At 71.1% G+C, this 48,093-nt stretch carries 49 protein-coding genes, 2 pseudogenes and 1 riboswitch; of the genes and pseudogenes, 26 read left to right on the top strand and 25 right to left on the bottom strand.

The genetic code is table 11. The features are described 5' to 3' along the window. The 6 genes from MKK54_RS03880 to MKK54_RS03855 form a co-directional block, all read left to right on the top strand. The coding region (locus MKK54_RS03880) for a DNA translocase FtsK (protein WP_279597152.1) at positions 1 to 666 on the top strand (666 nt) is incomplete at its 5' end. 180 nt (positions 667 to 846) lie between these two features. Beyond that, positions 847 to 1,797 carry a LolA family protein gene (locus MKK54_RS03875; protein WP_244009259.1) on the top strand — a complete coding sequence of 317 codons (951 nt, stop codon included), beginning with the start codon at positions 847 to 849 and terminating at the stop codon, positions 1,795 to 1,797. 80 nt (positions 1,798 to 1,877) lie between these two features. After that, positions 1,878 to 3,431, top strand: a complete 1,554-nt coding sequence (serS, locus tag MKK54_RS03870; RefSeq protein WP_244009258.1) for a serine--tRNA ligase — start codon at positions 1,878 to 1,880, stop codon at positions 3,429 to 3,431. Beyond that, positions 3,431 to 4,195 (top strand): 5'/3'-nucleotidase SurE, encoded by a 765-nt coding sequence (gene surE / locus MKK54_RS03865; RefSeq protein WP_244009256.1) that lies wholly within the window; start codon positions 3,431 to 3,433, stop codon positions 4,193 to 4,195. Before serS ends, surE begins: the two co-directional genes overlap by 1 nt. 60 nt (positions 4,196 to 4,255) lie before the next feature. Next, entirely contained in the window at positions 4,256 to 4,912 is a 657-nt protein-coding gene (locus MKK54_RS03860) for a protein-L-isoaspartate O-methyltransferase family protein (protein WP_244009255.1), read from the top strand. 146 nt (positions 4,913 to 5,058) lie between these two features. Next, positions 5,059 to 6,459: a murein hydrolase activator EnvC family protein gene (locus tag MKK54_RS03855; RefSeq protein WP_244009254.1), complete on the top strand. Its 1,401-nt coding sequence runs from the start codon at positions 5,059 to 5,061 to the stop codon at positions 6,457 to 6,459. 67 nt (positions 6,460 to 6,526) lie between these two features. Here the strand turns inward: MKK54_RS03855 and MKK54_RS03850 are convergent, their stop codons facing one another. Continuing rightward, a complete protein-coding gene (locus MKK54_RS03850; RefSeq protein ID WP_244009253.1) occupies positions 6,527 to 7,660 on the bottom strand; it encodes a polyamine ABC transporter substrate-binding protein in 1,134 nt (377 codons plus the stop codon). Beyond that, positions 7,657 to 8,016, bottom strand: coding sequence for a RidA family protein (locus MKK54_RS03845; protein WP_244009252.1), 360 nt, complete (start codon positions 8,014 to 8,016; stop codon positions 7,657 to 7,659). The genes MKK54_RS03850 and MKK54_RS03845 overlap by 4 nt, the downstream gene beginning before the upstream one ends. 288 nt (positions 8,017 to 8,304) lie before the next feature. Between MKK54_RS03845 and MKK54_RS03840 the strand changes: the two genes are divergently transcribed. Then, positions 8,305 to 8,571, top strand: coding sequence for a GlsB/YeaQ/YmgE family stress response membrane protein (locus tag MKK54_RS03840; RefSeq protein WP_244009251.1), 267 nt, complete (start codon positions 8,305 to 8,307; stop codon positions 8,569 to 8,571). 114 nt (positions 8,572 to 8,685) lie between these two features. Here the strand turns inward: MKK54_RS03840 and MKK54_RS03835 are convergent, their stop codons facing one another. Together MKK54_RS03835 and MKK54_RS03830 are read right to left on the bottom strand one after the other, a co-directional pair. Continuing rightward, positions 8,686 to 8,907 carry a DUF2892 domain-containing protein gene (locus tag MKK54_RS03835; protein ID WP_244009250.1) on the bottom strand — a complete coding sequence of 74 codons (222 nt, stop codon included), beginning with the start codon at positions 8,905 to 8,907 and terminating at the stop codon, positions 8,686 to 8,688. Positions 8,908 to 9,165: 258 nt separating this feature from the next. After that, entirely contained in the window at positions 9,166 to 10,074 is a 909-nt protein-coding gene (locus tag MKK54_RS03830; protein ID WP_244009249.1) for a DUF3108 domain-containing protein, read from the bottom strand. Positions 10,075 to 10,260: 186 nt separating this feature from the next. On the opposite strand from MKK54_RS03830, the gene MKK54_RS03825 reads away from it, so the two are divergent. The 6 genes and pseudogenes from MKK54_RS03825 (at position 10,261) to phnE (MKK54_RS03800) (ending at position 14,825) form a co-directional block, all read left to right on the top strand. After that, positions 10,261 to 10,950: a DUF1045 domain-containing protein gene (locus tag MKK54_RS03825; RefSeq protein ID WP_244009248.1), complete on the top strand. Its 690-nt coding sequence runs from the start codon at positions 10,261 to 10,263 to the stop codon at positions 10,948 to 10,950. 26 nt (positions 10,951 to 10,976) lie between these two features. Continuing rightward, positions 10,977 to 11,228: pseudogene (locus MKK54_RS03820) on the top strand (chloramphenicol acetyltransferase); the annotation flags it as partial. Between the two features lie 77 nt (positions 11,229 to 11,305). Beyond that, entirely contained in the window at positions 11,306 to 12,103 is a 798-nt protein-coding gene (phnC, locus tag MKK54_RS03815; RefSeq protein WP_244009247.1) for a phosphonate ABC transporter ATP-binding protein, read from the top strand. A 29-nt stretch (positions 12,104 to 12,132) separates the two neighbouring features. Then, positions 12,133 to 13,059 (top strand): phosphonate ABC transporter substrate-binding protein, encoded by a 927-nt coding sequence (gene phnD, locus MKK54_RS03810; protein ID WP_244009246.1) that lies wholly within the window; start codon positions 12,133 to 12,135, stop codon positions 13,057 to 13,059. 39 nt (positions 13,060 to 13,098) lie between these two features. Further along, positions 13,099 to 13,977, top strand: coding sequence for a phosphonate ABC transporter, permease protein PhnE (gene phnE / locus MKK54_RS03805; protein WP_244009244.1), 879 nt, complete (start codon positions 13,099 to 13,101; stop codon positions 13,975 to 13,977). Further along, positions 13,974 to 14,825 (top strand): phosphonate ABC transporter, permease protein PhnE, encoded by an 852-nt coding sequence (gene phnE / locus MKK54_RS03800; RefSeq protein WP_244009243.1) that lies wholly within the window; start codon positions 13,974 to 13,976, stop codon positions 14,823 to 14,825. Before phnE (MKK54_RS03805) ends, phnE (MKK54_RS03800) begins: the two co-directional genes overlap by 4 nt. Before the next feature lie 3 nt (positions 14,826 to 14,828). On the opposite strand, the gene phnF is transcribed toward phnE (MKK54_RS03800), so the two are convergent. Beyond that, entirely contained in the window at positions 14,829 to 15,611 is a 783-nt protein-coding gene (phnF, locus tag MKK54_RS03795) for a phosphonate metabolism transcriptional regulator PhnF (RefSeq protein WP_244009242.1), read from the bottom strand. A gap of 73 nt (positions 15,612 to 15,684) precedes the next feature. On the opposite strand from phnF, the gene phnG reads away from it, so the two are divergent. The 8 genes from phnG to phnN are packed head-to-tail and all read left to right on the top strand — an operon-like array spanning position 15,685 to position 22,047. After that, positions 15,685 to 16,164 (top strand): phosphonate C-P lyase system protein PhnG, encoded by a 480-nt coding sequence (gene phnG / locus MKK54_RS03790; RefSeq protein WP_279597151.1) that lies wholly within the window; start codon positions 15,685 to 15,687, stop codon positions 16,162 to 16,164. Beyond that, positions 16,164 to 16,811 (top strand): phosphonate C-P lyase system protein PhnH, encoded by a 648-nt coding sequence (gene phnH, locus MKK54_RS03785; protein WP_244009240.1) that lies wholly within the window; start codon positions 16,164 to 16,166, stop codon positions 16,809 to 16,811. The genes phnG and phnH overlap by 1 nt, the downstream gene beginning before the upstream one ends. Before the next feature lie 30 nt (positions 16,812 to 16,841). After that, positions 16,842 to 17,990 (top strand): carbon-phosphorus lyase complex subunit PhnI, encoded by a 1,149-nt coding sequence (locus tag MKK54_RS03780; protein ID WP_244009239.1) that lies wholly within the window; start codon positions 16,842 to 16,844, stop codon positions 17,988 to 17,990. Continuing rightward, a complete protein-coding gene (locus MKK54_RS03775) occupies positions 17,987 to 18,868 on the top strand; it encodes an alpha-D-ribose 1-methylphosphonate 5-phosphate C-P-lyase PhnJ (protein ID WP_244009238.1) in 882 nt (293 codons plus the stop codon). The genes MKK54_RS03780 and MKK54_RS03775 overlap by 4 nt, the downstream gene beginning before the upstream one ends. After that, on the top strand, positions 18,865 to 19,638 hold the full coding sequence (gene phnK, locus MKK54_RS03770; RefSeq protein WP_244009236.1) for a phosphonate C-P lyase system protein PhnK: 774 nt from the start codon (positions 18,865 to 18,867) through the stop codon (positions 19,636 to 19,638). The genes MKK54_RS03775 and phnK overlap by 4 nt, the downstream gene beginning before the upstream one ends. Positions 19,639 to 19,646: 8 nt before the next feature. Then, positions 19,647 to 20,351: a phosphonate C-P lyase system protein PhnL gene (gene phnL, locus MKK54_RS03765; RefSeq protein ID WP_244009235.1), complete on the top strand. Its 705-nt coding sequence runs from the start codon at positions 19,647 to 19,649 to the stop codon at positions 20,349 to 20,351. After that, complete coding sequence (locus MKK54_RS03760; RefSeq protein ID WP_409564121.1) at positions 20,348 to 21,511, top strand: alpha-D-ribose 1-methylphosphonate 5-triphosphate diphosphatase; 1,164 nt, start codon at positions 20,348 to 20,350, stop codon at positions 21,509 to 21,511. Before phnL ends, MKK54_RS03760 begins: the two co-directional genes overlap by 4 nt. Further along, positions 21,511 to 22,047 carry a phosphonate metabolism protein/1,5-bisphosphokinase (PRPP-forming) PhnN gene (gene phnN / locus MKK54_RS03755; RefSeq protein ID WP_244009234.1) on the top strand — a complete coding sequence of 179 codons (537 nt, stop codon included), beginning with the start codon at positions 21,511 to 21,513 and terminating at the stop codon, positions 22,045 to 22,047. The genes MKK54_RS03760 and phnN overlap by 1 nt, the downstream gene beginning before the upstream one ends. Before the next feature lie 124 nt (positions 22,048 to 22,171). Here the strand turns inward: phnN and pnp are convergent, their stop codons facing one another. The 3 genes from pnp to MKK54_RS03740 all read right to left on the bottom strand — a co-directional run bounded on the left by pnp (position 22,172) and on the right by MKK54_RS03740 (position 26,098). Then, positions 22,172 to 24,343 (bottom strand): polyribonucleotide nucleotidyltransferase, encoded by a 2,172-nt coding sequence (pnp, locus tag MKK54_RS03750; RefSeq protein ID WP_244009233.1) that lies wholly within the window; start codon positions 24,341 to 24,343, stop codon positions 22,172 to 22,174. Positions 24,344 to 24,551: 208 nt separating this feature from the next. After that, positions 24,552 to 24,821 carry a 30S ribosomal protein S15 gene (rpsO, locus tag MKK54_RS03745; RefSeq protein WP_055950756.1) on the bottom strand — a complete coding sequence of 90 codons (270 nt, stop codon included), beginning with the start codon at positions 24,819 to 24,821 and terminating at the stop codon, positions 24,552 to 24,554. Between the two features lie 221 nt (positions 24,822 to 25,042). After that, complete coding sequence (locus MKK54_RS03740; RefSeq protein WP_244009232.1) at positions 25,043 to 26,098, bottom strand: low specificity L-threonine aldolase; 1,056 nt, start codon at positions 26,096 to 26,098, stop codon at positions 25,043 to 25,045. 64 nt (positions 26,099 to 26,162) lie between these two features. After that, positions 26,163 to 26,275, bottom strand: a riboswitch (SAM-I-IV-variant riboswitch). Positions 26,276 to 26,390: 115 nt separating this feature from the next. On the opposite strand from MKK54_RS03740, the gene MKK54_RS03735 reads away from it, so the two are divergent. Continuing rightward, positions 26,391 to 27,851, top strand: a complete 1,461-nt coding sequence (locus MKK54_RS03735) for an amino acid permease (RefSeq protein WP_244009231.1) — start codon at positions 26,391 to 26,393, stop codon at positions 27,849 to 27,851. A gap of 226 nt (positions 27,852 to 28,077) precedes the next feature. Here the strand turns inward: MKK54_RS03735 and MKK54_RS03730 are convergent, their stop codons facing one another. The 3 genes from MKK54_RS03730 to xth all read right to left on the bottom strand — a co-directional run bounded on the left by MKK54_RS03730 (position 28,078) and on the right by xth (position 30,947). Then, positions 28,078 to 28,734: a class I SAM-dependent methyltransferase gene (locus tag MKK54_RS03730; protein ID WP_244009230.1), complete on the bottom strand. Its 657-nt coding sequence runs from the start codon at positions 28,732 to 28,734 to the stop codon at positions 28,078 to 28,080. Continuing rightward, the gene (locus MKK54_RS03725) at positions 28,731 to 29,978 is read right to left on the bottom strand and encodes a DUF3419 family protein (protein WP_244009228.1); all 1,248 of its coding nucleotides are present in this window, start codon (positions 29,976 to 29,978) and stop codon (positions 28,731 to 28,733) included. The genes MKK54_RS03730 and MKK54_RS03725 overlap by 4 nt, the downstream gene beginning before the upstream one ends. 159 nt (positions 29,979 to 30,137) lie before the next feature. Further along, the gene (xth, locus tag MKK54_RS03720) at positions 30,138 to 30,947 is read right to left on the bottom strand and encodes an exodeoxyribonuclease III (RefSeq protein ID WP_244009226.1); all 810 of its coding nucleotides are present in this window, start codon (positions 30,945 to 30,947) and stop codon (positions 30,138 to 30,140) included. A 166-nt stretch (positions 30,948 to 31,113) separates the two neighbouring features. Between xth and MKK54_RS03715 the strand changes: the two genes are divergently transcribed. After that, the gene (locus tag MKK54_RS03715; RefSeq protein ID WP_244009224.1) at positions 31,114 to 31,860 is read left to right on the top strand and encodes a lysophospholipid acyltransferase family protein; all 747 of its coding nucleotides are present in this window, start codon (positions 31,114 to 31,116) and stop codon (positions 31,858 to 31,860) included. 16 nt (positions 31,861 to 31,876) lie between these two features. Here MKK54_RS03715 and tatC read toward each other — a convergent pair whose 3' ends face one another. The 6 genes from tatC to argS form a co-directional block, all read right to left on the bottom strand. Beyond that, a complete protein-coding gene (gene tatC / locus MKK54_RS03710) occupies positions 31,877 to 32,677 on the bottom strand; it encodes a twin-arginine translocase subunit TatC (protein ID WP_244009223.1) in 801 nt (266 codons plus the stop codon). Beyond that, positions 32,674 to 33,243 (bottom strand): Sec-independent protein translocase protein TatB, encoded by a 570-nt coding sequence (tatB, locus tag MKK54_RS03705; RefSeq protein ID WP_244009221.1) that lies wholly within the window; start codon positions 33,241 to 33,243, stop codon positions 32,674 to 32,676. The genes tatC and tatB overlap by 4 nt, the downstream gene beginning before the upstream one ends. A 118-nt stretch (positions 33,244 to 33,361) precedes the next feature. Continuing rightward, the gene (locus MKK54_RS03700) at positions 33,362 to 33,619 is read right to left on the bottom strand and encodes a twin-arginine translocase TatA/TatE family subunit (protein WP_244009219.1); all 258 of its coding nucleotides are present in this window, start codon (positions 33,617 to 33,619) and stop codon (positions 33,362 to 33,364) included. A 221-nt stretch (positions 33,620 to 33,840) separates the two neighbouring features. Then, positions 33,841 to 34,848 (bottom strand): beta-N-acetylhexosaminidase, encoded by a 1,008-nt coding sequence (nagZ, locus tag MKK54_RS03695; RefSeq protein WP_244009218.1) that lies wholly within the window; start codon positions 34,846 to 34,848, stop codon positions 33,841 to 33,843. A gap of 256 nt (positions 34,849 to 35,104) precedes the next feature. Further along, entirely contained in the window at positions 35,105 to 36,523 is a 1,419-nt protein-coding gene (locus tag MKK54_RS03690; protein WP_244009217.1) for an SPOR domain-containing protein, read from the bottom strand. A 30-nt stretch (positions 36,524 to 36,553) separates the two neighbouring features. Next, positions 36,554 to 38,302 carry an arginine--tRNA ligase gene (gene argS / locus MKK54_RS03685; protein WP_244009216.1) on the bottom strand — a complete coding sequence of 583 codons (1,749 nt, stop codon included), beginning with the start codon at positions 38,300 to 38,302 and terminating at the stop codon, positions 36,554 to 36,556. 371 nt (positions 38,303 to 38,673) lie between these two features. Here argS and MKK54_RS03680 point away from each other — a divergent pair, with 371 nt between their 5' ends. Together MKK54_RS03680 and MKK54_RS03675 are read left to right on the top strand one after the other, a co-directional pair. Continuing rightward, positions 38,674 to 39,306: a transglutaminase-like cysteine peptidase gene (locus MKK54_RS03680; RefSeq protein WP_244009215.1), complete on the top strand. Its 633-nt coding sequence runs from the start codon at positions 38,674 to 38,676 to the stop codon at positions 39,304 to 39,306. Positions 39,307 to 39,480: 174 nt separating this feature from the next. Beyond that, on the top strand, positions 39,481 to 40,170 hold the full coding sequence (locus MKK54_RS03675; RefSeq protein ID WP_244009214.1) for a transglutaminase-like cysteine peptidase: 690 nt from the start codon (positions 39,481 to 39,483) through the stop codon (positions 40,168 to 40,170). Positions 40,171 to 40,249: 79 nt separating this feature from the next. Here MKK54_RS03675 and MKK54_RS03670 read toward each other — a convergent pair whose 3' ends face one another. The 8 genes from MKK54_RS03670 to MKK54_RS03635 form a co-directional block, all read right to left on the bottom strand. Then, positions 40,250 to 40,579: a DUF6949 family protein gene (locus MKK54_RS03670; RefSeq protein WP_244009213.1), complete on the bottom strand. Its 330-nt coding sequence runs from the start codon at positions 40,577 to 40,579 to the stop codon at positions 40,250 to 40,252. Positions 40,580 to 40,775: 196 nt separating this feature from the next. Continuing rightward, complete coding sequence (locus MKK54_RS03665) at positions 40,776 to 40,988, bottom strand: DUF3126 family protein (protein WP_055950709.1); 213 nt, start codon at positions 40,986 to 40,988, stop codon at positions 40,776 to 40,778. A gap of 157 nt (positions 40,989 to 41,145) precedes the next feature. Then, positions 41,146 to 42,003: a serine O-acetyltransferase gene (gene cysE / locus MKK54_RS03660; RefSeq protein WP_244009212.1), complete on the bottom strand. Its 858-nt coding sequence runs from the start codon at positions 42,001 to 42,003 to the stop codon at positions 41,146 to 41,148. Positions 42,004 to 42,264: 261 nt separating this feature from the next. Beyond that, the gene (locus MKK54_RS03655; protein ID WP_313898372.1) at positions 42,265 to 43,176 is read right to left on the bottom strand and encodes a helix-turn-helix transcriptional regulator; all 912 of its coding nucleotides are present in this window, start codon (positions 43,174 to 43,176) and stop codon (positions 42,265 to 42,267) included. 404 nt (positions 43,177 to 43,580) lie between these two features. Next, positions 43,581 to 44,498, bottom strand: a complete 918-nt coding sequence (locus MKK54_RS03650; RefSeq protein WP_244009208.1) for a lytic transglycosylase domain-containing protein — start codon at positions 44,496 to 44,498, stop codon at positions 43,581 to 43,583. 215 nt (positions 44,499 to 44,713) lie between these two features. After that, entirely contained in the window at positions 44,714 to 45,547 is an 834-nt protein-coding gene (locus tag MKK54_RS03645; RefSeq protein ID WP_244009206.1) for a Cof-type HAD-IIB family hydrolase, read from the bottom strand. Next, a complete protein-coding gene (locus MKK54_RS03640; RefSeq protein WP_244009261.1) occupies positions 45,544 to 46,056 on the bottom strand; it encodes a gluconokinase in 513 nt (170 codons plus the stop codon). Before MKK54_RS03640 ends, MKK54_RS03645 begins: the two co-directional genes overlap by 4 nt. Before the next feature lie 200 nt (positions 46,057 to 46,256). Then, positions 46,257 to 47,558 (bottom strand): alpha/beta hydrolase, encoded by a 1,302-nt coding sequence (locus MKK54_RS03635; RefSeq protein WP_244009204.1) that lies wholly within the window; start codon positions 47,556 to 47,558, stop codon positions 46,257 to 46,259. Positions 47,559 to 47,799: 241 nt separating this feature from the next. Between MKK54_RS03635 and MKK54_RS03630 the strand changes: the two are divergent. Next, positions 47,800 to 48,093: pseudogene (locus tag MKK54_RS03630) on the top strand (sugar transporter); the annotation flags it as partial.

Raw genomic sequence — 48,093 nt, 5'->3', positions numbered from 1 at the left:
CACCTGATCATGGCCACGCAGCGTCCGTCGGTGGACGTGATCACGGGCACGATCAAGGCGAACTTCCCGACCCGGATCTCCTTCCAGGTGACCAGCAAGATCGACAGCCGCACGATCCTGGGCGAGATGGGCGCCGAGCAGTTGCTGGGCCAGGGCGACATGCTGTTCATGGCCGGCGGCGGGCGTACCACGCGCGTGCATGGGCCGTTCTGCTCGGATTCGGAAGTCGAGAGCGTGGTCGCCCACCTCAAGCGCCAGGGCCGCCCCTCCTACCTCGAGGCCGTCACGGCGGATGACGGCAGCAGCGACGAGAAGCCGGCCAAGGGCTCGAAGGCGGACAAGGCCGACAAGGCGGAGAAGGCCCAGGCCGCCGAGGCCGAGGACCTGGACGCCCCGATCTTCGATGCCGGCGCCTATGCGGGCAGCGGCGGGATCGATCCCGGCGCCGAGCTCTACGACCAGGCCGTGCAGGTGGTGATGCGCGACAAGAAGGCGTCGACCTCCTACATCCAGCGCCGCCTTCAGATCGGCTACAACCGCGCCGCCTCGATCATGGAGCGGATGGAGATCGAGGGCATCGTCGGCCCGGCCAACCACGCCGGCAAGCGCGAGATCCTGATGGAGGGCGGCCACGCCGCCTCCGGCATGATGGACTACGACGACTGAGCCCGCCGCCCGAACCCCCCTCTTCCAAGCGGGAGAGGGGGCCTGACGCGGATCGTCGAGCCGGCCTCACGGCGTGGCGCTCGTCCGATGCTAACCCCACCCGTCGCATATTCGCCACAGGGTGGGCTTCTAAGCGGGCAGCACCCGCCTCGTTCGAACTGCCTTCAGGAGAGCGTCCCGATGATCGGCCGCCGTCACCGCCTCGCCGCCGGTCCTGTGCTCGTCCTGGCGGCCGGGCTCGCCCTGCCGCAGCCGGCCTCCGCCCAGGTTTCCTCCTTCCTCGACGGCCTGTTCGGACGCAAGGAGCAGCCGGCCCCCGCCCCCGAGCCGGAACCCGCCCCGGAGGCCGCGCCGCCGGCCGCCGCGCCGAAGAAGCCGGTGGCCCAGGCGCCGAAGCCGGCCAAGGCCACGGCCGAAAAGGCAAGCAAGACGCCCGACGCGAAGGCCGCGACCAAGGCGTCCGAGGGCGCCAGGATCGCGGACACCAAGATCGCGGACACCAAGGCTGAGGCGAAGGCGCCCGCCAAGGTCGCGGCGGTCGGCGCCCCCGCCCTCGCGTCCGATGCCGACCCGGCCGCCGTGGTCGCGCAGGCCAACGCGTATTTCAACGGCATCACCACGCTCACGGGCAGCTTCGTCCAGATCGGCCCGGACGGGCGCCGCATCGGCGGCAAGCTGACCCTGGCCAAGCCCGGCCGCATGCGCTTCGACTACGACCAGCCCTCGCCGCTGGAGATCGTGGCCGACGGCACCTCGGTGGCGGTCAAGGACCGCAAGCTCGGCACCCAGGACCTCTACTTCATCTCGCAGACGCCCCTGAAATTCCTGCTGCGGGAGAAGATCGACCTCGCCAAGGACCTGACCGTCAACGACGTCTCCAACGATCCGGGCGGCGTGCGCATCGCCCTGGAGGACCGCTCGACGCTCGGCGGCACCTCGAAGATCCAGCTGTTCTTCGATGCCGAGTTGAAGACCCTGAGCCAGTGGCGGATCACCGATCCGCAGGGCTACCAGACCATCGTGCAGCTCTCGAACCTGCAGAAGGGCCGCGCCGTCGACGGGGCTGCGTTCTTCATCAATTACGGCCGTGCCGAGGACCGGGCGGCCGAGCGCCAGATCCGGGCGCAGTAACGGAGCGGACCGGAGGCCGGCCTTGTCGCGCCGGTGCCGATGCTGCAAAGCGTCGGGCTCGCGACACACGAGCCGAGCCCATGCACGACATCCGCGCCATCCGCGAGAACCCGGACGCTTTCGACGAGGCCCTGCGCCGGCGCGGCCTGTCGCCGCTCGCGGCCGAGCTGATCGCCCTCGACGACGCGCGCAAATCCGCGGTCTCGGCGGCGCAAGGCAACCAGGAGCGCCGCAACGCGCTGGCCAAGGAGATCGGCGGCGCCAAGAAGGCGAAGGACGAGGCCCGCGCGCAAGAATTGATGGCCGAGGTCGCCCGCCTGAAGGAGGAGGCGCCGGCGCTTGAAGACGCGCAAGGCGAGACCGGCAAGACCCTGGACGAGCGCCTCGCCGCGATCCCGAATCGCCCCAACCCGGACGTGCCGGAAGGCGCCGACGAGCACGGCAACGTGGAGTATCGCCGCTTCGAGGCCACGCGCCCGCAACTCGCTACCGGGAAGCAGCATTTCGAGATCGGCGAGGCCTCGGGCCTGATGGATTTCGAGGCCGCCTCCCGGATGTCCGGCGCCCGCTTCGTGGTGCTGAAGGGCCAACTCGCCCGCCTGGAGCGGGCGCTCGGGCAGTTCATGCTCGACCTGCATACGGGCGAGCACGGCTATACCGAGGTGGCACCGCCGATCCTCGTGCGCGACGAGGCGATGTTCGGCACGGCGCAGTTGCCGAAGTTTGAAGATGACCAATTTTATGCAATGTCAGGAACGCTTCCCAAGGGCGTTCAGCAAAAGGCAGATTTGGTCGAATCAAATTATCGCAATGCATTAGATAATTTCAATAATGTTACAAAAGAAGTGCCGTTTAATATTGATGAATTAATACAACGCTTGGGAAATAAGATCGGTGATCTGGATACCAATTTAATAAGCACTTTTTTTAAGAAAAAGGATTTGGAGATAGGCGCTTATAAGGGGCAGCTTGAAGCGGTTATTGATCAACTGTTCAAATTCGTTGGGCCTCTAGAAAATCGCCGCTGGCTCATCCCCACAGCCGAAGTCCCCCTCACCAACCTCGTCCGCGAATCGATCCTGCGCGAGGAAGAACTCCCCTTGCGCTTCACCGCCCTCACCCCGTGCTTTCGGGCTGAGGCCGGGTCGGCGGGGCGGGACACGCGCGGCATGCTGCGCCAGCACCAGTTCAACAAGGTCGAACTCGTCTCGATCACCACGGCGGAGCAATCGGCCAACGAGCACGAGCGCATGCTGGGCTCGGCCGAGGCCGTGCTGAAGAAGCTCGACCTGCCCTACCGGATCATGACGCTGTGTACCGGCGACATGGGCTTCGCGAGCCAGAAGACCTACGACATCGAGGTCTGGATGCCGGGCCAGGAGACGTTCCGCGAGATCTCGTCCTGCTCGGTCTGCGGCGACTTCCAGGCGCGGCGGATGAACGCGCGCGTGCGGGCGAAGGACGGCAAGGCGGTGAACTTCGTCCACACCCTCAACGGCTCAGGCGTCGCGGTCGGCCGCGCGCTCATCGCCGTGATGGAGAACTACCAGAACCCGGATGGCAGCGTCACGGTGCCGTCGGTGCTGAAGGCCTATATGGGCGGGATCGACCGGATCGAGGGGTTCAAGAGCTGATGCGCATTCTCGTCACCAACGACGACGGCATCCACGCGCCGGGTCTCGAAACCCTGGAGGGGATCGCCCGCGCCATCTCGGACGACGTCTGGGTGGTGGCGCCGGAGACCGACCAGTCCGGCGTCTCGCACTCGCTCTCGCTGAACGACCCCTTGCGCCTGCGGCAGGTGGCCGAGAAGCGCTTCGCCGTGAAGGGCACGCCCTCCGACTGCGTGATCATGGGGGTGCGCCACATCCTCAAGGATCACGGGCCGGACCTCGTGCTCTCGGGCGTCAACCGGGGCCAGAACGTCGCCGAGGACGTGACCTATTCGGGCACCATCGCGGCGGCGATGGAGGGCACCATCCTCAACGTGCGCTCCATCGCGCTGAGCCAGGCCTACGGTGCCGGCGGGCGCGGCGCCATCAAGTGGCACTGCGCCGCCGAGCACGGGCCTGGCGTGGTCCGCAAGATCCTCGAGATCGGGATCGAGCCCGGCATCGTCGTCAACGTGAATTTTCCCGATTGCGAGCCCGGTGAGGTCCAGGGCACGGCGGTGGCCGCGCAGGGTTTTCGCAATCAGGCGTTGCTCGCCATCGACGCCCGTCAGGACGGGCGCGGCAACCCGTATTTCTGGCTCGCCTTCGCCAAGGCCACCTTCGAGCCCGGCCACGGCACCGACCTCAAGGCCATCGCCGAGCGCCGCATCTCGGTGACGCCGCTGCGCCTCGACCTCACGGACGAGCCGAGCCTGACGCGCTTCGCGCAAGGGTTTTCGCAGTAGGCGGGCGCCTGTCGAGGGCGGCCATGATGCGAGGGCGGCCGTGATGCGAGAGTGCCCACGATGAACGAGGGCTCGATCGAGGATGCCGCCTTCGTCATGGCCCTGCGGGGCCGGGGCGTGCGCGACACCGACACCCTGCGGGCGATGGAGCGGGTGCCGCGCGAGCGCTTCGCGCCGGCCCATCACCGCGACCTCGCCCGGCGCGACCTCGCGCTGCCCCTCCCCTGCGGCCAGACCATGACGGCGCCGACCATCGTGGCGACGATGCTGGCCGCGCTGGCCGTGCGCCCCGGCGCCCGCATCCTGGAGGTCGGCACCGGCTCCGGCTACGTCACCGCCCTGCTGCTGCGGCTCGGCGCCCGCCACGTCCGCAGCGTCGAGCGCTACGCCACCCTGGCCGAGGATGCCCGCGACAACCTCCTGCCCGAGGACCGGCCGCTGGCCGAGATCGTGACCGGCGACGGGCTCGACCCGGACGCCCTCGCGGGGCTGGAGCCCTTCGACCGCATCCTCCTCAACGGCGCCGTCCCGGCCCTGCCCCACGCGCTCGCCGCCGCCCTGGCGCCCGGCGGCCGTCTCGTGGCCGCCCTCGGGCCGGCCGGAGCGACGGCCCTCGTCACGCTGGCGCGCGGGGCCGACCGCAGCCACGACGCCCCACGGCCCGGCCCGGCCCTACGTCTGACGCCGCTCACGCCCGGCCGCGCCCGCGTGCTGTAGGCCGGCCAAGGTTCCCGGCCGAGGTTCCCGCTCAAGGTTCCCGACATCGCCGTTCGTGGCGCAAACGTGGTGAATCGGAACGGTTGCTTAACCTGAATCCGGTTTGAATGATGGCATCAAGTTGCGTCAGGCAAACAGGTGCGTCGATGCGGGTTCGCGGGACTGGTCGAGGGTTGAGGACGCTGTCGCGCTTCGCGCTCATCGGCGTGATTGGAGGCGGTGCGGCCGCCTGTTCTTCGGATGCGTCCCGTTTGGGCGATCCTTTCGGCAACCCCTTCGCCTCGAATCTATCGAGCGAGCCCGCCGCGACGGGCAGCCTGCCCGACGGCGAGATCGCGCCGGCGCCGGTGGTGCGCACCAGCCGCATCCAGTCCCAGGCGCTCGGCGCCCCGGGCGTCGCGATGTCGCCGCGCCCCGTGGCCGCCGCGCCCGCCCCGGCGCGGGTCCAGACCAGCCGCCTCGCCTCCACCGAGCCCGTCTCCGGTGGCATGACGTCCGGTGGTATGGCGTCCGGCTCCGCGGTCTCGGGCATGAACCCCGATGCCGGCCGCATGAGCACCCGCGCGGTGCCCGCCGCTCCGGCGCCGAAGGTGATCGACCGTGCCGCCGAGAAGCGCGCCGCCGACGCCCGCCGCGAGGCGGAGGCGCGCGAGGCCGCCGAGGCCAAGCGGGAGGTCGAGGCCGCCAAGCTCGCCGAGGCCCGCAAGCTGGTCGAGGCCAGCCGGTCCGCCGAGGCGAAGAAGGCCGCAGAGAAGGCGGCGAGCGCCGCCAAGCTCGCCGAGGCCAAGAAGCTGGTCGAGGCCCGCAAGGTCGCGGAGGCCAAGGCCGCCGCCGACGCGAAGAAGCATGTCCGCCCCGGACAGGCCGTCGCCAAGGTCGAGGACAAGCCGGTCCGCAAGATCGAGATCAAGGAAGCCAAGGCCGAGGTGAAGGCGGACACGGCCAAGGTGGACACGGCGAAGGCCGATGCCGCCAAGAAGGCGGACGCCGCCCGGAAGGCCGCCGAGGCCGAGGCCAAGCTCGCCAAGGCGGACGCCGCCAAGGAGGCCGCCCGCAAGGTCGCCGAGGCGAAGGCCGCGGAGGCTGCCGCCAAGGAAGCCGCGAAGGCGCCCGTGAAAGTCGCCGCCGTCGAGACGAAGGCAGAACCCGCCACGACCAGCTCGGTCGCTCCGGCCGTGGAGCAGTCGTTCCGCTGGCCCGCCAAGGGCCGGGTGATCTCGGGCTACGGCTCGTCCGGCAACGAGGGCATCAACATCTCGGTGCCCGAGGGAACGGCCGTGAAGGCCGCCGAGGACGGCACCGTCGCCTATGCGGGTTCCGACGTGAAGGGCTACGGCAAGCTCGTGCTGGTGCGCCATACCAACGGCTACGTCTCGGCCTATGCCCATAACGGCGAACTCGATGTCCGCCCCGGCGAGAAGGTGAAGCGCGGCCAGACCATCGCGAAGTCCGGCGCCTCCGGCAACGTGACCTCGCCCCAGCTCCACTTCGAGATCCGCAAGGGCGCGACCCCGGTCGACCCGATGCCGCACCTCGCCAGCAACTGATTTCGAGCGTCCCCGTCGACGCATCAGGACGGCGGCCCCATGGGGCCGCCGTTTCTCGTTCGCGGCCTCAGCGCCCCGTGCGCACCCGCGTCCAGGCGCGCGTGACGAAGCGCTGGGTGCGGTCGTCCCAGGCGGTGTTGGTGGAGAGGCGCTGCATCGTCGCCTCGTCGGGATAGATGCCCGTATTGGCCAGGATCTCCGGCTTGACGAACTTTTTCGCCGCGCCGTTGCCGCTGGCATAGGAGACGAAGTTGGTGTTGGCCGCCGCCACCTCGGGCCGCATCATGTAATCGAGGAAGGCGTGGGCCTCCGCCGCGTGGGGTGCGTCCTTCGGGATCGCGAAGGCGTCGAACCACATCAGCGCACCCTCGCGCGGGACGAAATAGCCGATCTCGATGCCGTTCTTGGCCTCCTCGGCGCGCTTTCGCGCCTGCATCACGTCGCCCGAATACCCGACCGCGAGGCAGAGATCGCCGTTGGCCAGACCGTTGATGTATTCCGAGGAGTGGAACTTGCGCACCGAGCCCCGCACCTTGAACAGGGCGTCGGTGACCTGGGTGATGTCGTCCCAGCGCTTGGAATCGGGCTTGAGGCCGTAGAACGGCAGCATGCTGGGGATCAGGTCCTCGGGCGAGTCCAGCAGCATCACGCCGCAATCCTTGAGCTTGGCGATCAGGCCCGGATTGAGGACGAGGCTCCAGGTGTTCAGTGGCTGGCCCGCGCCCAGGCGCTCGCGCACGAGGCCGAGATTCACCCCGAGGCCGGTGGTGCCCCACATGTAGTCCACGGCGTAGGTGTTGCCGGGATCGTAGGTGGCGAGCCGCGCGGCGATCTCGGGCCAGGCATGGACGAGGTTGGGAATCCGGGCCTTGTCGAGGGGCATGAACACGCCCGCCCGGATCAGCCGCTGCAGGAACGGCCCGGAGGGCGCCACCACGTCGTAGCCGGAGCGCCCGGCGAGCAGCTTGGTCTCGAGGATCTCGTTGTTGTCGTAGGTGTCGTAGACGACCCTGATGCCGGTTTCCTTCGTGAAGGCCTCGAGCACCTTGGGGTCGATGTAATCCGACCAGTTGTAGATGTTGACGACGCGCGTCCCGGCCGGCGCCTGCGCGCGGGCGCCGGCCCCGAAGGCCAGGGCGGCGAGCGCCCCGGCCAGCAGGCCCCCGGTGATGAGCGCGCGGCGGGTGCCGGCTCGGATCATGCCTGTCCCTTGGCCGCCACGACGACGATCTCGACGCGGTATTCGGGGGCGGCGAGCTTGGCCTCCACCGTGGCGCGGGCGGGCGGGTTGTCCTTCGGGACCCAGGCGTCCCAGGCGGCGTTCATCTCCGCGAAGGTGGCGATGTCGGCGAGATAGATGGTGGCCGTGAGGATGCGGCTCTTGTCGGTGCCGGCCGCCATCAGCAGGCGGTCGATCTCGCCGAGGATCTCCTGCGTCTGCGCGGTGACGCCGGCGCCCACCGCGGTGCCGGCGACCTGGCCGGCGAGGAAGACCAGGTCGCCGTGGCTGACGGCCTGGCTCATGCGCGGACCGGATTCGAAGCGCTGGATCGTCATGGTCGGGTTTCGTGCCTCTTCGCGTGTCGGCCCTGGGGCGCCCCGTGGCGCCGCGGCTCGGGTCAGCGTTGTGCCGCGCCGGGCCATCCGCCGTAAAGGCCCCGCCCGCCTGGGGAGACGCCCTTCGATGCCGCGTGGCGTCCACGCGACAAACTCGCCTCTTGCAGCGCAACTCAAATCGAAGCTGCGGCGTTCTCACCCCAGGCGCTAAGGCCAAGGCGACAAAGCCAGCCGTTACGGCCGTTTGAGTCCGACCCAGAGGGTTCGGCCAAGTTCGAGGATCAGCTCATGGGTATCATCTGGACCATCATCATCGGCTTCGTCGCCGGTGTCATCGCCAAGTTCATCATGCCGGGCAACAACGAGCCGTCGGGCTTCATCCTCACGACGATTCTCGGCATCGTCGGCGCCTTCGTCGCCACCTTCCTCGGCCAGGCCCTCGGCTGGTACGGCCCGAACCAGGGCGCGGGCCTCATCGGCGCCGTCGTCGGCGCCATCGTGGTGCTCGCGATCTACGGCTTCATCCAGGGCCGCCGCTCGACCACGACGCTCTGAGCCTCGCGACACGCTGAAAGCATCACGGAAAAAGGGCGCCTCCTCGGAGGCGCCCTTTTTCATGTCCGGACCCGTGCGAGGCCCGATGCCGTCCGGCATCGGGCCTTCCGGCGCTCAGGCCTCGTGCGTCACCGCCTTGACGGCGCAGTGACCCGTGGCGCCGCGAATGGCGAGGCCCGCGCCGACCACGAGGGCGGCGAGGCTCAGCCACTTGTTCGGACGTGGCTGCGCGGCCGCGGCGGCGATGCCGAGGCCGAGCACCACCGACACGGCGCGCTCCGTGGTGGTCAGGTTCGGGGTGCCGCTGAAGATGTCGTGGATCATCGCATTGGCCATGGGTGGCAAGCTCCTGTGCTGCGTCGCGGGGCGAACGCGGCGGGTGGGGCGGCGTTCCACGGCGCGGGGGCGTGTCGGTGCGGCGCGACACCGGGCCGCCTGCGCCGGCACGTGATGAGCGAAACATTCCGGCAACGTATCCCCAGGCTTCGATCCCCGGCCAGCTCTCGCGACCTCGTCGATCGGTGCGCGTACGCTCGATCGAAGCGGATCAACCGGTTTGAGGCGGCGCGCGAGCGGTCGGCGCATCGGCCGCGCCTACCGGGCGTTGGGCAGGCGCACCGTCACGTTGGGCTTATCGCTCGGTGCCGCCTTGGCGGCGGGTGGCGCGTCGCCCCAGCGCGTCGCCTCGATGCGCACCGTGCCCCATCCGGTGGCGACCGCGATCGAGACCGGCAGCAGGAGCGAGCCGTCGAGGATCGGGGCGAAGCGCACGTGCAGATCGTCGTTCTCGGCCATGCGCCGGACGTTGGTGCCCTGCGCCCGGTGGCCCGCGATCGGCACCCAGCGCACCCGGCAATCCAGGGCCGGCCCGCGATAGGCCCCCTCCGTCACCGCGACCACGCTCCCGCGCGACAGCAGGAGATCGGCCCGCATCGCCCCGTCGAAGACCGCGATGCGGCGGTCGCACAGGGCCGGTTCCAGGGGGGCGTCCCGGAGGGGGATCGTCAGCATCGTGAGGGGGTCGGTGACGCCGATCAGGTCCTGCGGGCTCACCGGGACGCGGTCGGGCCGCGGCGTCGGGGGCGGCTCGACCGTGGCGCTGCGCACCCGCCCGCCCGCGAGGTCCAGCACCACCGCGATCGGCTTGCCGGCATAGCGGCTGTCGACGCGGAACGTCGCCGTCACCGCGCCGCCGCGCGCCGTCGATCCCGCCACCACGGCCTTGCCGGCGCCGTCGAGGAAGAAGCCCGCGAGGCCCCGCAGGCCGGCCTCGAGCTCCAGCGCGTAGCGCTCGCCCGCCCGCTCGACGGCGAGCGTCGCCTCGCCGACGCGCAGGTTGAGGAAGCTGAGGCTGTAGGCGACGTCGAACCGGCGCGTGGGCGCCTCGCCGACGGCCTGCGCGGAGCCGCCGCCGGCCACGAGCAGCGCGAGCGTCGAGGCCCGCGCGAGCGTCGAAGCTCGGGCGGTCGCTCGCCTGCACCTGCGGCCGGACACGGCGTTCATGCCTCACCTCGCCTCGTACCGCGCGCCCGCTCCCCGGCCCGCGCGAGCCGTCGCCGTGGAACCCCGACGCACGGACCCTTGTCATATCAGCGTCGGCGCCGTCTCCTATGAGCGCTTCGGCACCCCGCGCGCGGAATGCCCGGCGCGAACGGAGCCGCCTTGAGAACGACCGCGAGAACGACCGCCTTGGATCGACCCGCCCGATACGCCCTGTACTTCACGCCCGCTCCGGGATCGGCGCTGGACGCGTTCGGGGACGCGATCTTCAGGGACGCGATCCTCGGGGACGGCGTCCCGGGCGTTCCGGAGGCGCTGCGGACCTTCCTCGCCGCCAACACCGCGGAGCCGCGCGTCTACGGCTTCCACGCCACCCTGAAGGCGCCGATGCGCCTGGGGCCGGGCGTGACGGAAGCCGATCTCCTCGCGGCCGCGGAGGGGCTGGCGCTGCACCGGGAGCCCATCCTGGTCGGGCCTCTGCGCGTCACGGCCCTCGGCGACGTCATCGCCCTGGTGCCGGAGGCCGCGCCGCCCACTCTCGGCCTTTTCGCCGCCGAGTGCGTCGCGGCCCTCGATCCGCTGCGCGCGCCCCTGACCGGGGCCGAGCGCGCGCGCCGCCGCCCCGAGCACCTCGGGCCCCGCGAACGCTCGCTGCTGGAGCGCTGGGGCTACCCGCACGTCTTCGAGGCGTTCCGGTTTCACATGACGCTGACCGGCGGCCTCGCGCCACGGGACCGGGAGGCGTTCCTGCCAGCCCTGGCGGAGGCCTATCGGGGTGTCCCCGACCTCGTCATCGATGCGGTGAGCGTCGTCGTTCAGGAGCGTCCGCAGGACGGCGCGCCGTTCCGCCTCCTGCGCCGCATGGCGTTTCGCCCCTGAAGGAGCACGCGATGGTGTCCGATCGCCTCGGGACCGGCGCGGTGGTGGGCGCGGGCGCGATCCTGACCCGGGACGTGGCGCCCTACACCATCGTGGTCGGCAATCCCGGCCGGGTGGTACGACGGCGCTGTCCCGAAGCCGTCGCCGAGCGCCTGCGGGTCCTGGCCTGGTGGGAGTGGGACCACGCGCGCCTGCGCCGGGCCTTGCCGGACTTCCGTGCCCTGTCGATCGAGGCCTTCCTGGAACGTCACGAAGCGGGGACGCCCGATGACCGGTAGTATTTAGCCGAATACTGTCATTCTCCTGTCGTGCGGGAGGCGTTTACCGGAATACACCGTTTCCGCCGGACAACGTCATGCTGATCTTCGAAGATCTCACCCGTCAATACGGTGATCGGCGCGCGGTGGACGGCGTCTCGCTCACCATCCCGCGCGGCGCCTTCGTGGGTGTGATCGGGCGCTCCGGGGCCGGCAAGTCGACCCTGCTGCGCATGATCAACCGCCTCGCCGAGCCCACCGGCGGACGCATCCTGTTCGATGGTCTCGACGTCACGGCCCTGCGCGGCCGCGACCTGCGGCGCTGGCGGGCGCGCTGCGCCATGATCTTCCAGCAATTCCACCTCGTCGGTCGGCTCGACGTGCTGAGCAACGTGCTGATGGGCCGGCTGTCGGAGGTGCCGCGGCACCGCTCGCTCCTCAAGCTCTGGTCGGAGGGCGAGCGCGCCCTGGCGCTCGGCGCCCTCGACGCTTTCGGCATGGGCGCCTTCGCGGGCCATCGCGCCGACCAGCTCTCCGGCGGCCAGCAGCAGCGCGTCGCCATCGCGCGGGCGATGATGCAGGCGCCGGACGTCATCCTGGCCGACGAGCCCGTCGCCTCCCTCGATCCGCGCAACACCCGCATCGTCATGGACGCCCTCGCCGAGGCCAACCGCCGCCACGGCATCACCGTGCTGTGCAACCTGCACTCCCTCGACCTCGCGCGCAGCTTCTGCGACCGCCTCGTCGGCCTCGCCGATGGCCGCCTCGTGTTCGACGGCGCGCCCGCCGACCTCACCGACGAGGTGGCCCGCCGGCTCTATGGGCTGGAGGCGGGCGAGGTGCTCGACGCGCCCGCCTCCCCCCGCGCTGCCTACCCCACAGCCCTCGTCGCCTGATCCCTGTGCCGTTCCTCCGGGAGAGTCCCATGCTGACCCGTCGCACCCTCGCCGGCGCCATCGCGCTCGCGCTCCTCGCCCCGCCGGTCGCCGCGCAGGACTGGAAGGCGGCCTATCCGGAACTGACCCTGGCGGTGATCCCGGCCGAGAACGCGTCCGGCACCGCGGACCGCTACGCGCCGATGACCGCCTATCTCTCGAAGGCCCTCGGCGTGCCGGTGAGGCTGCGCATCGCCAACGACTACGCCGCCGTGATCGAGAGCCAGCGCGCCGGCAACGCCCAGCTCGCCTTCTACGGTCCGGCCTCCTTCGCCCGCGCGGTGATGACCGGCGTCAAGGTGGAGCCGATCGTCAACCAGCGCCACGACACCGGCGCATCGGGCTACTATTCGGTGATCTACGTGCGCGCCGACAGCCCGTACAGGACGATCGCGGACCTGAAGGGCCGGAACCTCGCCCTGGTCGATCCCAACTCCACCTCCGGCAACCAGGCGCCGCGCTTCTTCCTGCACAAGGCCGGCCACCCGGTGGACGCGTTCTTCGGCAGGACCGTCTATGCCGGCAGTCACGAGAACGCCGTGCTCGCCCTCGTCCAGGGGACGGTGGACGCCGCCGCGAACCTCTACAACACCGACACCGACACCATGGTGACCCGCATGGCGGCCAAGGGGCTGCTCAGGAAGCCCGACGGCCGCTCGATGAGCCAGGACGACTTCCGCGTGGTGTTCAAGTCCGACTTCCTGCCCGAGGGGCCCTTCGCCATGCTGGCGAGCCTGCCCGACGACCTCAAGGCGAAGCTCCGCCAGGCCTTGGTGGACCTGCCCACGGCCGACAAGGCGGCCTTCGACCGGCTCTCGGACGGCAAGGATCTCGGCCTCACGCCCGTGACCCTGAAGGATTACCAGCCGATCATCGAGATGCTGAAGTTCAACGACGACCAGCGCCGCAAGTCCTGATCCGCGCGGCCCTCCGGACGCCTGCGCCGGGTTCCCCGCATGCCTGAACGGATCACGCCGTTGTCCCCCGACCGGGCCGCCGCCCTGGCGGGGGCCTATGACGGCGCCGCCGCCGCGACCCGGCGGCGGGCCTGGCTCGGCCTCGCGGTGCTGGTCGTCCTCACCGCGCTCGCCGCGCGGGCCGCCGAGGTGCGCCCGTGGCTGCTGGCGGCCAACCTCGGAAAATTCACCGCCTACATCGCCCAGATCCTGCCGCCCCTGACCCTCGGACACCTGCGGGGCGACCTCGCCGAATGGTACTGGGGCTGGCCGAAATGGCTCGCGCTCCTGGGCGAGACCCTGCTGATGGCCTATCTCGGCACCCTGCTCGGCGCCGTCGGCGGCTTCCTCCTGTGCTTCTCCGCCGCCGCCAACGTGACCCAGGGCCGGACGGTCCGTTTCCTCGTCCGGCGCGGGCTGGAATTCGGCCGCACGGTCCCGGAGATCGTGTTCGCGCTGATCTTCGTCATCGCCTTCGGCCTCGGCCCGATGGTGGGCGTGCTCGCCATCGCGATCCACAGCACGGGGGCCCTGGGCAAGCTGTTCTCCGAGGTGGTCGAGAACATCGACATGAAGCCCGTGGAGAGCCTCACCGCCGCCGGGGCCGGCCGGATCGAGATCCTGCGCTTCGCCGTGCTGCCGCAGGTGCTCTCGAACTTCGTCTCCTACGGGCTCCTGCGCTTCGAGATCAACGTGCGCGGCGCGGGCGTGATGGGCTTCGTCGGGGCCGGCGGGATCGGGCAGGAACTCCTCGTCGCGATTCGCAACTTCTACTACGCCGACGTCAGCGCGATCCTGGTCCTCGTCATGCTCACCGTGATGGCGATCGACCTCGGCACGGAGCGCCTGCGCCACCGGCTGCTCGGAGGCCTGCGATGAGCCCGCCGACGCCCTCCCCGGCCGAGATCGCCGCCCTGCGGCAGCGCTACCCGGAGTGTTTCCGGCCGGCCCGGCGCGCGCATGTCCTCGCCGGCCTCGCGGTCGCCGGCCTCGTCGCGCTCGCCGCCTACGCGATGGTCCGGCTCGATTTTTCCGCCGCCCGCCTTCTCGCCGGCCTCGGGCGCCTCGGCGAATTCAGCCTGCTGATGCTGCCGCCCGAGGCCGGCGGCCGTGGCTGGGTCTTCCTGCACGCGCTTGCCGAGACCCTCGGCATCGCCTTCATCGGCACCCTGGCGGCGGCGTGCCTCGCGTTTCCGGTGGCGTTCCTGGCCGCCCGCAACGTCGTGCCGAACCCCTTCGCGCATTTCGCCGTCCGGCGCGGCCTCGACGTGGTCCGGTCCGTCGACGTGCTGATCTGGGCGCTGATCTGGATCAACGTCGTCGGGCTCGGCCCCTTCGCGGGGGCGCTCGCCATCGCCTGCTCGGATTTCGGGGCCCTGGGCAAGTTGTTCTCGGAGGCGGTCGAGACCGTCGACGGCAAGGCCGGCGAGGGCGTCTCCGCCTCGGGCGGCGCCGAACTGCACCGCATCCGCTTCGGCATCGTCCCGGCGGTGCTGCCGGTGCTCGGCAGTCAGGTGCTGTACCTGTTCGAATCGAACACCCGCTCGGCCACCATCATCGGCATCGTGGGCGCGGGCGGCATCGGCCAGTACCTCACGGAACTGATCCGCGTGCTCGAACTGCGCCAGGTCGCCTTCCTGATCCTGATGATCCTCGTCACCGTCGCGGGGATCGATGCCGTCTCGGGGCGCCTGCGCCGGGCGCTGATCGGGGGCGCGGCGCGCTAGCGCCTATTCCACCACCAGTTCCACCCGGTCGGCGGCGAACAGGCTGCGCGTCGCCTGGATGCGCCGGCCCTCGGCATCGACGTTCACGCTCGAGAGCGCGATCAGGGTGCGGCCGGGGGCGATGTCGAGGCGCTCGGCCTCCTCGGGACTGGCCGGGCGGGCGCCGATCCGGGTCGAGTGCCGGGTGTAGTCCGCCACGCCGAACCCGGCATAGGCGCGGGTGATCGAGCCGCTGGCGGCGTAAGCGGCGTCGAAGCCGGCGAAGCGCGGCAGCGGCAGGCAGGTCCGGGCCGTCGAGATCGGCGCGCCGTCGGCCCGGTGCAGGGTCAGGAGGGCGAGGATCGCAGCGCCGGGCGCGATGCCCAGCGCCTCCGCCCAGCCCGCATCGGCCGGCACCGTCGTGGCCGACAGGAGGTCGCCCCAGGCCTCGCGGCCAGCGCGCGACACGATCTCGGAGAACCGGGTCCGGGGCCCGATCGGGTAGGGGATCGGCCCCTGCTCCACGAAGCTGCCCCTGCCCTGGCTCGTCCGCACCAGCCCGTCCTCGGCCAGCACGCCGAGCGCCCGGCGCACCGTGTGCCGGTTCACGCCGAAGCGCGCGGCCAGCGCCGATTCGGCGGGAAGCTGCGCCCCGGCGGCGAACGCCCCGTCGCGAATATCCTGCGCCAGCGCGTCCGCGATCTGCCGCCAAGCGGCCAGGCCGCCCCCTCGCCGCAGGGCCGTCACGGGCCGCAGGTCCGTCACGGATCGAAGGTCCGTCACGCGCGTGTCGCTCGCCTCATCCATGACGTGCCCGAAAATCCTTGCGTCGATTGATCCACTTGTCTACACATATAGACATGTTTGGAGACAGCCATTGATGCCGAGCGCCAGCCAAACACCACCCGACCCCGGGACGCCAGACGTTTCCGCGCGGCAAATCGCGATGGCGCGGGCCGGCATGGCGACGTGCGACGAGCTGCGCGAGGCTCTGGCACGGGCCGGGGCAGGCCTCGCGGCCGAGAACCTGCGCCCGCCGGAGACCGGCCTCGTGATGGTGCGCGGGCGAATCGGCGGCGACGGCCGTCCCTTCAACGCCGGCGAGGCCACGGTCACGCGGGCCGCCGTGCGCCTGCCCGGCGGCGAGACGGGCTTTGCCTACCATCTCGGCCGCGACCGGGCGCGGGCGCGCCTCGCGGCCATCCTCGACGCGCATTGGCAGCGCCCGGAGGCGCGACCGGCGATTGAGGCGGCGCTCGCCGCGATCGCCGAGCGTCGGGCGGCGGCGGCGGCCCGGGCGGCCCGCAAGGTCGCGGCGACGCGGGTGAACTTCTTCACCCTGGCGCGGGGAGAGGATTGATGGCGCGCGCTTCCGTCGACGCCGCTCTCGCCCGCCCCCTTACCCGCCCCCTCGCCCGCGGCTTCCCCGATCCCGTTCACGACGCGCAGGGCGTGTTCCGCGCCGCGATGGAGGCCCTGAGCCGGCCCGGCCGGATCGGTCCCCTCGTCACCGCCCTGGCGCCCCCCGCCCCGCTCACCCCGGAACTCGCGGCCCTGGCCCTGGCTCTCGTCGACGCCGACACGCCGGTCTGGCTCGATGCGCCCTTGCGCGCCGAACCGGCGGTCGCCGCGTTCCTGCGTTTCCACACCGGCGCGCCGATCGTCGCCGAGCCGGAGCGGGCGACCTTCGCGCTGATCGCCGATCCGGCGCGGTGTCCGGCCTTCACGGCGTTCGCGCAGGGTACTCTCGCCCACCCGGATGCCTCCGCGACCCTGATCCTGGCCGTCGAGACCCTGTCGAACGACGCGGGCCCCGCCTTCGCGGGGCCGGGCCTCCGGGAAGCGACGCGGTTCGGTGCGGGCCCCCTGCCGGCCGACTGGGTCGCCCGCCTCGTCGCGAACCAGGCCGGCTTTCCGCAGGGCATCGACCTCCTCTTCGTCGCGCCCGGACGCCTCGCCGGCCTGCCGCGCTCGGCCCGCCCCGTCGCCCCGGAGGTCTCGTCGTGATCGAAGTCTTGTCGTGATCGGGGTCTTGCCATGTACGTAGCCGTGAAGGGCGGCGAGGCCGCCATCGACAACGCCCATCGTCTCCTCGCGGAAACCCGGCGCGGCGACCCGTCCGTGCCCGACCTGGGCGTGGCGCAGATCCGCGAGCAGATGCGCCTCCTCGTCGACCGGGTGATGACGGAGGGCTCGCTCTACGACCCTGATCTCGCCGCGCTCGCCCTGAAGCAGGCGCGCGGCGACGTGGTCGAGGCCGTGTTCCTGGTGCGCGCCTATCGCACCACGCTGCCCCGCCTCGGCGCCACGGAGGCCCTCGATACCGGCGCGATGACGCTGGCGCGGCGCATCTCCGCCACCTTCAAGGACCTGCCGGGCGGGCAGGTGCTGGGCCCGACCTTCGACTACACCCACCGCCTCGTGGATTTCTCCCTGGCCGAGGGCGCCGCCCCCGCGCCGGCCGCCGAGGCCGAGCCGGACGAGGCCGCCTGCCCGCGCGTCACCGACCTCCTGGGGCAGGCCGGCCTGCTGGAACCCTCCCCGCCGGACGTGGGCGCGCCCATCGGCGACCTCACCCGCGAGCCAGTGGATTATCCGGCCGACCGGGCCTTGCGGCTCCAGGCCCTGGCGCGGGGCGACGAGGGCTTCCTCCTGGCGCTCGGCTACTCCACGCAGCGCGGCTACGGCCGCACCCATCCCTTCGTCGGCGAGATCCGGGTCGGCGCGGTGGCGCTCGCGTTCACGCCCGAGGAGCTCGGCTTTCCGGTCAGCCTCGGCACGGTCGAGATGACCGAGTGCCAGATGATCAACCAGTTCCAGGGGCACGGCGCGGTGCCGCCGCAATTCACCCGGGGCTACGGCCTCGTCTTCGGTCAGGGCGAGCGCAAGGCCATGGCGATGGCGCTCGTGGACCGCTCGCTGCGGGCCGCCGAACTCGGCGAGGCGGTGGTGGTGCCGGCCCAGGACCAGGAATTCGTCCTGGCCCATTGCGACAGCCTGCAGGCGACGGGCTTCGTCGAGCACATGAAGCTGCCGCACTACGTCGACTTCCAGGCCGAGCTCGACCTCGTCCGGCGCCTGCGCGCCGAGCACGCCGCGCGGGCCGCCGTGCCCGAAGAAGCCGAGCCCCAAGAATCGCAGCCCCAAGAATTCGAAGAGCCCACCCGGCGGGAGGCCGCCGAATGAACCCGCAGGTCACGGACACGGACACGGGCGGCACCGGCTACAACTTCGCCTATCTCGACGAGGGCACGAAGCGGATGATCCGCCGGGCGATCCTCAAGGCCATCGCGATCCCCGGCTACCAGGTCCCCTTCGCCGCCCGCGAGATGCCGATGCCCTATGGCTGGGGCACCGGCGGCGTGCAGCTGACGGCCGCGATCCTCGGCGCGTCGGACGTGCTCAAGGTGATCGACCAGGGGGCCGACGACACCACCAACGCGGTCTCGATCCGCCGCTTCTTCACCGCCACCGCCGGCGTCGCCACGACGACGCGGACGGCGCGGGCCACCGTGATCCAGACCCGCCACCGCATCCCGGAGGCGCCGCTCGCCGAGGGGCAGGTGCTGGTCTACCAGGTGCCGATCCCCGAGCCCCTGCGCTTCCTCGAGCCGCGCGAGACCGAGACGCGCGAACTCCACGCGCTCGGTGAGTACGGCCTCATGCACGTGAAGCTCTACGAGGACATCGCCCGCCACGGCCACATCGCCACCACCTACGCCTACCCGGTGGAGGTGGCGGGCCGCTACGTCATGGACCCCTCCCCGACCCCGAAATTCGACAACCCGAAGATGGACGATTGCCCCGCGCTCCAGCTCTTCGGCGCGGGCCGCGAGAAGCGCATCTACGCGATTCCGCCCTACACGCGGGTGCGCAGCCTCGACTTCGAGGACCATCCCTTCCGGGTCCAGAGCTTCGCGCACCCCTGCGCGCTCTGCGGGGCGCAAGGCGTCTATCTCGACGAGGTGGTGCTCGACGATGCCGGCGGGCGGATGTTCGTCTGCTCGGACACCGACCATTGCGAGACCCGCCGGGCGGACGGGCATACCGGAGAGGCCGCATGACCGAGCCCCTGCTCACCGTCGACGGCCTGACCAAGAGCTACGGCCGGCGCCGCGCCTGCGACCGGATCGGCTTCACCCTCGATCCCGGCGAGGTGCTGGCGGTGGTGGGCGAATCCGGCTCCGGCAAGTCGACCCTGCTCTCGCTCGTCGCCGGCGAGGTCGCGGCCGATGCGGGCTCCGTCGCCTACCGCATGCGCGACGGCGCCACCCGCGACCTCGCCGCCCTGAGCGCGGCCGAGCGCCGGGCCCTGATGCGCACCGACTGGGGCTTCGTGCGCCAGGATTCCACGCAAGGGCTGCGCATGGCGGTCTCGGCCGGCGGCAATGTCGGCGAGCGCCTGATGGGCATCGGCGAGCGGCATTACGGCCGCATCCGCGCCACCGCCCTCGATTGGCTCGCCCGCGTCGAGATCGCGCCCGACCGGATCGACGACCCGCCGACGCGCTTCTCCGGCGGTATGCGCCAGCGCCTGCAGATCGCCCGCAACCTCGTCACCGCGCCGCGCCTCGTGCTCATGGACGAGCCGACCTCGGGCCTCGACGTCTCCGTGCAGGCCCGCCTCCTCGACACGATCCGGGGTTTGGTGGCCGAACTCGGCCTCGCGGTGATCATCGTCACCCACGACCTCGCCGTGGCGCGCCTGCTCTCGCACCGCGTCCTGGTGATGCGCGGCGGCCGGGTGATCGAGACCGGGCTGACCGATCAGGTGCTCGACGATCCGCAGGCCGCCTACACCCAGCTCCTCGTCTCCTCGGTGCTCGCCGCATGACGCCCCGCATGACGCCCCTTCTGGCTTTCGACGCGGTGGGCAAGAGCTTCACCCTGCACCTGCGCGGCGGCACCGTGCTCCCCGTCGTCTCGGGCGCCACCCTCGCGGTCCATCCGGGCGAGTGCGTGGTGCTGGGGGGCGCCTCGGGGGCGGGCAAGTCCTCGCTGCTGAAGATGGCCTACGGCAATTATCGCTGCGCCACGGGGGCGATCCGGGTCCACGACGGGACCCGCGTCGTCGATCTCGCCACCGCCGCGCCGCGCGAGATCCTGGGGCTTCGCCGCACCACCCTCGCTTACGTCTCGCAGTTCCTGCGGGTGATTCCCCGGGTCGGCGCCCGCGCCGTGGTGGAAGCCGCCGGCATCGAGGGAGGGCTGACCCCCGAGGCGGCCCGCACCCGCGCGGGCGACCTGCTGGCCCGCCTCGACCTGCCCGAGCGCCTGTGGGCGCTGCCGCCCGCCACCTTCTCGGGCGGCGAGCAGCAGCGGGTGAACATCGCGCGCGGCCTCATCGCCGCGCGGCCGATCCTCCTCATGGACGAGCCCACCGCCTCCCTCGACGCGCGGAACCGCGCCGTCGTGGTGGACCTCATCGCCGAGAAGCGCGCGGCGGGCGTCGGCATCCTCGGGATCTTCCACGACGCCGATATCCGCGCGGCGGTGGCGACGCGGATCGTCGACGTCAGTACCTTCCGCGGAGCACGGGCCGCATGAACCGGGAACACACCAGCATGACGGGCCGGGTCGAGATCCTCGCGAACGCGCGCCTCGTCCTGCCCGACCGGGTCGAGACCGGCTGGCTCGCCGTGGTCGACGGGCGCATCGCCGAGATCGGCACCGGCGCCCCGCCCGAGCGCGGCCTCGATTGCGAGGGCGACACGCTGGTCCCGGGCCTCGTCGAACTCCACACCGACCACCTGGAGAGCCACTACGCCCCGCGTCCGGGCGTGCGCTGGCATCCCCTCGGGGCGGTGCTCGCCTACGACGCGCAGATCGCGGCGTCCGGCATCACCACGGTGTTCGATTCCCTGCGCGCCGGCACCGACCCGGACGGCAGCGGCCTGGGCACCGAATTGGAGCTTCTCGCCGGCGCCCTGGCGGAGGCGCGCGACGCGGACCTGTTCCGGGCCGAGCACCGCACGCACCTGCGCTGCGAGATTCCCTCCACCGACGTGGTCGAGACCGCGCGCGCCTTCGCCGAGCGCTACGCGATCGGGCTCCTGTCGCTGATGGACCACACGCCGGGCCAGCGCCAGTTCCGGGACGTGGCGAAGTACTACGTCTACGCCGGGCGCGGCGGCCGCTCCCTGGAGGAGATCCAGCGCAGCACCGAGCGCAAGATGCGCGACGGCCGCGCCCTGAACGCGGTCAACCGCCCGGCCCTCGTCGCCCTGGCGCGGGAGCGCGGCATTCCGCTGGCCAGCCACGACGACACCACCCTGGCCGATGTCGCCCAGTCCCGCGCGGAATCGGTCGCGCTCGCCGAGTTCCCCACCACCCTGGAGGCGGCGCAAGCGTCGCACGCGGCCGGCATCACCGTGATGATGGGGGCGCCCAACCTCATCCGGGGCGGCTCGCATTCCGGCAACGTCGCGGCGCATACCCTGGCGGAGGCCGGCACCCTCAGCATCCTGTCCTCGGACTACGTGCCGGCGAGCCTGCTGATGGCGGCCTTCGGGCTGCCCGAGCGGGTGCCCGGCATCGGCCTGCCGGAGGCCATCGCCACCGTGACGGCCAACCCCGCCCGCGCCACCGGCCTGACCGATCGCGGCCGGCTGGAGCCCGGTCTCCGGGCCGATCTCGTCCGCGTCCGCCTCGCCCGGGGCGTGCCCGTGGTGCGTCAGGTCTGGCGCGCCGGCGCGCGGGTGGTGTGATGCCCGGCGGCTTCGTCCTCGTGGTCGGCCCGAGCGGAGCCGGCAAGGACACCCTGCTGCGGCTGGCGCGGGACGCGCTCGGCCATGATCCCCGCTTCGTCTTCCCGCGCCGCCTCGTGACCCGGGCGCCTTCCGCGCACGAGGACAACCTCGCGATCACGGAAGGCGCCTTCGCGGCCGGGGCGGAATTGGGTGCCTTCGCCCTGCACTGGCGCGCGCACGGCCTCGGCTACGCGATCGCCCTTGAGACCCTGGCCGAGGCGCGCGTCGGGCGCCTGGTGGTCTGCAACGTCTCCCGCCGCATCGTCGGGCAAGCCCGCCTCACTCTGCCGAACGTGGGCGTCGCCGCCGTCACGGCCGCGCCGGACATCCTCGCCCGCCGCCTCGCCGCGCGGGGGCGTCCCGAGGACGGTGACCTGCGCACCCGCCTCGACCGCGTGGCGCCGATCGAGGCCGAGTGCACGATCCGGAACGATCGCGACCCGGAGAGCGCGGCGGCCGTGCTGATCGCGCACCTGCGCGCGCGGGCGGCCTGATCCTCGGTCTCGGGGACGCGCAACGCCGTTCTGGGCACAACGAAAAAGCGCGGCCCCGCCGGGGCCGCGCTTCTCGATTCTCATCCCTCAACAGAGCGCCGATGCGCCCGGCCGGTGATGCGGCTCACGCCTCCTGGCGGGGTCCGCGGGCGCGGTCCTGCTCGGCGTTGCGCTCGGCCTTGAGCTTCTCGGTGAGGTCCTCGCCGGTCTCCTGGTCGACGACCTTCATGGAGAGGCGGATCTTGCCGCGGTCGTCCTGGCCGAGGAACTTGACCTTAACCTTCTGACCTTCCTTGACGACGTCCGTCACCTTGGCGACGCGTTGCGCGGCCAGTTCCGAGATGTGGACGAGGCCGTCCTTGGCGCCGAAGAAGTTCACGAAGGCGCCGAACTCCATCGTCTTCACGACGGTGCCGTCGTAGATCATGCCCGGCTCGGCTTCCGCCACGATCGAGCGGATCCAGTTGTAGGCGGCCTTGATGGCCTTGCCGTCGCTGGAGGCGATCTTCACCGTGCCGGTGTCGTCGATGTTGATCTTGGCGCCGGTCTTCTCGACGATCTCGCGGATCACCTTGCCGCCGGTGCCGATCACTTCCCGGATCTTGTCGGTGGGGATCTGCATGGTCTCGATGCGCGGCGCGTACTCGCCGAGCTCGGGACGGGCGTCGGTCAGGGCTTTCGCCATCTCGCCGAGGATGTGGACGCGGCCTTCCTGCGCCTGATGCAGGGCGACCTTCATGATCTCCTCGGTGATGCCGGCGATCTTGATGTCCATCTGCAGCGAGGTGATGCCGGCTTCCGTGCCCGCCACCTTGAAGTCCATGTCGCCCAAGTGATCCTCGTCGCCGAGGATGTCGGACAGCACGGCGTAGCGCTCACCCTCGAGGATGAGGCCCATGGCGATGCCCGCCACCGGACGGCGGAGCGGCACGCCCGCATCCATCAGCGAGAGCGAGGCGCCGCAGACGCTCGCCATGGAGGACGAGCCGTTGGACTCGGTGATCTCGGACACGACGCGGATCGTGTACGGGAACTCGTGGGCCGGGGGCAGGATCGGGTGGATGGCGCGCCAGGCGAGCTTGCCGTGGCCGATCTCGCGGCGGCCCGGGGAGCCCATGCGGCCGGTCTCGCCCACCGAGTAGGGGGGGAAGTTGTAGTGCAGCAGGAAGGTCTCCTTGTAGGTGCCTTCCAGAGCGTCGATGAACTGCTCGTCCTCGCCGGTGCCGAGGGTGGCGACCACGAGGGCCTGGGTCTCGCCGCGGGTGAACAGCGACGAGCCGTGGGCGCGCGGCAGCACGCCGACCTGGGACTCGATGGGACGCACGGTGCGGACGTCGCGTCCGTCGATGCGCGAGCCGGTGTCGAGGATGTTCCAGCGCACGACCTTCGACTGCGCTTCCTTGAACGCGGCCTTGACCTTCTCAGGGCTGAAGCGCTGCTCGCCTTCCGCCGGGCAGAGGCTTGCTACCACCTTCGCCTTCACGGCGTCGACGGCGGCGTAGCGCTCCTGCTTGACGGTGTTCTTGTAGGCGGCGCGGAGCTCCGCCTCGCAGACCTCCAGCACGGCGGCCTCGACGTCGCCGTTCTCGGGCGCCTGGAAATTGCGCGGCTCCTTGGCGGCCTTCTCGGCGAGGCGGATGATCGCCTCGATCACCGGCTGGAAGTGCTTGTGGCCGAACATCACGGCGCCGAGCATGACCTCCTCGCCGAGTTCCTTGGCCTCGGACTCGACCATCAGGACAGCGTCCTGCGTGCCGGCCACGACGAGGTCGAGGGTGGAGGCCTCGAGGTCGGCGACGTGCGGGTTCAGGACGTACTGACCGTTGGCGTAGCCGACGCGGGCGGCGCCGATCGGGCCCATGAACGGAACGCCCGAGAGCGTCAGGGCGGCGGAGGCCGCCACCATCGCGAGGATGTCGGGATCGTTCTCGAGGTCGTGGGTCAGCACGGTGACGACGACCTGGGTGTCGTTGCGCCAGCCCTCGACGAAGAGGGGGCGGATCGGACGGTCGATGAGGCGGGAGACCAGGGTCTCCTTCTCGGACGGGCGGCCCTCGCGCTTGAAGTAGCCGCCGGGGATGCGGCCGGCGGCGTAGGCGCGCTCCTGGTAGTTCACGGTGAGCGGCAGGAAGTCGATTCCGGCCTTGGGCTCCTTGCCCGAGACGACGGTGGCGAGCACCGAGGTCTCGCCGTAGGTCGCCATCACGGCGCCATCGGCCTGGCGGGCGACCTTGCCCGTCTCGAGGACGAGCTTGCGGTCGCCCCACATCAGCTCTTCACGTTGAACGTCGAACATATCTCATGCCTTCCTGCGGTCGGGCGAACCCGGCGCCGTCAGGGGCAAGATGGCGGGGAGCGCGATGCAACGCTCCCCGCGATCCTGTCCCCGACGCATCCGCCTTCAAGTCGCCCGGGTCTTTTCGGGGCCGGACCCATTCCGGCGGCCCGAACTGTCAAAACGCGGTCCCGGGCCGGGCCCGGAACCGCGTGGGAGAGAGCCGGTCCTAGCGGCGGATGCCGAGACGCTCGATGAGGCTGCGGTAGCGGGCCTCGTCCTTGCGCTTGACGTAGTCGAGCAGCGAGCGGCGCTGCGAGACCATCTTCAGGAGGCCGCGACGGGAATGGTTGTCCTTGCCGTGGGTCTTGAAGTGGCCGGTGAGGTTGGTGATCCGCTCGGTGAGGATCGCCACCTGGACCTCCGGAGAACCGGTGTCCTTGCCGCCGGTCGCGTATTCCTTGATGAGCGCGGTCTTGCGCTCTGCCGTGATCGACATCGCAGTGCCTTTCGGTACGGGGTCTGGGATCGGGCGGCCTCGTCACGAGGACCGCGCCATGCTCGGAGGGTGGCCGGTGCCGGGATGTCGTCCAGCACGGTCGGGCCCACAAGCAGCTCGTGCCCCGGCCCCGTTCGCACGGGTCGGAGCGGCGCGGACCATACACGAAAGCTGCTGGGATGCCAGCCCTCGGGATGTCGCGCCCGCGGGGCGCCGGTTTTCTAAGCCGCGGCGCTTCCGGAGGCCCCGACCGCGCGGATGTCGCGCGCCAGCGCCTCGATCCGCGCCGGGTCCGAGTCCCAAGCGAACATGAAGCGCGCGCCCCCGCCGATGAAGGTGTAGAAGCGCCAGCCCCGCGCGCGGAGCGCGTCGAGGTGCTCGGGCGCGGCGCGCAGGAACACCGCGTTGGCTTCCACCGGGAACATCAGGCGGAAGGCGTTCGAGCCCGCGACCGCCGCCGCGAGGCGCCGCGCGCAGGCATTGGCGTGGGACGCGTGGCGCAGCCAGGCGCCCTCCTCCAGCACGCCCACCCAGGGTGCGGAGAGGAAGCGCATCTTCGAGGCGAGCTGCCCCGCCTGCTTGCAGCGATAGCCGAAATCCTCCGCGAGCGCGGGGTCGAAGAACAGGATCGCCTCGCCCGCCGCCATGCCGTTCTTGGTGCCGCCGAAGCAGAGGAGGTCGACGCCCGCCTTCCAGGTCATCTCGGCCGGGGCGCAGCCGAGGCTGGCGCAGGCGTTGGCGAAGCGCGCCCCGTCCATGTGGAGGCGCAGGCCCAGGTCCCGGCAGGTCTCGGCGATCGCCCGGATCTCCGCGAGGCCGTAGAGCTGGCCGGTCTCGGTGGGCTGGGTGATCGTCACCACGCGGGGCTTGGGGAAGTGGATGTCCGAGCGGCCGGTGGCCACGGTCCGGATCAGGGCCGGGGTGAGCTTCCCGTCCGGGCTCGCCACCACGAGGAGCTTCGAGCCGTTGGAGAAGAATTCCGGCGCGCCGCACTCGTCGGTCTCCACGTGGGCCGAGGCCGAGCAGATCACGCTGTGGTAGGATTGGCAGAGGGAGGCCAGCGCCAGCGCGTTGGCGGCCGTGCCGTTGAAGGCGAAGAACACCTCCGCCGCGTCCGTCTCGAACAGGGTCCGGAACGCGTCCGCCGCCCGCTTGGTCCAGGGGTCCTCGCCGTAGGCCGGCACCGAGCCCTGGTTGGCCGCCGCCATCGCGGCCCAGGCCTCAGGGCAGATGCCGGCGTAGTTGTCACTCGCGAATTGCTGGGGCTCGGGAGGCATGGTTCGCCCTCGTCTGGCTCAGGTGCGCATCGGAGCGCGGCGACCGGCCGAAATCGAGATATGGCGAAGCCCGTTTGGTTGCCGGTCCGGCCACATCCCCACCGGTGACCGGAGGGTGCCACCTTGCCCGGGAGAGCAGGTTGGCGTCAGGGTTCGCCCCGACTCTTGATGCTGGGAAGTTTCCTACCAGAGGGGTCGGAGCCTGACAACACGGACGGGTCGCCGCGCGGGGACGACGCGTTCTGGCGCGAGGCTTGCTGCCATCCGCCACCGCAGAATGGACAGGTCGACGATGGTCCGCAGCCTCATCGCGCGCAAATCCCTCGCCGACATCGTGGCGAGCGGCGAGGCGGCGCAGCTGCCCCGCTCCCTCTCGGCCTTCGATCTCGTGGCGCTCGGCGTGGGGGCCACGATCGGGGCGGGCATCTTCGTGCTCACCGGAACGGCGGCGGCGAACTATGCCGGCCCGGGCCTGACCCTGTCCTTCGTGCTCGGCGGCATTGCCTGCGCCTTCGTGGCCCTCTGCTACGCCGAACTCGCCGCCATGGTGCCGGCCCCCGGCAGCACCTACACCTACGCCTACGCGACGCTGGGCGAGCTCTGCGCCTGGATCATCGGCTGGGACCTCGTCCTCGAATACGCCATGAGCGCCGCCACGGTGGCGGTGGGCTGGTCGGGCTACGTGCGCTCGCTGCTGGCCCATGCCGGGCTGCGCCTGCCCCCGGTGCTCACGGCGGCACCCTTCACAGCCCTGCCCGGCGGCGGCACCGCGTGGTTCGACCTGCCGGCGGCGGCCATCGTCGCCCTGCTGACCCTGCTCCTCGTGCGCGGCAATCGCGAATCCACCCGCCTCAACGCCGCGATGGTGGCGATCAAGGTCGCGATCATCGTGAGCTTCGTGGGCATCGGCGCCGCCCATGTGGAGACCGGGCTGTGGTCGCCTCTGGTGCCGGAGAACACCGGCACCTTCGGGGAATACGGCTGGAGCGGGGTCCTGCGCGGGGCCGGCGTGGTGTTCTTCGCCTTCATCGGCTTCGAGACGGTCTCGGCGGCGGCGGGGGAAACGCGGCGGCCCCAGCGGGACGCGCCGATCGGTCTCCTCGGCTCGCTCGCGATCAGCACCCTGCTCTACGTGGCGGTGGCGGCCGTGCTCACCGGCCTCGTGCCCTACCGCGCGCTGGACGTGCCCGACCCCATCGCCAAGGCGGTGGAGGTGATCGGGCTCGGCGCCTTCGCGGTGGCGATCAAGCTGGGGGCGATCCTCGGCCTGACCACCTCGGCGCTCGCCGCCCTCTACGGGCAGGCCCGGATCTTCTACGCCATGGCGCGCGACGGGCTGCTGCCGCCGGCCTTCGCGCGGGTGCATCCGCGCTTCCACACCCCCGCGACGAGCCAGATCGCGATCGGCGCCGTCACGGCCCTCGCCGCCGCCCTGGTGCCGATCGACCTCCTCGGGGAACTGGTGAGCATCGGAACGCTCTTCGCCTTCGTGGTGATCTGCATCGCCGTACTGGTGCTGCGCCGGACCGATCCGGCGCGACCGCGTCCCTTCCGGGTGCCCGGCATGCCCGTGGTCCCGATCCTCGGCATCCTGTCCTGTCTCGGCCTGATGCTGGGCCTGCCCGGCGACACCTGGCTGCGCCTCGGCGCCTGGCTCGCCCTCGGGCTGGCGATCTATTTCGGCTACGGCCGCCGGGCCGCGCGGTCTTGCCGGGCAGGCGCACCGGGACCGGTCGAGGCCCCGATGCCCTGAATGCGGTTCAGGCGGAGTGGCGCGGGCTCGGGCGGCCGGAATAGCGGCGGCGCAGGTAGGACACGAGCTTGGGCAGCAGGAAGGCGATGAGCAGCTTGCGCATGAAGGAGGATCTCCGGTTCGGAATGGCGGCTCGCCGAGGCTGCCGCGTCGGAGAGCCAATGCGGCGGCCCGTCCGTGCGTTCCGGAATCAATCGACCGGTCTGTGGCCCAAAACCGCTGCGGTTCAGCGCGCGATCCGCGCATGCACCGCGTAGCCCGCATGGAGCTGGCGCACCCGGGCCTCGGCACCCGCCGCAGAGGCCACCCCGGCCACCACCTCCGGCAGGGTCCGGCGCGGCGTCACCGCGAAGGCCGCGAGCCAGCGGTTGAGGAGCGCGCGGACCGGCCGGGGCAGGCCCGCCTGTCCGCCGAAATCCACCACGTGGAGGCGCCCGCCCGGTGCGAGATGCGCGACGGCCTCGGCCAGCACCCGCTCCCAGGGCGGGATCATCGACAGGGCGTAGGAGATCACGATCCGGTCGAAGGCCGCCTGCCCGAACAGGGCGCGCGGTTCGAAGGCCGTGGCGTCCCCTTGCGCGAGGCGGATGCGCCCGGCGAGGCCGGCGCGGGCCACGCCGCGGGCGGCGGTGTCGAGCATCGCGGCCGAGACGTCGAGCCCGTGGCAGGCCGTCCCCGGATAGAGCCGGGCGATGTGGACGAGGTTGCGGCCCGTGCCGCAGCCGATCTCCAGCACGCTGCCGCCGGCCGGCACGTCGAGATCCGCGATCACCCGGTCGCGGCCGAGGAGATAGAACTTGCGGCTGGCGTCGTAGAGGTGGCGCTGGCGCCGGTACATCCGGTCCATCGCGTGCGCGGCCTCGCGCTCGACGGACGCGCTCATGCGGCCCGCAGGCGATAGAGGTGGAAGCCGCCGTAGATCGCCGAGCGGTCGCGGGCGACGGCGGCGCGGCTCTCGGCCTCGGCGTAGTCCCAGGCGCCGAGGATCGCCTCCGGCACGCGGCCGGGCAGGCAGCGCTCGTCGGCCGCCGTGCGGAAGATGACGCGAGCGCCCGGCCGCGCGGTGCGGGTGATCTGCGTCCACAGGGCGGTCAGGTCCGCGTCGCTCATCCAGTCCTGCGCGTCGAGGAGCACGTAGGCGTCCGCGCTGGCATCCGGGCTAGCGACCAGGAACGCGGTCATCGATTGCTGGCGGTAGCCCACCCGCCCGGCCCGCTCCCGCAGGCGCTCGAAGTGCCGGGCCTGCAGGTAGGGCGGCAGGGCGGCGTCGGGCCCCGGCGCGTAGCCCCGGCCGAAGGCCTGCCAGGCGAAGTAGTTGTCGCCGATGTCGAAGTCGCAGGCGAGGCGCTCCAGCCGATGGCGCAGAACGTCGACCATCCCGCCGGGACGGTCCCGGGCGAGCGCCGTGTATTGCGCGGGCGGGATGCCCAGGCCGTAGAGGGAGGCCGGGCGGCGGATCAGCCAGCGCACCAGGGCCTTCTCGAACAGGGGCGCCACGTGCGCGGTGAACAGGCTGCGCTGCTCCGCCCGGTCGCGGGCCCCGAGCACGGCGGAGAGGTCGCAGCCGTAGAGACGCGCCAGCCGATGCCCGGTGCCGATGAAGCGCCCGAGCAGGCCGTGCCGGAAGATGTTCTCGGAGAAGGCCGCGATGCGCCGGCGCCCGTCGAGGCGGCGTGCCTCCCAATAGGCCCGCGAGGCGGCGTCGAGATGGGGCGCGATGGCCGCGTCGTAGGCCGTCACGTTGGCCGGCGTATCGGCCCGCCCGAAGAAGCGCAGGTAGGCCGCGTGGTCCGGGAGCCGGGCGAGGGCCGCGAGTTTCAGGCGCCCGAGGGCGATGTGCGCGCCGTTGAGGTCGACGGCGCTGATCCGCGCCGGATCGGCCGTGAGGTAGGACAGGACGTTGCAGCTGCCCGACGCGATGGCGACCACGTGGTCCTCCGGCCCGAGCGCCAGGGCCTCCATGTCGACCTCCGGGTCCTCCCAGATCTGCGGGTAGACCAGCCCGCTGAACGCCAGGGTGAACAGGCGCTCCGACACGCCGGCGCGGGAGAGCGCGCGGCTCCGATGCACCGCCCGGGTCAGGCCGAGGCTGGTTTCGCGGCGGACCGCCCGGGCTGCTGGATTCATGCGGGCTCTCGGGCTGTCCACCGACGACGATGGACGCCGCCCCTACGCGCTTCGCATGACCGGCGGGTGACAGGAGCGGCGTGAGCCATCGCGGCGGATGCCCTCGGGAGAGCCGGGCGCCGTCCTGTGTCGCCGATCGCGCCGTGCCCGGGGCCCGCGTCAGAGGTCCAGGGTCAGCGTCACCGGCGCGTGGTCGGAGGGGCGCTCCCAGCCGCGCGCGTGGCGGGCCACGGCGACGTCCCGGACCGTGCCGGCGAGGTCGGGCGAGACCCAGGCGTGGTCGAGGCGGCGGCCCTTGTTGGCGGCGGCCCAGTCGGGCGAGCGGTAGCTCCACCACGTGTAGATCTTCTCCGGCTCCGGCACGAGCAGGCGGGCCGCGTCGACCCAGCCGGCCTCGCCCCGCAGGGTCTCGAGCGCTTGCGTCTCGACGGGGGTGTGGCTCACCACGTCGAGGAGCTGCTTGTGCGACCAGACGTCGTGCTCGAGCGGCGCCACGTTGAGGTCGCCCACCAGGATCGCCGGGCCGCCGGCCCGGCGCCCGCCCCAGGCGCGCAGATCGGCGAGGAAGTCGAGCTTGTGGCCGAATTTCGGGTTGAGGGCGCGGTCGGGCACGTCGCCGCCGGCCGGTACGTAGAAGTCGTGCAGCGCGATGCCGGCGGCCTTGCCGGCCTCCGGTCCCAGCACCGCCGAGATGTGGCGCGCGTCCTGGCGCTCGCAGAAGGCCATCACCTCGCGGGTCACGAGGGGGAAGCGCGAGAGGATCGCGACGCCGTTATAGCCCTTCTGGCCCGCGAACACGACGTGCTCGTAGCCGGACCCGCGCAGGGCCTTCAGCGGAAACGCGTCGTCCGGGCACTTCGTCTCCTGCAGGCAGAGCACGTCGGGCCGCGCCTCGGCGAGGAAGCGCAGGACCGAGTCGATGCGCAGGCGCACCGAGTTGATGTTCCAGGTGGTGACGGTGAGGCGCACGGCGTTCGGCTCGCGTGAGGCTGGAAAACGTTTAAAGGATCGTGCGCGCGTCGGCGCGGCGGGCCGGCATAGACCGGATCGCCGCCGCCGTCGCCGGGGAAATGCCGCGCCCGCGATTCGCGATCCGTGTCGGATCCGGCCTCGGGCGAGATCGAGGGACCGTCACGTGTCGCGCATCCGCTCCGCGCTCTTCAACGCCTACTGGGCCGGCTGGACCGCCCTGTTCATCCTGCCGCTGGCGGTGCTGGCCGCCCTCGGCGCGCCGGCGCGGCCGATCCGCGCCTTCACGCGCCTGTGGTCGCGGGGCATCCTGTTCGGCCTCGCGCGCATCGTCGGGCTGACCTACGTCGAGGAGGGCCGCGCCCGGATTCCGTCCGAGCCCTGCCTCATCGTCGCCAACCACCAATCGGCCTGGGAGACCCTGGCCTTCCTCGTGCTGGTGCCCAACGTCGCCATCGTGGCCAAGCGCGAGCTCGTGGCGATTCCCATCGTCGGCTGGTTCCTGCGCCGGTCGCCGATGATCATCATCGACCGGGCCAACGGCACACAGGCCCTGCGGGTGATGATCGACGAGAGCCGCGCGGCCATCGCGGACGGCCGCTCGGTGCTGATGTTCCCCGAGGGCACGCGCGGCGGCATCGCGGAGCCCGTGCAGTTCAAGCGCGGCGTCGAGCTGCTCTACGCCAAGCTGGGGTTGAGCGTACTCCCCGTGGCGGTCAATTCCGGCCTCTACTGGCCGCATGGCGGCGCCCGTCACCGGCCGGGCGCCGTGACGGTGAGCTACCTCGCGCCGCTGCCTCCGGGCCTGAGCGGACCCGAGTTCATGCGCGGCACGCAAGGGGCGATCGACGCCGAGCTCGACCGCTGGCGCCCGCCGGGCGCCCCGGAGACGGCCCTGAACGCCCAGGGGTGATAGGGGGCCCGCGGCCCTACGGCTCCAGTCCCTCGGCCTTGCGCTGGGCCGCGCGGCGGCGCTCGACACGGGCCACCGAGAAGATCGAGGCCTCGTAGAGCAGGAGCATCGGAATCGCGAGGGAGAGCTGCGAGATCACGTCCGGCGGCGTCAGCACGGCGGCGGCCACGAAGACGAGCACGATGGCGTAGCGGCGCTTCTCGCGCAGGAACGCGGTGTCGATGACGCCGATCTGCCCGAGCAATGTCAGGATCACGGGCAGCTGGAAGGCGATGCCGAAGGCGAAGATCAGCGTCATGATGAGCGAGAGATACTCGTCCACCTTCGGCAGGAGCGCGATCGTCGCCTCCCCCGGCTGGCCGATCTGTTGCAGCGAGACCGAGAACTGGATCAGCAGCGGCATCGCCAGGAAGAACACCACCAGCGCGCCGAGGACGAAGAACACCGGCGTCGCCACGAGGTAGGGCAGGAAGGCCTGGCGCTCGTTGCGGTACAGGCCCGGCGCCACGAAGGCGTAGATCTGCGTCGCGATGACCGGGAACGCCAGGAAGCCGGCGCCGAACACGCTGAGCTTGATGTTGGTGAACACCTGCTCGAGGAAGTGGGTCGCGATCAGCTTGGCGTTCTCGACGCCCACCACGGAGACGTAGGGGTAGACCAGCAGGTTGTAGATGTGCCGCGAGAAGAAGAAGCACGCGAAGAACATCACCACGAAGGCGGCCAGCGACTTGATCAGCCGCGCGCGCAATTCGATGAGATGGTCGAGGAGCGGGGCCCGCGAGGCTTCGATCTCGGCGTCGTCGGTCTCGTTGCTCATCGGCCGGAATCAAGCTCGGGTTTGGCGGGCGTCTCGGGACGGGGCGGCGCGACGGGACCGGGCGTGGTGGAACTCGGAGGGGTGAGCGGGTCGGCGCTCCAGGTATGGGTCGCGGGCGCGTCCGGCGCGGGCCGCGGGGGCAGGTCCGGCAGCGATTCCACGGAGGGGGCCGGCGGATGCGGCGCGGGCGCCGCGATCGTGTTCTCGCGATCCGCCAGCTGGTCGGCGACGTTGGCGAGCCCCTGCGTCGGCGACGGGGTGGTCTTCGTTTCGGCCCGGCCGTCGACCGCGCCCTTCAGCTCGTCGCGGATGGTCTGGACCGGGTTGAACACCGGTCCCATCGTGCCGGCCGATTTCTTGACGCCGTCCACCTCGCGGCGGATCTCGTCGAACTCGGCCTCGCGGATCGCCTCGTTGAACTGGGACTGAAATTCGCCGGCCATGCGGCGCATCTTGCCGGTGATCTGGCCCACCGTGCGCAGGGCCTTGGGCAGATCCTTCGGGCCGATGACGATGAGGGCGACGCCGCCGATCAGCATCACCTCGCCCCAACTCATGTCAAACATGGTGTCGACTGTCCCGCGGCCGTGCGCTGTCCATCAGCGGCGCGCTGCCCATCGCAGGTCGCGGCGGATTCCGCCAGACCCGTGACCGGCCGCAGCGCCCCATTTCGCGTTGCGCGCGTCAGACCACCTTGCGGTCGGCCGCAACCGTGTTGGCGGTGGCCGGCTCGCCCTGGTGCGGCAGCGTGCGCACGGGTTCGCCGGTGCTCGGCGGCGGCACGGCGGTGGCGGCCGGCGTCTCGTCCTCGGCCATGCCCTTCTTGAAGGCCTTGATGCCCTTGGCGACGTCGCCCATCAGGTCCGAGACCTTGCCGCGTCCGAACAGCAGCATCACGATGCCGGCGACGATGATCCAGTGCCAGATACTCATGCTGCCCATGGCAAACCTCCCGCGCTGCAACCCGAACCCTGCTGCGCCGTCTCGTGTGTCGATCAGGGGCGAACCTAAGGATCGGGCACACCGAGCACAAGAAGTGCGGGTAATTCCCCGCGCGTTCCGATCGCCGCAGCGCGGGCATGCAAGTTCGCGGCCCGGCGCCGGGTCATAGACCGGCGCGGCGCCGATGTCTCGCGATCGAGCCGCGTCACGGTGCGTCTGGATCAGGCGGCCAGCGACAGGGCGGCTGCGAAGCGGGCACGGGCCTCGCGCACGTCGAACGCCTCGGTGCTGGCGGGCAGGCGCGCCAGGGCGGCCTCGGCCCGGCGCAGGGCATCGCCGACGAGGAGCGGCGCGCCCTCGGCGACGCCGGACATCTCGTCCCGGTCGCCGTTACAATGCAGGCCGACATCGATCCCGGCGGTGAAGCACGCCTCGGTGCGGGTACGGAAGTCGCCCTGGAGGGCGTGCATCGAGAGGTCGTCGGTCATCAGGAGGCCGTCGAAACCGATGGCCCCCCGGATGACGTCGCGGATCACGATGGCCGATTGCGTCGCCGGGTGGGCTGGGTCCAGGGCGGTGAGGACCACGTGGGCGCTCATGGCCATGGGCAGGTCGGCGAGCGCCCGGAAGGGCACGAAATCCTGCGCGCTCAGGGATTCGAGGCTCGCCTCCACCACGGGCAGACCCTTGTGGCTGTCGCATCCGGCGCGGCCATGCCCGGGAATGTGCTTCATCACCGGCAGGACGCCGCCCTGCATCAGCCCTTCGGCCACCGCCCGGCCGATCTCGGCCACGCGCTCCGGCGCCGTGTCGTAGGCCCGGTCCCCGATCACGTCGTGGGCGCCCGCCACGGGCACGTCGAGGACGGGGGCGCAATCGACGTTGATGCCGACGCTGGTGAGATCATGGGCCATCAGTCGCGCGCCGAGGCGCGCGATGGTGGCGGCCGAGCCGTTGAGGCCGCCGAAACGCCGTCCCGCCGGGTAGGCCGGCCAATGCGGCGGACCCATGCGCTGCACCCGGCCGCCCTCCTGGTCGATCAGGATCGGCGCGTCGGCCCGCCCCACGGTGGCCCGCAGCGCATCCGTGAGCGCCCGGACCTCGTCGGGCGTGCCGATGTTGCGCTTGAAGAGGATGAAGCCCCAGGGCGCCACGTCGCGGAAGAAGGCGGCCTCCTGCGGCGAGAGGGTCTTGCCGGCGCAACCGAGGATCAGGGCACGGGAGGTCATGGCGGGGACGCGTCCTCGGAAGTGGACCGGGGGGCCGGCTCGCGGGAGCCGGCCCGGAATCATGGCGAATCGCGGTGTCGTGAATCGCTGCCGCATGGGGCCGGACCATGGTCCGACGGGCGGAGGCGGACGCGAGATCGGACGCGTGACCTTCCGGCCACAGGGAGCGGCTGCCCTCCCGCGCCCGGACCGGGTCACGTCACGGAACGCGGTCCGCCCTCGAACGGCGGGGCCGAAAAATCAGCGCGTCGAAAAATCAGTTCTTGGCCACGAAGCACTGGCCGCCCGCGCCCTGCAACTGGGTGCAGAGGTTCGAGGCCTCGGTCTTGCCCAGCGGTCCGACGCGGACGCGATAGATCGTCTTGCCGTTGACCTCGGCCTGACGGATCAGGGTGGGCTGGCCGGAGAGCTGGCTGTACTTGCCCTGCATCTGGCGGAAGGCGGCCTGGGCCTCGCCCTCGCTGGTGCGGACGCCGAGCTGGACGACGTAGCCGCCACCGCCCGAGACGGGCGCGGCCGTCACGGCGGGGGCCGGGCTGGCGATGGCGGAGGTCGCTTCCGGCGCGACGGCGGCGACGCGCTGCGGCGCCTTCACGCGCGGGGCCGGGGCGGGGGCGGGCTCGGTCGGCGTCGCGGCGGGCGCCTCGGCCACCGGCGTGGTGATCGCCGGCGGCGGAAGCCGGGTGGCGCGCTGGCGCAGGGAGCCGACCGCGGCACCGTCATTGGTGGCGCCCGGGAGGGTCATGGTCGGGATCACCGATGGCGGCGTCGCGGTCGTTTCGGCCGAGGCCTCGCGCTGGGGCGGCGGGGGCGGGGTGTCGGGCTTCACCGAGACGGTACGGACCCGGCGCGGCTCGCCGAGGGAATCCGCGAGTCCGCCCTGCGACGGCTGGCCTTGTGACGGTTGGACCTGGGCCGTCGGCGCGGCACTGCCCGGGGTGGCGCTGCCCTCCCCCGACCCCAGGGCCGCGCGGGCGGCCTGGGCGACGTCGAGGGGCTGCTCCTCGCGATTGACGATGCGGATCTGGCCGTCCTTGGCGGTGCGGTCGTAGATCTGTTTGTTCTGGTCCGGAATCTCGACGCCGTCGGCTTTCTGCGGCGCGATCTTCAGGGGTGCGGTGTCGGCCAGGATGGTCGGCACGCCGTTGCCGCCGCCATGGCTGCCGTGCAGGCCGCGCCAGGCGAGCGCGCCGGTCACGCACAGGGCGAGCACGCCGAGGCCGGCGCCGACCGAGACGAGACGGTTGCGCTGGCGCGGCCGCTCGAGGGGGCGGACCCGGGCGTCGGCATCGTTCGGCGCGAACTCGGCCGCGTTCGCATCCGGATACGGCCCCTGCCCGTCATGGTAGGCGCCGTGATCCACGGAGGCGAGGTACTGGTCGAAGGCGTCGGTCGGGGAGCCAGCCTGCGGCGGCGGGGCATAGGCTTGCGCCGGCTGCGCCGGTGCCTCCCCGAAGCTCGGCTCGACGCGCGCGCGCTGGGAGACGGCGTCGGCGCGGGCATCGCGGGCCTGGAGGAGGGCCCGGAAGGGATCGTCCTGCCCGACGATGCGGGCGAGTTCGGCCAGCGGATCGGCCTTCGCCTGTGGCTGGGCCTTCGGCGAGGGCTGGGGCTGCTGCAGATCCCGCGCGAAGGCGTCGAAATCGACCGTCGCTCGCGAAGCGTTCGTCGTCATGGCAGCATTCCTCTTCACGCCGAGATCACCTCACCGCATTTCGTCCGGCGCGGTGACGCCCAACACCGCGAGGCCGGAGGCGACGACGCCTCGCAAAGCCTCAACGAGGGCCAATCGAGCCCGTGTGGAGTTTCGGTCGTCAGGATTAATAAACCGTAATTGAGGCAAGTCTTTGCCCTTGTTCCACAAACCATGGAGCGCGCTGGCGAGTTCGTAGAGATAGAAAGCCACCCGGTGCGGTTCATGCGCGGTCGCCGCCGCCTCGATGACGCGGGGATACTGCGCGATCAGGCGCATGATCTCGATTTCGCCCGGATCGGTCAGCAGCCCGAGATCGGCCTCGCGCAGCAGGGCGGCCCGCGAAAAATCCGCGCCCGGCATCGCCTGCGCGGCCTGGCGGAAGACCGAGACGCAGCGCGCATGGGCGTATTGCACGTAGAAGACCGGGTTCTCCTTCGACTGCTCGACCACCTTGGCGAGGTCGAAATCCAGGGTGGCGTCGTTCTTCCGGTAGAGCATCATGAAGCGCACCGGGTCGCGCCCGACCTCGTCCACGACCTCGCGGAGCGTGATGAACTCGCCCGCGCGCTTCGACATCTTCACGGGCTCGCCCGCGCGCAACAGCCGCACCAGCTGGCACAGCTTCACGTCGAGGGTGGCTTGCCCGTCGCTCACCGCCTTCACCGCCGCCTGCATGCGCTTGACGTAGCCGCCATGGTCGGCGCCGAGCACGTCGATGAGGTCGGTCGCCCCGCGCGCGATCTTGTCCCGGTGATAGGCGATGTCGGAGGCGAAGTAGGTGAACGTGCCGTCCGATTTCAGCAGCGGCCGGTCGACGTCGTCGCCGAACTCGACGGTGCGGAACAGGGTCTGCTCGCGGTCCTCCCAATCCTCGGGCAACTGGCCCTTGGGCGGTGGCAGGCGCCCCTCGTAGACGAGGCCTTTCTCGCGAAGCTCGGCGAGGAGGGCCGGAACGATGTCCTTCAGGGTTGCTTCCGAGAAGAACACGTCGTGGTGGATGCCGAGGCGCGCCAGATCCGCCCGGATCAGGTCCATCATCGCGTCGATGGCGAAGGCCCGCACCGTGGGCAGCCATTCGGCTTCCGGTTGGTCGAGGAGCGCGCGGCCATGCGTCTCGGCGAGCTTGGCGCCCACCGGGACGAGGTAGTCGCCCGGATAGAGCCCCTCCGGCACCGGGCCGACGGGCTCGCCCAGGGCCTCGCGGTAGCGCAGGAAGGCGGAGCGGGCGAGCACGTCCACCTGCGCGCCCGCGTCGTTGATGTAGTATTCGCGCGTCACGTCGCGCCCGGCGGCGACCAGCAGGTTGGCCAGCGCGTCGCCGAACACCGCGCCGCGGCCATGGCCCACATGCATCGGACCGGTCGGGTTGGCCGAGACGTACTCGATGTTGACCCGGCCCCCCGGCATGGCGCCCCGCCCGAAGGCCTCGCCCTGCTCGAGCGCGGCCCGCACCACGTCGAGGAACATGCCCGGCGCCAGCCGCAGATTGATGAAGCCCGGTCCGGCGACGCTCGCCTCGCGCACGTCCGGGTCGTTCCGCAGAGCGGCCGCCAGGGTCTCGCCCAGCGCCTTCGGGTTGGTCCTGGCCTCCTTGGCCAGCACCAGGGCGGCATTGGTGGCCAGATCCCCGTGGCTCGGATCGCGCGGCGGCTCCACCACCACGCGGGCGAGGTCGAGCCCCTCGGGCAGCTGCCCGGACTGGATGAGGCCCTGCACGGCCGCGCGGACGCGGGCCTCGAAGGTGACGAAGATGTTCATGGCACGCTACGAATCCGCTTCAGGGGCCTGTCCGGCGCGGGGGCTGCGTCCCGTGGGGGGCGATCGCCCGCCCGGTGACGTCTCCCGCAAGGCCGCTTGGCCCGCCTGCTTGAGGGCGGGGCATAGCAAGGGCGCCCGCGCGAGTCACGGTGAGCCTCGCCGGCCCGCCTCCTGAAGCGTTCCTTGAGAAGCAGGGTTACCGATGGCTTGGGGCGATCGCGGAGTTTTTCGGAATCGCCGTGACGACGCGTTCGGCGTGATGCGGGAGGGCCGGCTCGGAGGGCCGATTCGCTAAAATTGTACGGATCGACTTCAGCGCGGGACAGGCCCCCGCGCGGCACGGTGACGGCGTTGGACCTGGGGACGCCGCCATGGGCAGGACGAAGACGATCGCGCTGGCACTTCTCGCGGCCCTGGCCGCGGTGACCGCGAGCGCATCCGCGAGCGGGGCCCAGACCCTGGCAGCGCTGCCGGTCGTCTCCCCCTCGGCGCAGCCCCTGAACGAGGCCAAGCCCCTCGCGGCCTGGGCCGCCTTCTGCCAGCGCTATGCCTCCGAATGCGCCATCGACCGCAACGAACCCCCTCGCATCACCCTCACCCCCGCCATCTGGGCCACCATCGCGGCGGTGAACCGCCGCGTGAACAAGTCCCTGGCTCCGATCACCGACCAGGAGCATTGGGGCGTGCCGGACCGCTGGGACCTCGCCGAGGACGGCGCCGGCGATTGCGAGGATTACCAGCTCCTCAAGCGCAAGCTCCTGGCCGAGGCCGGGTTGCCGCGCCGGGCGATGCGGATGACCGTGGTCATCGACGAGAAGGGCGAGGGCCATGCCGTGCTGACCCTGGTCACGGATCGCGGCGACTTCATCCTCGACAACAAGGTGAACGAGGTCCTGGCCTGGCACCGGACCGGCTACGTCTTCATCAAGCGGGAATCGGCCGACACGGTGGCATGGGTCTCGCTTGGCGGCGTCACCTCGCCGACGATGACCGCCAACCGCTAGGTTCGGCGCCCGGTGCGGGCTGCCCGCGGCACGGTGCGTGACACAAAAACATCATGCTGCCGCGGGGAACCTTATCCCCTCCTCCCGGGTTAACGAGGGTTTAACTTTCCGATTGAGCCTCGTCCGCTCCCGTGCAACCTTCGTCCTCTCACGAGAGACGGCAGGGCGACCGGCATGCGGCACGCGATTCTGCGAAGCGTTGATGGGCTCCCGTCCCTCTGGGGACACGACACCCTCTGGCGACGGCTCGGCCGCACGATGCAGCTCTCGCTGGTGGGCTCGATCCTGCTGCTCGGCGGCGCGACCACCGAGGCCCAGACCGTCGCGGCCCTGCCCGATGCGCCGAAGCTCGAGGAAGGCCCGCCCGCCCGTCCGGTCGCCGCCTGGACCGCCTTCTGCGCGCGGATGCCGGCCGAATGCGCGGTGGACACGAAGGAGCCGGCCGTCATCACCCTGACGCCGCGCATCCGCGACCTGATCAGCCGGGTGAACCGCCGGGTGAACGCCCGGATCAAGCCGATCACCGACCTCGCCCATTGGGGCGTGGTGGACCGGTGGGACTATCCCGACGACGGCTTCGGCGATTGCGAGGATTACCAGCTCCTCAAGCGCCGGATGCTGGTGGAGCGCGGCCTGCCGCGCCGGGCCCTGCGCATGACGGTGGTGATCGACGAGATCGGCGAGGGCCACGCGGTCCTGATGGTCCGCACCGACCGGGGCGACCTCATCCTCGACAACAAGACCAATGCCGTCCTGTCCGGCCCGCGCACGGGCTACACCTTCATCAAGCGCGAGGGGCAGGACGGCCTCGCCTGGGTCACCCTCGACGGCGGGGCCTCGCCGGTGGCCACCGCCAACCGCTGACGGTCCGATCGAGGTTCGGGGGACGGCCCGCCGTCGCGCGGGCCGATCTCGCTCGAGGCGGCCTCGTCCGATCCGGTCTTCAGACGCCCGCGATCAGGTGCGCGAGGTCGAGGGCGACGCGGCCCGACATCAGGCTCCAGCCGCAGGCGATCATCGTGGCGATCATCACGAACGGGATCGGGCGGCGCTCCAGGCGGCGGCCCCGCACGGTGTTGCGCAGGATGATGAAGGGCGCGCCGAAGGCCAGCATGGGCAGGGCCGCCACGGCGGTGACGCCGCCGCGCTCGAGCAGGCTGAAGCTGGCGCGGCGCGTGGTGAACAGCTCGAACGCGCTGGCCAGGAGGCCCGACAGGGCGAGGCCGACGCAGAGGGTCTGGAGGGAGTCGAGGGCCGAGGGGCTGAGGGTCATGACGCGAACGCTCCACCATCGAGAGGCGATGTGGCCTGCACTCTGCCGCGTCGTTTACGAAACGTTAAGGCTTTCCTGCCGTCAGGGTTAAATCCGCGCACAGGTCCGTGCGGTGGACGAGCGCCCACCGCAACACCGCGCCTCGATCAGGACTCGAGCCTCGATCAAGATTTGCGCCTCGATCCCGACCTGTCTCTCAATCCTCGAGGTCGATGTCGAGGATCGCCATGGCGAAGTTGAAGGAGCGGTCGCCGTCCTCGTCGTCCACCGAGACCACGCCGAGGAATTCCTCGCCGATATAGACCTCGGCCGAATCGTCCTTCTTGGGGCGGGGCACGAGGCGGATGTTGGTGTTGGCGAAGGTCCGGCGGAGGTAGTCCTGCACCTTCACGATGTCTGTCTTGTTCACGCTGGTCGCCTCTCGCGTTGGGATTGAGGGTGTCCGGAGGGTCGGGCGGCGCGCGGCGGCCTGGGCCTGCCGGGCGCGGCCATCGGCCGGGCTGGCACCCGCTTGCCACGCCCTCGGAGGATCGGCAAGCCGGAGCCGGCGCGGGCGGGCGATGCCGTCAGATGCCCTCGGCGATATGGATGAACTGGTCCATGCCGACGAGCTGGTCCATGGCGCGCGCGGGCTCGGCGCAGCCGGCGGTGCCCACCACGCGCGCCGGCACGCCCACCACCGTGGTGTTGGCCGGAACGGGGCGCAGCACCACCGAGCCGGCGGCGATGCGCGCGCAGGCCCCCACCTCGATGTTGCCCAGGATCTTGGCGCCGGCGCCGATCATCACGCCGTGCCGGATCTTCGGATGGCGGTCGCTGCCCTGCTTGCCCGTGCCGCCGAGGGTCACGGCGTGCAGGATCGAGACGTCGTCCTCGACCACCGCCGTGGAGCCGACCACGAGCCCGGTGGCGTGGTCGAGGAAGATGCCGCGCCCGATCCGGGCCTGCGGGTGGATGTCGGTCTGGAACACCTCCGAGGATCGGCTCTGGAGGTAGAGCGCGAGGTCGCGCCGGCCTTCCGCCCAGTACCAATGCGCGAGGCGATGCGCCTGGATGGCGTGGAAGCCCTTGAAGTACAGCACCGGCTCGATCGCCCGGCTGGTGGCCGGGTCGCGGTCGAGCACCGCCGCGATGTCGGCCCGGAAATCCTGGCCGAGACTCGGCTCGGCGCCGATCGCCTCGAAGAAGCCGTGGGCGATGAGTTCGGCCGGCAGCGAGGCGTGCCCGAGCCGTGCCGCGACCCGGTGCGCCACGGCGCCCTCGAGGGTGGTGTGATTGAGGATCGTCGCCACGATGAAGGACGCGAGCTGCGGCTCCTCGCGCACGATCGCCTCGGCCTCGGCCCGCAGGCGCGCCCAGATCGGATCGCAGGTCGCGACCGGCTCGGTGCCCTTGAGGGGGATCGGGGATGGGCTGGCGGACATCGGGTCCTCCTCTGGGCCGGGCTCGTCTCGCTGGTCTCGGCGGGGGGCGCCGCATCCGATAGCGATTTCGCGACCGCGACGAAACATCGGGGCGGAAACTTAACGAAGGAACCCCTGCAACGCACGGCGCTTCGGAGATGTTTCGCCTCGATTTCGGGATCCCGGCAGGCCGGAACGATCGCCCGCCGGATCTCCTAGCGTGGGGTTCGCGCCGCGGCGGATCAAGGGTGGACCGAGGGCCGGCGGACCCGCCGGCGCCGGTCAGGCGCTGCGCCGGTGGTCGAGCTCACCGAAGCGGGCCTCGATCGCGTCGGCGAGGCGATCGACCATGGCGTCGACGGGAATGTCCGAGGTGTCGACCACCGACGAGGCGCGGGCATAGAGCGGCTCGCGGCTGGCGAGCACGGCCCGCAATTCCTGCATCGCCGAGGGGTGGTCGCCGGTGGTGGCGAGGTCGCCCTGGTCGCGCACGCGCTGCATGTGCTCCTCGGGGCGGGCCCGCAGCCAGATGGTGAAGAAGGCCTGCAGCAGCAGGTCGTAGGTCAGGGGCTCGGCCACGATGCCGCCGCTGGTGGCGAGCACCAGGGGGCCGGGATGCTCGGTGAGGCGGCGCAGGGCCGCCTGTTCCAGCCGGCGATAGCCTTCCTGACCGTAGATCGCGAAGATCTCCTTCACCGAGAGTGCGTTCTCCCGCTCGATCTCGGCGTTGAGTTCGACGAAGGTCCAGCCGAGGCGATCGGCGACCCGGCGTCCGAGGGTCGACTTGCCGGCGCCGCGCAGGCCGATCACCGCGACCCGCGGCTGAGGCGTCCCGCCATCGACCGCGGATTGCCCGGACAGGATACCCTTGGCGAGGGCGACCTGCTCGGGGGAGGCGTTCGCCAGCAGGTCCCGGATCACGTGCCAGTCCGGCATCGTGTCGTGTCCGGCGATCATGTCGTCGAGGCGCACGCCCATGGCGTTGGCCACCCGGCGCAGCAGGATGATCGAGACGTTGCCCTGCCCGCTTTCGAGCTGCGCGATGTAGCGCTCCGACAGGCCGGACGTCTGCGAGAGGAGCTTGCGGGAAAGGCCGCGCACAGTTCGGGCGTGACGAACCCGCCGGCCGAGATCAGCCAGGAAGGTCGATTCTTGTTCTACCGCGCCGGCCATGCCGTCGTTCGCTTCCTCGATAGGCGCCCGGAGCGTGTGCTCGTGCGCAGGGTACTACACAACGGTCGGCGTCCAGGACAGGAATGACTCCGGGCCTGGAAGTATTTTACCGAGACGGGTGTGCGACCCGCCTTGGAAAACAACTTCCGAACCGGTCGCTGTTGGAATACAACTTCTCATCTAAGACTGCGACGCCCCGTCGAAACGGACCACATCGTGTCGCTTTGCATTGCACCATGTGAGACGCGCCGCGTCTCGGCGCAAGCCGTCCGGGTCCCACGAAGCGGTGGAAAAAATGAGCATTTCACCGGGAGGCCCGCGCAAAACCGCGTCGACCGGCCCTGGAATCGTCGGCGCGAGGCGCACGGAATCGCCCGATGGACGACGCCTCGCGCTCTTCCCGCGCGGCTCCCGAGGTCCGATGCCTATTGGGCCGGCGGCAGGGCCGAGGCTTCGAGAACGGTGCCGGGAGTCGTGGTCTTCTTCGCGACGATTGGCCGCCCGACGGCCGCCAGGGCCAGGGCCAGGGCGGAAGGACGGCGCGGCGGCAGCGGCACCTCGATCGACGCGCTGAAGACGGCGTCGACCTCGGTGGCGGCCGGGGCCACCGCCGGGACGATGCCGGGGGTCGGGCTGATCGAGGGGGTGGCCGCGATGCCGGGCGCCGCATTCTGCGCGGGCATCGGGCCCGGTGTGGCGGCCGCGACCTCGATGCTGCCGAGGCCTGCCAGGGAGGACGGCCGGCGCGGCGGCAGCGGGACCTCTACCAGTTCCGTCGGAACGCCGTTCGCGGCGGGGCTCGGCGCGTAGGCGAGCGCGGTGTTGGCGGCGGCGACGGCCGGGCCGCCGGCCCGTGCGAAGACGCTGCCGAAGGCCTCGCCGGATTTCGGGGTCTCGACGTCGTCGGGGACGTTGGTCTCGATGCCGAGACGCTTGGCGGCGTAGTAGTAGCCGCGATTGTAGAAACCGTAGGCCCGGGCGATGTCGCCCTTGGCGGCGCGATAGGCACCCGCGAGATAGGCGATGCCGTAGCGCAGGTTCACGCGCGGATCGAACAGTCCGGCCGCATCGCCCTGGTAGCCGAGGCCGCGGGCCGTGGCATGCTTGATCTGCATCAGGCCGAGGGCGCTGCCGCCCTTGGCGTTCGGGTTGTAGTTGCTCTCGCGCTTCACGACCTGATGGACGAAGCTCGAGGGGACGCCGTTGGCCTTGGCCTGCTCCTCGATCAGCGCGTCGATGTTGTCGCGGGCCGCGGAACCCTGCGCGGTCGCCTCGCCCGGCACGAGAACCCGGCAGGGTACGGCGAGGGCGATGAATGCGAGGAGCAGGAGGCGCTGGTTCATACGAAGACCCGGATCGTCCTTGTTCTTGAACGGTCAAGGTCCGGTCGAATTGCGGCCGGAAAGCGGCTCCGGGCGGGGAAGCCTGACCGTTTCCCCACGTGCTGTGGCGCACATGGCACAGGTGCGGTCCGCGTTTCCCGATTGTGTCGGGCACGATTCTCCAATGTTGCCAACGGTCTCGCGCGACGGCGCGGGGGACCCGGAGCGGCGTCGCGTCAGCGCCGCAAAATGAATTCGGCGACGCCCTTCGCGAACCCGTCCGCGTCGTTTCCGTCCGTGACGGCCCGCGCCTTCGCCCGAACCGCCGGCGCGGCATTACCCATGGCCACCGAGAAGCCGCTGCGCCCGAACATCGGCACGTCGTTCCCCGCATCGCCGAAGGTGGCGATGCGCGACCGGTCGATGCCGAGATGCCGGCTCATGGCATCGACGAAACCCGCCTTGCCGGCGCCCGGCGGGGTGATGTCGAGGTAGTAGGCCTGCGAGCGGTGGACGTCGGCGCGCGGCCCCAGGGCGGCGGCGACCGTGGATTCGCAGGTCTCGAGATGGACCGGATCGGCGCTGACGCCGACGATCTTGGCGGCCCGGTCCAGGAGGGGCGCGAGATCCGTCGTCACGTTCGGCTCGGTGCGCAGGGTCCGGCGCTCGACATCCGTGTAGGGCCCGTGCGGGTCGGTCAGGTTCCACTGGCCGTCGGCGAAGACCCAGATGTCGAGGCCGGCCTCGGCGAGGAGCCGCACCGCCGCGCGCGCGGCCTCGGCCGGAATCAGGACCTCGGACAGGATCGCCAGGTCGGGCGCCACCAGGGTGCTGCCGTTGAAGGCGCCCATGGGCAGGGTCAGGCCGAGTTCCGCCGCCAGGGGCTTCAGGCCGATGGGCGGACGGCTCGACGCGATGGTGAAACCGATGCCCGCATCCACCAACCGGCGCACGGCGGCCACCGTCGCCGGCGTCAGCCGCTTGTCGGAGGTGACCAGGGTGCCGTCCACGTCCGAGATCACCAGGGCGATGTCGGCGGGCGGTTCGGGCGTCGGGGCGGCGTGGGTCATGCGGGGGTTCGGGGCTCCTGTGCGCCCTCCCCCAATCCCAGCCGGGCCGCGATCGTTGCGGCGATGGCCTCCGGCGCGGCATCGATGCGCACCGAAACCGCGTCCTCCTCCGGGGCCGGCGGCTCCAGGATCGCGAATTGCGTATCGAGCAGGGTCGCGGGCATGAAGTGCCCCCGGCGCTCCGCGAGACGCCGCTCGATCAGGTCGCGGTCTCCGTCGAGATAGACGATCCGCACCGCGTCGCGCCTCCGCACCAGCACATCGCGATAGGCCCGGCGCAGGGCCGAGCAGACCACGACACCGGGCTCGTGCCGCTGCAGCCGCGTGTCGATCCAGGCTCCGATCGCGGCGAGCCACGGCGCGCGGTCGTCGTCGTCGAGGGGGTGCCCGGCCCGCATCTTGGCGACGTGCTCGGGGCTGTGGAAGCTGTCGCCGTCGACGAAGGTCCAGCCGAGCCGCTCGGCGAGACAGGCGGCCACCGTGCTCTTGCCGGACCCGGACACCCCCATCACCACGAGGATTCCGGGACGGCGGCCCAGTGCCGGCCTGCTGCCCGGTGCCGGTCCCTCGTCCGATCCCGGATTCGCGCCTGACGACATCACGCCTCCCCTATCCGCGAGCCTCGACGCCGGAACGGCGCCGGATACGCGTCTTTAGCAGGCTTCGAACCGGTGGGCTTCGGCCCGCGCGGCGGCTTGGCGGCCCGGTCTCAGGATGCGGTCGACCCGGGTTGGACGGGGTTCAGCACCCGCTCGCGCAGGCGCTGCGGGCCGAGCGTCATCGCGAAGAAGTCGTAGTATCCGCGCTGGTCGTTGGCGAGGAGGAACTGGAAGTGCATCCGGAAGGGGCGCCAGCGCACCTTCGTGTAGGTCTCCGCGCTGATGATCTCGCGGAACCGGGCCGAGCGCACCAGGGGGTTGGCGGGCGGTTGGCCTCGCAGGTCGAGCGCCAGGTGCGCGACGGGATTGAAGCCGGGAAAGTTCATCCAGTCCTGCGGCGCCTGGAAATCGACCCAGACGAGGCGGCGCGAGGCGACCAGGGCCGCGATCTCGCCGCGCAGGCGCGCGGCGCGCGGTTGCAGCGCCACCAGCGGCAATCCGGAGCCGAGGGTGACGAGGGCGAACGTGGTGGCGCCGCGTCCGGGGGCGGGGTCTCCGACGGCGGTGTCGCCGAGGTTCGGATCGCGCGCGAGGAGCCGGGCGACCACTTCCACCGCCGTCAGGGCGCCCGAGGAATGGCCGAGGATCACGATCTCGTCGGGGATGTCGCCGCTGGCCGCGAACGCCGCCTGCCGCGCCAGGATGTGGTCGGCGAAGACATCGAGGCGGCGCTCGTAATCGGGGCGCCGGCCCTGTCCATGCTGCCAGTTGAAGACCCAGTCGTTCAGCAGCTGCCAGAAGAAGATCCGGTTGAGGAGCGCCTCCATCGCCTTGACCCAGGCGAGGCCGATGACGAGCCCGGCCGGAAGCGTGATCCAGAGCGGCCAGCCGAGGCTGTGCCCGAAGGCCGTTCCGAGATGGGCATGGACGAAGGCGGCGATGCCGAGCGTGCACAGGGCGAGGAGCACGACCATGACCAGCGGGTAGAGGATGACGTTGCCGTACTTCCAGTTCAGCCGGTAGAACCGCACCATCAGGCCCGTCGCGATGGTCTGGAGCGTGCCCAGCACCAGGAGGGCGACGCTGACGAGGCGCAGGCGCCGGAAGTCGGTCCGGACGATGTCGTCCCAGAGGAGGACGTCGTAGGTGGTCTCGGCGCCCTGGGTCTCGGGCTGCGCCGCCACGCGCCAGCTCTGCACCGTCTCGTCCGCGTTCATCGTCGCGCGGGAGATGCTCCGTTTGGGTTCGGAAAAGCGCTTCGCGTAACGCGTCAGTTCGCGCACGAACAGCATCCGGTATCGGCTGCTGCCCTCCGGGTCGTAACCCGGCACGTAATAGATGTGCCGCCGCTTGACCGCGCCGGGTACGCCATCCGCCAAGCCGGGCGGAGTATAGTCAAACGACGATGTCATGGAGTCCGATGCGCCGGAAAATCAGGTCTCGGAAGCCGATCGATCCGAGCGCAACGAGAACGCATATCGGGTTGCTTCGTTCAAGTGGTCTTAAAGTTGATGATCGCTCGGGACAATGGTGGGTAATGGGGATGACGTCCGGTTTCCGTCCGCTCCGCGCCGGACTGTGACCCCACCGCCACGGACAGGGCCACGTCGATGGTCTAGGCAGCCAATGAGAGAAACCGACAGGCAACCCTGCATGCGCGCACTTCCTCTGGCCCTCAGCACCGCCTTGGCGGTGTCGGGCTGCACGTCGCTCCTGCCTGCGGCCGGTCCGACGACCGGTGCGGTGATCGACGGGGCCGACGTCTCGACGAGCGAGGGCACCTTCGCGCGCTACGAGATCGTCGACCTGTCGGCCGCCACGGTGGAAGCCCTGCGCGGCCGCGCCCTGGACAGCCTGCTGGCCTCCTTCGGCGACAAGCGCCAGGCCCTCGAGCCCGTCATCGGGGTCGGCGACTTCGTGGCCGTCTCGGTCTGGGAGGCCGGCTCC

Source organism: Methylobacterium sp. J-068, assembly GCF_022829445.1.
Taxonomy (GTDB): Bacteria; Pseudomonadota; Alphaproteobacteria; order Rhizobiales; family Beijerinckiaceae; genus Methylobacterium.
This window is presented reverse-complemented; position numbering and strand designations above follow the sequence as displayed.

Excerpts from the sequence above, each read along its gene's own strand:
- MKK54_RS03875 (WP_244009259.1), top strand. The coding sequence starts at position 847 with ATGATCGGCCGCCGTCACCGCCTCGCCGCCGGTCCTGTGCTCGTCCTG.
- MKK54_RS03675 (WP_244009214.1), top strand. The coding sequence starts at position 39,481 with ATGCGGCACGCGATTCTGCGAAGCGTTGATGGGCTCCCGTCCCTCTGG.
- cysE (WP_244009212.1), bottom strand. The coding sequence starts at position 42,003 with ATGTCCGCCAGCCCATCCCCGATCCCCCTCAAGGGCACCGAGCCGGTC.
- phnH (WP_244009240.1), top strand. The coding sequence starts at position 16,164 with ATGGCGCGCGCTTCCGTCGACGCCGCTCTCGCCCGCCCCCTTACCCGC.
- MKK54_RS03740 (WP_244009232.1), bottom strand. The coding sequence starts at position 26,098 with ATGCCTCCCGAGCCCCAGCAATTCGCGAGTGACAACTACGCCGGCATC.
- phnC (WP_244009247.1), top strand. The coding sequence starts at position 11,306 with ATGCTGATCTTCGAAGATCTCACCCGTCAATACGGTGATCGGCGCGCG.
- MKK54_RS03670 (WP_244009213.1), bottom strand. The coding sequence starts at position 40,579 with ATGACCCTCAGCCCCTCGGCCCTCGACTCCCTCCAGACCCTCTGCGTC.
- MKK54_RS03860 (WP_244009255.1), top strand. The coding sequence starts at position 4,256 with ATGAACGAGGGCTCGATCGAGGATGCCGCCTTCGTCATGGCCCTGCGG.
- phnL (WP_244009235.1), top strand. The coding sequence starts at position 19,647 with ATGACGCCCCTTCTGGCTTTCGACGCGGTGGGCAAGAGCTTCACCCTG.
- MKK54_RS03690 (WP_244009217.1), bottom strand. The coding sequence starts at position 36,523 with ATGACGACGAACGCTTCGCGAGCGACGGTCGATTTCGACGCCTTCGCG.
- MKK54_RS03760 (WP_409564121.1), top strand. The coding sequence starts at position 20,348 with ATGAACCGGGAACACACCAGCATGACGGGCCGGGTCGAGATCCTCGCG.
- MKK54_RS03700 (WP_244009219.1), bottom strand. The coding sequence starts at position 33,619 with ATGGGCAGCATGAGTATCTGGCACTGGATCATCGTCGCCGGCATCGTG.
- argS (WP_244009216.1), bottom strand. The coding sequence starts at position 38,302 with ATGAACATCTTCGTCACCTTCGAGGCCCGCGTCCGCGCGGCCGTGCAG.
- MKK54_RS03835 (WP_244009250.1), bottom strand. The coding sequence starts at position 8,907 with ATGGCCAATGCGATGATCCACGACATCTTCAGCGGCACCCCGAACCTG.
- MKK54_RS03650 (WP_244009208.1), bottom strand. The coding sequence starts at position 44,498 with ATGAACCAGCGCCTCCTGCTCCTCGCATTCATCGCCCTCGCCGTACCC.
- tatC (WP_244009223.1), bottom strand. The coding sequence starts at position 32,677 with ATGAGCAACGAGACCGACGACGCCGAGATCGAAGCCTCGCGGGCCCCG.
- MKK54_RS03725 (WP_244009228.1), bottom strand. The coding sequence starts at position 29,978 with ATGAATCCAGCAGCCCGGGCGGTCCGCCGCGAAACCAGCCTCGGCCTG.
- MKK54_RS03830 (WP_244009249.1), bottom strand. The coding sequence starts at position 10,074 with ATGAACGCCGTGTCCGGCCGCAGGTGCAGGCGAGCGACCGCCCGAGCT.
- MKK54_RS03775 (WP_244009238.1), top strand. The coding sequence starts at position 17,987 with ATGAACCCGCAGGTCACGGACACGGACACGGGCGGCACCGGCTACAAC.
- nagZ (WP_244009218.1), bottom strand. The coding sequence starts at position 34,848 with ATGACCTCCCGTGCCCTGATCCTCGGTTGCGCCGGCAAGACCCTCTCG.
- phnE (WP_244009244.1), top strand. The coding sequence starts at position 13,099 with ATGCCTGAACGGATCACGCCGTTGTCCCCCGACCGGGCCGCCGCCCTG.
- phnK (WP_244009236.1), top strand. The coding sequence starts at position 18,865 with ATGACCGAGCCCCTGCTCACCGTCGACGGCCTGACCAAGAGCTACGGC.
- phnN (WP_244009234.1), top strand. The coding sequence starts at position 21,511 with ATGCCCGGCGGCTTCGTCCTCGTGGTCGGCCCGAGCGGAGCCGGCAAG.
- phnE (WP_244009243.1), top strand. The coding sequence starts at position 13,974 with ATGAGCCCGCCGACGCCCTCCCCGGCCGAGATCGCCGCCCTGCGGCAG.
- phnD (WP_244009246.1), top strand. The coding sequence starts at position 12,133 with ATGCTGACCCGTCGCACCCTCGCCGGCGCCATCGCGCTCGCGCTCCTC.
- MKK54_RS03850 (WP_244009253.1), bottom strand. The coding sequence starts at position 7,660 with ATGATCCGAGCCGGCACCCGCCGCGCGCTCATCACCGGGGGCCTGCTG.
- MKK54_RS03645 (WP_244009206.1), bottom strand. The coding sequence starts at position 45,547 with ATGACCCACGCCGCCCCGACGCCCGAACCGCCCGCCGACATCGCCCTG.
- serS (WP_244009258.1), top strand. The coding sequence starts at position 1,878 with ATGCACGACATCCGCGCCATCCGCGAGAACCCGGACGCTTTCGACGAG.
- surE (WP_244009256.1), top strand. The coding sequence starts at position 3,431 with ATGCGCATTCTCGTCACCAACGACGACGGCATCCACGCGCCGGGTCTC.
- MKK54_RS03840 (WP_244009251.1), top strand. The coding sequence starts at position 8,305 with ATGGGTATCATCTGGACCATCATCATCGGCTTCGTCGCCGGTGTCATC.
- MKK54_RS03855 (WP_244009254.1), top strand. The coding sequence starts at position 5,059 with ATGCGGGTTCGCGGGACTGGTCGAGGGTTGAGGACGCTGTCGCGCTTC.
- MKK54_RS03845 (WP_244009252.1), bottom strand. The coding sequence starts at position 8,016 with ATGACGATCCAGCGCTTCGAATCCGGTCCGCGCATGAGCCAGGCCGTC.
- MKK54_RS03780 (WP_244009239.1), top strand. The coding sequence starts at position 16,842 with ATGTACGTAGCCGTGAAGGGCGGCGAGGCCGCCATCGACAACGCCCAT.
- MKK54_RS03730 (WP_244009230.1), bottom strand. The coding sequence starts at position 28,734 with ATGAGCGCGTCCGTCGAGCGCGAGGCCGCGCACGCGATGGACCGGATG.
- MKK54_RS03635 (WP_244009204.1), bottom strand. The coding sequence starts at position 47,558 with ATGACATCGTCGTTTGACTATACTCCGCCCGGCTTGGCGGATGGCGTA.
- rpsO (WP_055950756.1), bottom strand. The coding sequence starts at position 24,821 with ATGTCGATCACGGCAGAGCGCAAGACCGCGCTCATCAAGGAATACGCG.
- tatB (WP_244009221.1), bottom strand. The coding sequence starts at position 33,243 with ATGTTTGACATGAGTTGGGGCGAGGTGATGCTGATCGGCGGCGTCGCC.
- phnF (WP_244009242.1), bottom strand. The coding sequence starts at position 15,611 with ATGGATGAGGCGAGCGACACGCGCGTGACGGACCTTCGATCCGTGACG.
- phnG (WP_279597151.1), top strand. The coding sequence starts at position 15,685 with ATGCCGAGCGCCAGCCAAACACCACCCGACCCCGGGACGCCAGACGTT.
- MKK54_RS03680 (WP_244009215.1), top strand. The coding sequence starts at position 38,674 with ATGGGCAGGACGAAGACGATCGCGCTGGCACTTCTCGCGGCCCTGGCC.
- pnp (WP_244009233.1), bottom strand. The coding sequence starts at position 24,343 with ATGTTCGACGTTCAACGTGAAGAGCTGATGTGGGGCGACCGCAAGCTC.
- MKK54_RS03735 (WP_244009231.1), top strand. The coding sequence starts at position 26,391 with ATGGTCCGCAGCCTCATCGCGCGCAAATCCCTCGCCGACATCGTGGCG.
- MKK54_RS03640 (WP_244009261.1), bottom strand. The coding sequence starts at position 46,056 with ATGGGGGTGTCCGGGTCCGGCAAGAGCACGGTGGCCGCCTGTCTCGCC.